The 54,320-nt window shown below is 66.8% G+C and carries 62 protein-coding genes (2 of these 62 cut by a window edge); 34 read left to right on the top strand and 28 right to left on the bottom strand.

The window, feature by feature from the left end:
• A protein-coding gene (locus tag GU920_RS04615; protein WP_161766524.1) for a glycoside hydrolase family 25 protein crosses the window boundary here: on the top strand, positions 1 to 42 show its 3' portion. It extends 777 nt beyond the left edge of the window; only the last 42 of its 819 coding nucleotides appear in the window; its start codon lies off the left edge, out of view; its stop codon occupies positions 40 to 42.
• 51 nt (positions 43 to 93) lie between these two features.
• Here the strand turns inward: GU920_RS04615 and GU920_RS04620 are convergent, their stop codons facing one another.
• From GU920_RS04620 to GU920_RS04635, 4 genes are all read right to left on the bottom strand, one after another.
• A complete protein-coding gene (locus GU920_RS04620; RefSeq protein WP_161765773.1) occupies positions 94 to 2,592 on the bottom strand; it encodes a GcvT family protein in 2,499 nt (832 codons plus the stop codon).
• A gap of 141 nt (positions 2,593 to 2,733) precedes the next feature.
• Positions 2,734 to 3,525, bottom strand: coding sequence for a metal ABC transporter permease (locus GU920_RS04625; RefSeq protein WP_161766525.1), 792 nt, complete (start codon positions 3,523 to 3,525; stop codon positions 2,734 to 2,736).
• Positions 3,518 to 4,300 (bottom strand): ATP-binding cassette domain-containing protein, encoded by a 783-nt coding sequence (locus tag GU920_RS04630; protein WP_161765774.1) that lies wholly within the window; start codon positions 4,298 to 4,300, stop codon positions 3,518 to 3,520. The genes GU920_RS04625 and GU920_RS04630 overlap by 8 nt, the downstream gene beginning before the upstream one ends.
• Positions 4,297 to 4,830 carry a Fur family transcriptional regulator gene (locus GU920_RS04635; RefSeq protein ID WP_161765775.1) on the bottom strand — a complete coding sequence of 178 codons (534 nt, stop codon included), beginning with the start codon at positions 4,828 to 4,830 and terminating at the stop codon, positions 4,297 to 4,299. The genes GU920_RS04630 and GU920_RS04635 overlap by 4 nt, the downstream gene beginning before the upstream one ends.
• Before the next feature lie 69 nt (positions 4,831 to 4,899).
• On the opposite strand from GU920_RS04635, the gene GU920_RS04640 reads away from it, so the two are divergent.
• Together GU920_RS04640 and GU920_RS04645 are read left to right on the top strand one after the other, a co-directional pair.
• The gene (locus tag GU920_RS04640; RefSeq protein WP_161765776.1) at positions 4,900 to 6,000 is read left to right on the top strand and encodes a zinc ABC transporter substrate-binding protein; all 1,101 of its coding nucleotides are present in this window, start codon (positions 4,900 to 4,902) and stop codon (positions 5,998 to 6,000) included.
• 75 nt (positions 6,001 to 6,075) lie between these two features.
• Positions 6,076 to 7,062, top strand: coding sequence for an aldose epimerase family protein (locus GU920_RS04645; protein ID WP_161765777.1), 987 nt, complete (start codon positions 6,076 to 6,078; stop codon positions 7,060 to 7,062).
• Here the strand turns inward: GU920_RS04645 and GU920_RS04650 are convergent.
• Complete coding sequence (locus GU920_RS04650) at positions 7,059 to 8,306, bottom strand: urate hydroxylase PuuD (RefSeq protein WP_161766526.1); 1,248 nt, start codon at positions 8,304 to 8,306, stop codon at positions 7,059 to 7,061. The two genes, GU920_RS04645 and GU920_RS04650, sit on opposite strands and share 4 nt — an antisense overlap.
• A 122-nt stretch (positions 8,307 to 8,428) precedes the next feature.
• On the opposite strand from GU920_RS04650, the gene GU920_RS04655 reads away from it, so the two are divergent.
• From GU920_RS04655 to GU920_RS04670, 4 genes are read left to right on the top strand one after another with little or no spacing between them, the layout of a single operon-like run.
• Entirely contained in the window at positions 8,429 to 9,367 is a 939-nt protein-coding gene (locus tag GU920_RS04655; RefSeq protein ID WP_161765778.1) for a LysR family transcriptional regulator, read from the top strand.
• Positions 9,364 to 10,050: a hypothetical protein gene (locus GU920_RS04660; RefSeq protein WP_161765779.1), complete on the top strand. Its 687-nt coding sequence runs from the start codon at positions 9,364 to 9,366 to the stop codon at positions 10,048 to 10,050. The genes GU920_RS04655 and GU920_RS04660 overlap by 4 nt, the downstream gene beginning before the upstream one ends.
• Before the next feature lie 52 nt (positions 10,051 to 10,102).
• The gene (locus GU920_RS04665; protein ID WP_161765780.1) at positions 10,103 to 10,318 is read left to right on the top strand and encodes a FitA-like ribbon-helix-helix domain-containing protein; all 216 of its coding nucleotides are present in this window, start codon (positions 10,103 to 10,105) and stop codon (positions 10,316 to 10,318) included.
• Entirely contained in the window at positions 10,315 to 10,740 is a 426-nt protein-coding gene (locus GU920_RS04670; protein ID WP_161765781.1) for a PIN domain-containing protein, read from the top strand. The genes GU920_RS04665 and GU920_RS04670 overlap by 4 nt, the downstream gene beginning before the upstream one ends.
• On the opposite strand, the gene uraH is transcribed toward GU920_RS04670, so the two are convergent.
• Positions 10,725 to 11,084, bottom strand: coding sequence for a hydroxyisourate hydrolase (gene uraH / locus GU920_RS04675; RefSeq protein ID WP_161765782.1), 360 nt, complete (start codon positions 11,082 to 11,084; stop codon positions 10,725 to 10,727). The two genes, GU920_RS04670 and uraH, sit on opposite strands and share 16 nt — an antisense overlap.
• A 155-nt stretch (positions 11,085 to 11,239) precedes the next feature.
• On the opposite strand from uraH, the gene puuE reads away from it, so the two are divergent.
• The 4 genes from puuE to GU920_RS04695 all read left to right on the top strand — a co-directional run bounded on the left by puuE (position 11,240) and on the right by GU920_RS04695 (position 16,221).
• Complete coding sequence (puuE, locus tag GU920_RS04680) at positions 11,240 to 12,655, top strand: allantoinase PuuE (protein WP_161765783.1); 1,416 nt, start codon at positions 11,240 to 11,242, stop codon at positions 12,653 to 12,655.
• Positions 12,652 to 13,494, top strand: a complete 843-nt coding sequence (locus tag GU920_RS04685; RefSeq protein ID WP_161765784.1) for a bifunctional allantoicase/(S)-ureidoglycine aminohydrolase — start codon at positions 12,652 to 12,654, stop codon at positions 13,492 to 13,494. Before puuE ends, GU920_RS04685 begins: the two co-directional genes overlap by 4 nt.
• A gap of 83 nt (positions 13,495 to 13,577) precedes the next feature.
• Positions 13,578 to 14,051, top strand: coding sequence for an ureidoglycolate lyase (locus GU920_RS04690; RefSeq protein ID WP_161765785.1), 474 nt, complete (start codon positions 13,578 to 13,580; stop codon positions 14,049 to 14,051).
• Positions 14,052 to 14,250: 199 nt separating this feature from the next.
• Entirely contained in the window at positions 14,251 to 16,221 is a 1,971-nt protein-coding gene (locus GU920_RS04695; RefSeq protein WP_161765786.1) for a potassium transporter Kup, read from the top strand.
• Positions 16,222 to 16,239: 18 nt separating this feature from the next.
• Here the strand turns inward: GU920_RS04695 and GU920_RS04700 are convergent, their stop codons facing one another.
• From GU920_RS04700 to bhcA, 5 genes are all read right to left on the bottom strand, one after another.
• On the bottom strand, positions 16,240 to 17,214 hold the full coding sequence (locus tag GU920_RS04700; RefSeq protein WP_161765787.1) for a type I glyceraldehyde-3-phosphate dehydrogenase: 975 nt from the start codon (positions 17,212 to 17,214) through the stop codon (positions 16,240 to 16,242).
• 116 nt (positions 17,215 to 17,330) lie between these two features.
• Entirely contained in the window at positions 17,331 to 18,290 is a 960-nt protein-coding gene (bhcD, locus tag GU920_RS04705; protein ID WP_161765788.1) for an iminosuccinate reductase BhcD, read from the bottom strand.
• Positions 18,291 to 18,365: 75 nt separating this feature from the next.
• Positions 18,366 to 19,529: a 3-hydroxy-D-aspartate aldolase BhcC gene (gene bhcC / locus GU920_RS04710; protein WP_161765789.1), complete on the bottom strand. Its 1,164-nt coding sequence runs from the start codon at positions 19,527 to 19,529 to the stop codon at positions 18,366 to 18,368.
• A 5-nt stretch (positions 19,530 to 19,534) separates the two neighbouring features.
• Entirely contained in the window at positions 19,535 to 20,506 is a 972-nt protein-coding gene (gene bhcB / locus GU920_RS04715) for a beta-hydroxyaspartate dehydratase BhcB (protein ID WP_161765790.1), read from the bottom strand.
• A gap of 10 nt (positions 20,507 to 20,516) precedes the next feature.
• Complete coding sequence (bhcA, locus tag GU920_RS04720) at positions 20,517 to 21,707, bottom strand: L-aspartate--glyoxylate aminotransferase BhcA (protein WP_161765791.1); 1,191 nt, start codon at positions 21,705 to 21,707, stop codon at positions 20,517 to 20,519.
• 151 nt (positions 21,708 to 21,858) lie between these two features.
• Between bhcA and bhcR the strand changes: the two genes are divergently transcribed.
• Complete coding sequence (gene bhcR, locus GU920_RS04725) at positions 21,859 to 22,674, top strand: HTH-type transcriptional regulator BhcR (RefSeq protein ID WP_161765792.1); 816 nt, start codon at positions 21,859 to 21,861, stop codon at positions 22,672 to 22,674.
• 158 nt (positions 22,675 to 22,832) lie between these two features.
• On the opposite strand, the gene GU920_RS04730 is transcribed toward bhcR, so the two are convergent.
• Positions 22,833 to 24,005, bottom strand: coding sequence for a MalY/PatB family protein (locus GU920_RS04730; RefSeq protein WP_161765793.1), 1,173 nt, complete (start codon positions 24,003 to 24,005; stop codon positions 22,833 to 22,835).
• A 222-nt stretch (positions 24,006 to 24,227) separates the two neighbouring features.
• Here GU920_RS04730 and def (GU920_RS04735) point away from each other — a divergent pair, with 222 nt between their 5' ends.
• From def (GU920_RS04735) to GU920_RS04755, 5 genes are all read left to right on the top strand, one after another.
• Positions 24,228 to 24,749: a peptide deformylase gene (gene def / locus GU920_RS04735; protein WP_161765794.1), complete on the top strand. Its 522-nt coding sequence runs from the start codon at positions 24,228 to 24,230 to the stop codon at positions 24,747 to 24,749.
• Positions 24,749 to 25,252, top strand: coding sequence for a peptide deformylase (gene def, locus GU920_RS04740; RefSeq protein WP_161765795.1), 504 nt, complete (start codon positions 24,749 to 24,751; stop codon positions 25,250 to 25,252). Before def (GU920_RS04735) ends, def (GU920_RS04740) begins: the two co-directional genes overlap by 1 nt.
• Complete coding sequence (gene def / locus GU920_RS04745; protein ID WP_161765796.1) at positions 25,249 to 25,752, top strand: peptide deformylase; 504 nt, start codon at positions 25,249 to 25,251, stop codon at positions 25,750 to 25,752. Before def (GU920_RS04740) ends, def (GU920_RS04745) begins: the two co-directional genes overlap by 4 nt.
• On the top strand, positions 25,749 to 26,645 hold the full coding sequence (fmt, locus tag GU920_RS04750) for a methionyl-tRNA formyltransferase (protein WP_161765797.1): 897 nt from the start codon (positions 25,749 to 25,751) through the stop codon (positions 26,643 to 26,645). Before def (GU920_RS04745) ends, fmt begins: the two co-directional genes overlap by 4 nt.
• Positions 26,646 to 26,713: 68 nt before the next feature.
• Positions 26,714 to 26,950 (top strand): GlsB/YeaQ/YmgE family stress response membrane protein, encoded by a 237-nt coding sequence (locus GU920_RS04755; RefSeq protein ID WP_161765798.1) that lies wholly within the window; start codon positions 26,714 to 26,716, stop codon positions 26,948 to 26,950.
• A 6-nt stretch (positions 26,951 to 26,956) separates the two neighbouring features.
• Here GU920_RS04755 and GU920_RS04760 read toward each other — a convergent pair whose 3' ends face one another.
• From GU920_RS04760 to GU920_RS04800, 9 genes are all read right to left on the bottom strand, one after another.
• Positions 26,957 to 27,445 carry a TetR/AcrR family transcriptional regulator gene (locus tag GU920_RS04760; RefSeq protein ID WP_161765799.1) on the bottom strand — a complete coding sequence of 163 codons (489 nt, stop codon included), beginning with the start codon at positions 27,443 to 27,445 and terminating at the stop codon, positions 26,957 to 26,959.
• 44 nt (positions 27,446 to 27,489) lie between these two features.
• Positions 27,490 to 28,155, bottom strand: a complete 666-nt coding sequence (locus tag GU920_RS04765; RefSeq protein ID WP_161765800.1) for a trimeric intracellular cation channel family protein — start codon at positions 28,153 to 28,155, stop codon at positions 27,490 to 27,492.
• Positions 28,152 to 28,625, bottom strand: coding sequence for a ribonuclease HI (rnhA, locus tag GU920_RS04770; protein WP_161765801.1), 474 nt, complete (start codon positions 28,623 to 28,625; stop codon positions 28,152 to 28,154). The genes GU920_RS04765 and rnhA overlap by 4 nt, the downstream gene beginning before the upstream one ends.
• Positions 28,626 to 28,764: 139 nt before the next feature.
• On the bottom strand, positions 28,765 to 29,220 hold the full coding sequence (locus GU920_RS04775) for a DUF3429 domain-containing protein (RefSeq protein ID WP_161765802.1): 456 nt from the start codon (positions 29,218 to 29,220) through the stop codon (positions 28,765 to 28,767).
• A complete protein-coding gene (locus GU920_RS19805) occupies positions 29,217 to 29,666 on the bottom strand; it encodes a YdeI/OmpD-associated family protein (RefSeq protein WP_161765803.1) in 450 nt (149 codons plus the stop codon). Before GU920_RS19805 ends, GU920_RS04775 begins: the two co-directional genes overlap by 4 nt.
• Positions 29,663 to 30,613: a 4-hydroxy-3-methylbut-2-enyl diphosphate reductase gene (gene ispH / locus GU920_RS04785; RefSeq protein ID WP_161765804.1), complete on the bottom strand. Its 951-nt coding sequence runs from the start codon at positions 30,611 to 30,613 to the stop codon at positions 29,663 to 29,665. Before ispH ends, GU920_RS19805 begins: the two co-directional genes overlap by 4 nt.
• Before the next feature lie 75 nt (positions 30,614 to 30,688).
• The gene (locus GU920_RS04790) at positions 30,689 to 31,156 is read right to left on the bottom strand and encodes a YqaA family protein (RefSeq protein ID WP_235933061.1); all 468 of its coding nucleotides are present in this window, start codon (positions 31,154 to 31,156) and stop codon (positions 30,689 to 30,691) included.
• A 46-nt stretch (positions 31,157 to 31,202) separates the two neighbouring features.
• Complete coding sequence (locus GU920_RS04795) at positions 31,203 to 31,766, bottom strand: hypothetical protein (RefSeq protein WP_235933063.1); 564 nt, start codon at positions 31,764 to 31,766, stop codon at positions 31,203 to 31,205.
• A gap of 23 nt (positions 31,767 to 31,789) precedes the next feature.
• Positions 31,790 to 32,365, bottom strand: a complete 576-nt coding sequence (locus GU920_RS04800) for a LabA-like NYN domain-containing protein (RefSeq protein ID WP_161765806.1) — start codon at positions 32,363 to 32,365, stop codon at positions 31,790 to 31,792.
• 138 nt (positions 32,366 to 32,503) lie between these two features.
• On the opposite strand from GU920_RS04800, the gene folK reads away from it, so the two are divergent.
• The 8 genes from folK (at position 32,504) to rnc (ending at position 39,346) form a co-directional block, all read left to right on the top strand.
• Entirely contained in the window at positions 32,504 to 33,100 is a 597-nt protein-coding gene (gene folK, locus GU920_RS04805; protein ID WP_161765807.1) for a 2-amino-4-hydroxy-6-hydroxymethyldihydropteridine diphosphokinase, read from the top strand.
• A gap of 56 nt (positions 33,101 to 33,156) precedes the next feature.
• Entirely contained in the window at positions 33,157 to 33,510 is a 354-nt protein-coding gene (gene rpoZ, locus GU920_RS04810) for a DNA-directed RNA polymerase subunit omega (protein WP_161765808.1), read from the top strand.
• 31 nt (positions 33,511 to 33,541) lie between these two features.
• A complete protein-coding gene (locus tag GU920_RS04815) occupies positions 33,542 to 35,659 on the top strand; it encodes a RelA/SpoT family protein (RefSeq protein WP_161765809.1) in 2,118 nt (705 codons plus the stop codon).
• A 72-nt stretch (positions 35,660 to 35,731) separates the two neighbouring features.
• Positions 35,732 to 36,388: a DUF2062 domain-containing protein gene (locus GU920_RS04820; RefSeq protein ID WP_235933064.1), complete on the top strand. Its 657-nt coding sequence runs from the start codon at positions 35,732 to 35,734 to the stop codon at positions 36,386 to 36,388.
• A 53-nt stretch (positions 36,389 to 36,441) separates the two neighbouring features.
• Complete coding sequence (locus GU920_RS04825) at positions 36,442 to 37,200, top strand: pyridoxine 5'-phosphate synthase (protein ID WP_161765811.1); 759 nt, start codon at positions 36,442 to 36,444, stop codon at positions 37,198 to 37,200.
• Between the two features lie 121 nt (positions 37,201 to 37,321).
• Entirely contained in the window at positions 37,322 to 37,747 is a 426-nt protein-coding gene (acpS, locus tag GU920_RS04830) for a holo-ACP synthase (RefSeq protein ID WP_161765812.1), read from the top strand.
• 66 nt (positions 37,748 to 37,813) lie between these two features.
• The gene (gene lepB, locus GU920_RS04835; protein WP_161765813.1) at positions 37,814 to 38,605 is read left to right on the top strand and encodes a signal peptidase I; all 792 of its coding nucleotides are present in this window, start codon (positions 37,814 to 37,816) and stop codon (positions 38,603 to 38,605) included.
• A 30-nt stretch (positions 38,606 to 38,635) separates the two neighbouring features.
• On the top strand, positions 38,636 to 39,346 hold the full coding sequence (gene rnc, locus GU920_RS04840; RefSeq protein WP_161765814.1) for a ribonuclease III: 711 nt from the start codon (positions 38,636 to 38,638) through the stop codon (positions 39,344 to 39,346).
• On the opposite strand, the gene GU920_RS04845 is transcribed toward rnc, so the two are convergent.
• A complete protein-coding gene (locus GU920_RS04845) occupies positions 39,343 to 39,927 on the bottom strand; it encodes a thermonuclease family protein (protein WP_161765815.1) in 585 nt (194 codons plus the stop codon). The two genes, rnc and GU920_RS04845, sit on opposite strands and share 4 nt — an antisense overlap.
• Before the next feature lie 144 nt (positions 39,928 to 40,071).
• Here GU920_RS04845 and era point away from each other — a divergent pair, with 144 nt between their 5' ends.
• From era to recO, 3 genes are all read left to right on the top strand, one after another.
• Positions 40,072 to 40,986 carry a GTPase Era gene (gene era, locus GU920_RS04850; protein WP_161765816.1) on the top strand — a complete coding sequence of 305 codons (915 nt, stop codon included), beginning with the start codon at positions 40,072 to 40,074 and terminating at the stop codon, positions 40,984 to 40,986.
• Between the two features lie 79 nt (positions 40,987 to 41,065).
• Positions 41,066 to 41,395, top strand: coding sequence for a DUF1491 family protein (locus tag GU920_RS04855; RefSeq protein WP_161765817.1), 330 nt, complete (start codon positions 41,066 to 41,068; stop codon positions 41,393 to 41,395).
• 36 nt (positions 41,396 to 41,431) lie between these two features.
• Positions 41,432 to 42,157, top strand: a complete 726-nt coding sequence (recO, locus tag GU920_RS04860) for a DNA repair protein RecO (protein WP_161765818.1) — start codon at positions 41,432 to 41,434, stop codon at positions 42,155 to 42,157.
• Here recO and GU920_RS04865 read toward each other — a convergent pair whose 3' ends face one another.
• Positions 42,158 to 43,081 carry a DMT family transporter gene (locus tag GU920_RS04865; protein WP_161765819.1) on the bottom strand — a complete coding sequence of 308 codons (924 nt, stop codon included), beginning with the start codon at positions 43,079 to 43,081 and terminating at the stop codon, positions 42,158 to 42,160.
• Positions 43,078 to 43,770 (bottom strand): tRNA (5-methylaminomethyl-2-thiouridine)(34)-methyltransferase MnmD, encoded by a 693-nt coding sequence (gene mnmD / locus GU920_RS04870; protein ID WP_161765820.1) that lies wholly within the window; start codon positions 43,768 to 43,770, stop codon positions 43,078 to 43,080. Before mnmD ends, GU920_RS04865 begins: the two co-directional genes overlap by 4 nt.
• Before the next feature lie 49 nt (positions 43,771 to 43,819).
• Between mnmD and GU920_RS04875 the strand changes: the two genes are divergently transcribed.
• Positions 43,820 to 44,893 (top strand): NAD(P)/FAD-dependent oxidoreductase, encoded by a 1,074-nt coding sequence (locus GU920_RS04875; RefSeq protein ID WP_161765821.1) that lies wholly within the window; start codon positions 43,820 to 43,822, stop codon positions 44,891 to 44,893.
• Here GU920_RS04875 and GU920_RS04880 read toward each other — a convergent pair.
• The gene (locus GU920_RS04880) at positions 44,875 to 45,225 is read right to left on the bottom strand and encodes a hypothetical protein (protein ID WP_161765822.1); all 351 of its coding nucleotides are present in this window, start codon (positions 45,223 to 45,225) and stop codon (positions 44,875 to 44,877) included. The genes GU920_RS04875 and GU920_RS04880 overlap by 19 nt on opposite strands.
• Positions 45,226 to 45,416: 191 nt before the next feature.
• Here GU920_RS04880 and cobD point away from each other — a divergent pair, with 191 nt between their 5' ends.
• The 3 genes from cobD to GU920_RS04895 all read left to right on the top strand — a co-directional run bounded on the left by cobD (position 45,417) and on the right by GU920_RS04895 (position 48,517).
• Complete coding sequence (cobD, locus tag GU920_RS04885; RefSeq protein ID WP_161765823.1) at positions 45,417 to 46,379, top strand: threonine-phosphate decarboxylase CobD; 963 nt, start codon at positions 45,417 to 45,419, stop codon at positions 46,377 to 46,379.
• On the top strand, positions 46,376 to 47,284 hold the full coding sequence (gene cbiB / locus GU920_RS04890; RefSeq protein WP_161765824.1) for an adenosylcobinamide-phosphate synthase CbiB: 909 nt from the start codon (positions 46,376 to 46,378) through the stop codon (positions 47,282 to 47,284). The genes cobD and cbiB overlap by 4 nt, the downstream gene beginning before the upstream one ends.
• A 66-nt stretch (positions 47,285 to 47,350) precedes the next feature.
• Positions 47,351 to 48,517, top strand: coding sequence for a lytic murein transglycosylase (locus GU920_RS04895; RefSeq protein ID WP_161765825.1), 1,167 nt, complete (start codon positions 47,351 to 47,353; stop codon positions 48,515 to 48,517).
• A 6-nt stretch (positions 48,518 to 48,523) separates the two neighbouring features.
• On the opposite strand, the gene GU920_RS04900 is transcribed toward GU920_RS04895, so the two are convergent.
• The 3 genes from GU920_RS04900 to smc form a co-directional block, all read right to left on the bottom strand.
• Positions 48,524 to 49,108, bottom strand: a complete 585-nt coding sequence (locus tag GU920_RS04900) for a dimethylsulfonioproprionate lyase family protein (RefSeq protein ID WP_161765826.1) — start codon at positions 49,106 to 49,108, stop codon at positions 48,524 to 48,526.
• Positions 49,109 to 49,490: 382 nt separating this feature from the next.
• Complete coding sequence (locus GU920_RS04905; protein ID WP_161765827.1) at positions 49,491 to 49,850, bottom strand: hypothetical protein; 360 nt, start codon at positions 49,848 to 49,850, stop codon at positions 49,491 to 49,493.
• The gene (gene smc / locus GU920_RS04910; protein WP_161765828.1) at positions 49,847 to 53,302 is read right to left on the bottom strand and encodes a chromosome segregation protein SMC; all 3,456 of its coding nucleotides are present in this window, start codon (positions 53,300 to 53,302) and stop codon (positions 49,847 to 49,849) included. Before smc ends, GU920_RS04905 begins: the two co-directional genes overlap by 4 nt.
• A 221-nt stretch (positions 53,303 to 53,523) precedes the next feature.
• On the opposite strand from smc, the gene GU920_RS04915 reads away from it, so the two are divergent.
• Both GU920_RS04915 and GU920_RS04920 read left to right on the top strand, forming a co-directional pair.
• Positions 53,524 to 53,928, top strand: a complete 405-nt coding sequence (locus GU920_RS04915; protein ID WP_161765829.1) for a GFA family protein — start codon at positions 53,524 to 53,526, stop codon at positions 53,926 to 53,928.
• On the top strand, positions 53,906 to 54,320 hold the 5' portion of the coding sequence (locus GU920_RS04920) for a GNAT family N-acetyltransferase (RefSeq protein ID WP_161765830.1). It continues 50 nt past the right edge of the window; the window shows 415 of its 465 coding nt (coding positions 1–415); the start codon lies at positions 53,906 to 53,908; its stop codon lies off the right edge, out of view. The genes GU920_RS04915 and GU920_RS04920 overlap by 23 nt, the downstream gene beginning before the upstream one ends.

Genomic DNA, 54,320 nt, shown 5'->3' on the forward strand with positions numbered 1-54,320 from the left:
TCCGACTGGGCGGCATGGCTTGCCGCAAACCGTCACCCGTAAAGGATAGGGCACCGGACCTGCGCCCGGTGCCCTTCCCGATGTCACCTTCGCTCAGCCGTCGATACGGATGCGCGCATTCGTCGGATCGAAGGGGCTGTCCTCCACCACCGTCGCATCCCACAGCTCGCGGTTGATCCGCACTTGCAGCTTGGTGCCGACCTTGGCCAGATCGGGGCGCACATAGCCCATCCCGATCTGCTTGCCGAAGGCCACCGAATAGCCGCCCGAGGTCAGACGCCCGACCTTTTCGCCATTCACGATCAGCGCCTCCTTGCCCCACGGATCGGTATCATCCGGCCCGTCGATCAGCACCGTCACGCACATCGACCGGATGCCGGTCGCCAGCATCGCGGCCTTGCCCTGAAATTCCTTGTTCAGGTCCACGAACCGATCCAGCCCGGCCTCCAGCGGGGTCGCGTCGCGGCCCAGTTCGTTGCCGAAAGCGCGATAGGATTTCTCCTGCCGCAGCCAGTTCTGGGCGCGGGCACCCACCAGCTTCATCCCGTGCTTTTCGCCCGCCTTCAGCAACTGGTCGAACAGATAGCGCTGCATCTCGATCGGGTGATGCAGTTCCCAGCCAAGCTCGCCCGTGTAGGCCACGCGGATCGCGTTCACCGGGCACATGCCCAGTTCGATCTTGCGCGCCGACAGCCACGGAAAGCGCTTGTTCGACAGCGCGGTTTCCGGCTCGGCATCGCGGATCAGTTCGGCAAGGATCTTGCGGCTGTTCGGCCCGGCCAGCGCAAAGACACCCCATTGCGTGGTGACATCGTGGATGTCGACCCAGCCGCCACCGCCCGCCATGTAATCCTCGGCACATTTGCGCAGCCAGTCGGCGTCATAAGCCGTCCATGCCCCGGCAGAGACGAGGTAGTAATCATTCTCGCCATTGCGGACGATGGTATATTCCGTCCGCGTGGTCCCCGTGGGTGTCAGCGCATAGGTCAGGTTGATCCGCCCCACCTTGGGCAGCGCGTTGCAGGTGAACCAGTCAAGGAAGGCCGTCGCGCCGGGGCCGCTCACCAGATGCTTGGTAAAGGCGGTGGCGTCGATCAGCCCTGCCGTTTCGCGAATGGCCTTCGCCTCGTCCACCGCGTACTGCCACCAGCCGCCGCGCCGGAAGGACCGGGTGTGGTGATCGAAATCCTCGGGCGCGTCCTTGGGGCCAAAATAGATAGGCCGTTCCCAGCCATTCACCTGCCCGAACTGCGCGCCCAAGGCCTTTTGCTTGTCATAGACGGGTGCCGTGCGCAGCGGGCGGCAGGCTTCGCGCTCTTCATCCGGGTGGTGCAGGATGAAGACATGCTCATAGCATTCCTCGTTCTTGCGCGCCGCGTACTCCGTGGTCATCCAGTTGCCATAGCGGCGCGGGTCGAGGCTGGCCATGTCGATCTCGGCCTCGCCCTCCGTCATCATCTGGGCCAGGTAATAGCCCGTGCCTCCCGCCGCCGTGATCCCGAAGCTGAACCCTTCCGCGATCCACATGTTGCGCAGGCCCGGCACGGGGCCCACCAGCGGGTTGCCATCGGGCGTATAGCAGATGGGGCCGTTGTAATCGTCCTTCAGGCCCACCGTTTCCGACGACGGCAGGCGATGGATCATCGACATGTATTCCGCCTCGATCCGCTCCAGATCCAGCGGGAACAGGTCCGCCCGGAACGACGCCGGAACATCATAGAGGAAGCGCGCTGGGGCGTTGCGCTCATAGGGCCCCAGAATCCAGCCGCCGCGCTCTTCGCGCACATACCATTTGGCATCCGCATCGCGCAGCACCGGGTGCTGCGGATTGGTCTTGCGCCATTCCACCAGCGCCGGGTCGGGTTCGGTGACGATGTACTGATGTTCGACGGGAATCGCCGGGATCTTGATGCCCAGCATCCGCGCCGTCCGCTGGGCGTGGTTGCCGGTCGCCGTCACCACATGCTCGGCGTGGATGTCGTATTTCTCTTCGGTCGGCACCAGATTGCCGCCCCGGTCTTCCATCCGGGTGACCGACACGATCCATTCGCTGCCCGTCCAGCGATAGCCGTCCACCTGGATCTTCCGCTCGATGGTGGCACCCCGTTGCCGCGCGCCCTTGGCCATGGCCTGTGTCACGTCGGCGGGGTTGATGTAGCCATCCTGCGGGTGGTAAAGCGCGCCCACCAGATCATCCGTCCGCAGCAGCGGCCAGCGATCCTTCATCTCCTTCGGCGTCAGGAATTCGTGGTAGACGCCCGCCGTCTCGGCGACCGACGAATAGAGCATGTATTCATCCATCCGCTCTTGCCGCTGGGCCATGCGCAGGTTGCCCACGACATAGAAGCCGGGGTTCAGCCCCGTCTCCGCCTCCAGCCCCTTGTAGAAATCAACGCTGTATTTGTGGATGTGGGTGGTCGCATAGCTCATGTTGAACAGGGGCAGCAGCCCCGCCGCATGCCAGGTGGAGCCTGCGGTCAACTCGTCCCGTTCCACCAGCATCGTGTCCCAACCGGCCTTGGCGAGGTGATAGGCGATGCCGTTCCCGACGGCTCCACCGCCGACGACAAGGGCTTTTACATGGGTTTTCATTGGGGGCGACTCCGCGGAAGGATGTTTTGCCCCCTTATCTGCCCGAACCTGCGCAAATCGGACAAGTCAACCCGACCCTTGGCAGACAAAAGCGACATGGCTGTAAAATCCGCGACCTGCGGTAAACGGCGGGCCGCGCGCTTATCGCCGCCCCATCCGCCCGAACATCGCCGACAGGGCAAAGATGGCGGTGGCCGCCGCGATGATCGACGGGCCTGCCGGCGTGTCCTGCCAGAGCGACAGCTGCAATCCCGCCAGCGCCGACGCGGCGCCGATCCCCACTGCCAGCAGCGCCATCATCTCGGGCGTGCGGGCCATCCCGCGCGCCGCCGCGGCCGGGATGATCAGCATGGCGGCAATCAGCAGCGCGCCCACCACCTTGATCGCCACCGCCACCACCACCGCCAAGGCCAGCGTCAGCACCAGCCGCTCCCGCGCCGGGTTCAGGCCCGAAGCATGGGCAAGATCCTCGTTCAGCGTGGCGGTCAGCAGCGCCTGCCAGCGCCAGATCAGCAATCCCGCCACCAGAAGCGCGCCACCCCAGATCAGTGCCAGATCGCCCCGCGTCACGGCCAGAATGTCACCGAAAAGCCAAGCCGAAAGGTCTGTCCGCGCGCCGGGGACAAAGCTTACCGCCACCAGCCCGAAGGCCAGCGCCGAATGGGCCAGGACCCCCAGCGTCGTGTCCATCGCCCAGCCCCGCGACGCCAGCGTCGCCACGGTCACCGCCATGGCCAGCGCCACCACCAGCGTGCCGAAGGTGACCGGCAGATCAGCCGCCAGTGCCAGCGCGACGCCAAGGATCGCCGCATGCGACGTGGCATCCCCGAAATAGGCCATCCGCCGCCAGACGACAAAAGACCCGAGCGGCCCGGTCGCCAGCGACATCCCCACCCCGGCAAGGGCAGCGCGGACAAGGAAATCGTCAAGCATGGTGGTGATCGTGATGCGTGTGGTCGTAGTGATGGGCATGGCCGGACCCAGCATCATGTCCACCATCATGGCTATGGTCATGCACGTGCTGATACAGCGCCAGCGCGCCCTGCGTGCCCAGCCCGAACAGCGCGCGGTATTCCGGCGCGGTAGAGACCACGCGCGGCGTGCCTTCGCAGCAGATATGCCCGTTCAGACAGATCACCCGGTCGGATGCCGCCATCACCACATGCAGGTCATGGCTGACCATCAGCACCGCCACCCCGGTCTCGCGCCGCACCTCTTCGATCAGCCGATAGAATGCCGCCTCGCCGGGTTGGTCCAAGCCCTGCGTCGGCTCATCAAGGACAAGCAGATCAGGCCCCGCAAGCAGGGCGCGCGCCAGAAGCACGCGCTGGAACTGTCCGCCCGACAGATCGGCCATCTGCCGCTGTGCCACGTCCGGCACGCCGACACGGGCCAGCGCGGCCATGGCCGCCGCATCCCCCACCCGTTTGGGCAGCGACAGGAACCGCCGCACCGTCATGGGCAGCGTCCGATCCACGGCCAGCCGCTGCGGCACATAGCCGATCACCAGCCCCTCCGCCCGGGCCACACGCCCGCCGGTGGCCGGGACGATGCCCAGCAGCGCCCGCAACAGCGTGGACTTCCCTGATCCGTTCGGCCCAAGGATGGTGACGATCTCGCCCGGCGCCACCGCCAGCGACACATCCGTCAGCACCGGATGCCCGTCCAGCGCCACCGACAGATGCTCGGCCCGGATCAGCGCGCTCATGCCGCCGCCGCCTGGCAGCCCGGGCAAAGACCCAGCGCCTCGATATTCGACCGCTCGATGCGGAAGCCCAGCGCGCCCGCCGCTGCATCCAGCGCGGCGCGCACCGGGGCGGCCGGCGCCTCGGCCACATGGTTGCAGGCGCGGCAGATCAGAAAGGCCGGGGCGTGGGCCTCGCCCGGATGCATGCAGGCGGCAAAGGCGTTCAGGCGGCGGATGCGATGGGCCAGCCCGTGCTCCACCAGAAAATCCAGCGCGCGATAGGCCACCGGCGGCTGGTTCCCGAATCCCTCGGCCGCCAGCCGCTGCAACACGTCATAGGCCCCCAGAGCGCGGTGTTCCTCCAACAGGATTTCCAGCACGCGCCGCCGGACCGGCGTCAGCTTTACCCCCTGCGCCTCGGCCAGCGACACCGCCCGCGCCAGAACGTCCCCGCTGCAATGGCTGTGGTCATGCTGGGCAAAGGCTACCTCGGGTGCAGTGGTGCAGCCGGGGCAGTCATCGGAATGGGCATGATGCAGCGGGGTCGCCATCTGAGCCTCTTGACATGTTATTTTATAACATTCATAGCGCCGCCTGATCTGCACAGGAAGGGCCGCCCGATGCGTTATATCATATCTTCTGCCATTGCCAGCGTCGCCTCCGCCCTGCCCGCCATGGCCGAGGTGCCGCGCGTTGTGACCGACATCCACCCGATCCACTCGCTCGTGGCGCAGGTGATGGGCGATCTCGGGACGCCCGAACTCCTGCTGGAGCGCGGGGCGAGCGAGCATGATTTCCAGTTGCGCCCCTCACAGGCCGCCGCTCTGGCCGAGGCCGACCTTGTGGTCTGGGTTGGCCCCGAATTGACCCCGTGGCTCGACCGCGCGCTGGACGGCATCGGCGACAGCGGCGCAAGGTTGGCCCTTCTGACTGCGCCCGGAACGGAAACCCGCGCCTTTTCCGAAGACGGGGCGCATGGGGCCGAACACGGCCATGACCATGGCGCAGAAAAAGCGGCCGCAGACGATCACGACCATGACCATGACCATGACCACGGTCATGATCACGCCGAAGAACAGGCCGCTGCAGACGATCACGCCCACGACCATGGCGAAGAGACCGCAGAGAACCACAGCGATGATCATGGGCATGACCACGGTGATGATCACGGGCACGACCACGGGCACACCCACGAGGGCACCGATCCCCATGCCTGGCTTGATCCGGCCAATGCGCAGGTCTGGCTTGCGGCCATCGCGGCAGAACTGGGCCGTCTCGATGCCGCCAACGCCGCGACCTATGCCGCCAATGCCGAAGCTGCCAGCGCCCGCATCGCCGCGCTGGATACAGAGGTGGCAGGCATCCTCGCCCCGGTGCAGGACAAGCCGCTGATCGTCTACCATGATGCCTACGGCTATCTCGCCGCGCATTACGACCTGTCAATCTTCGGCTCGGTCGCGCTTGGCGATGCCACGGCGCCCGGCGCGGCACGGCTGGCCGAACTGCGCGCCGGGGTGGAGGAGGGCACGCCGCTCTGCCTTTTCCCCGAGGCGCAGCATGACCCCGCGCTGATCGAACAACTGGCCGACGGCACCGGCGCGCGTGTCGGCGCCCCGCTCGATCCCAACGGATCCATGATCGACCCGGGCCCCGAGGCCTATGCCACGCTGCTGCGGAACATCGCCCAGACCATGGCCGATTGCGTCACCGCCACGCCCTGAGACCCCTGCGAACAGGCTTGACCCACCCGCCCGCAGGTTGCACCACTGGCGCAACAGACGCGCGGGGGGGAACGGATGACCGATCGACAACTGGGGATCGCCCCCTTCGGCCTCACGCCCGATGGCGACCCGGTCCAGCGCATCACCATCGGGCGCGACGGGCTTTGCGTGTCGGTCCTTACCGTGGGCGCGATCTTGCAGGGCGTCTGGCTTGAGGGGGCAACCCGCAACCTGACCCTTGGTTCGGACCGCCTGTCGGATTACGCCGATGCGCTGCGTTATCACGGCGCGCTGGTCGGACCCGTCGCCAACCGCTTCAGCCATGCCCGCGCGCCCATCGACAGCCAGATCCTGCAGTTCGAGGCCAATCAGGACAACCGCCACAGCCTTCATTCCGGGCAGGCCGGCACCCATCGCAAGGTCTGGCGTCTGGCCGAGGCCACCGAAAGCGATCTGCGGCTAGAGCTTGATTTGCCCGATGATGAAGGCGGCTTTCCCGGCAACCGCCGGGTGTCGGCCACCTTTCAGGTGGACGGGGCCAGCCTGCATCTGCATGTCCATGTGACCACCGATCAGCCCACGCCGGTGAACTTCGCCAATCACAGCTACTGGAACCTTGACGGCACGCCAACATGGGCAGGGCACCGGCTTTGGGTGGATGCCGCGCATTATCTGCCCACGACCCCCGATTTCTGCCCAACTGGCGAAATCCGCCCGGTAGATCAGGATGATATGGATTTCCGCAAGACCCGCCGCATCGACCCGGGCGTGAACCACTTTGACCACAACTTCTGCCTGTCCAACGCCCGCCTCCCCCTGCGCGAGGTGCTGCGCCTGAATGGCCAGTCCGGCATCGGGATGGTGGTATCCACGACCGAGCCGGGGATACAGGTCTATGACGGGCGCAACGCCATCCGCCCCGGTCGCGGCCCCTATGAAGGCCTCGCGATCGAGGCGCAGGGCTGGCCCGATGCGCCAAACCATGCGGGCTTCCCCTCCATCATCCTGCGGCCGGGCGAAGAGTATCGGCAGCACACGGTGTGGCGCTTCACGCGCGGTTAGCCATCCACCCCCGCCACCCCGGCGCTGCGGAACCACGCCACGATCGCCGCCCGCTCCTGCGGTTCCATGTAGCTCAGGTTCGCGGGCGGCATGGCGTGCGATATCCCCGCCTGCAGATAGATGCGCCGCGCCTCGGCCGCGATCTGCGCGGGCGTCTCCAGCACCACGCCCTTGGGCGGCCAGTACATCCCCTCCCATACCGGTTCGGCCGCATGGCACATGGCACAACGACCCTGCACGATGCCCACCACATCCTCGAACCCCGTGGCCGAGGCATAGGTCAGCGCCGCCCCTGACAACTGCGCGCCCTCTTCCTCGGCGGGCGCCTGCATCGACATCGGCGCCGTCGAAAGCCAGGCGATGATCAGGAAAAGCACCGCCGTCGCGGCCCATGTCCAATGCGGGTTGCCCTTGCGCGCGTGCTTGGTGTTGAACCAGTGCCGGATGGTGACGCCCATCAGAAAGACCAGCGATGCAATGAGCCAGTTCCATTCCGTTGCAAAGACCAAGGGGTAATGGTTCGACAGCATCAGGAACAGCACCGGCAGCGTCAGATAGTTGTTATGCGTGCTGCGCTGCTTGGCGATCTTGCCATATTTCGGGTCTGGCGTGCGCCCGGCCTTCAGATCGGCGACCACGATCTTCTGGTTCGGGATGATGACCATGAAGACGTTGGCCGACATGATCGTCGCCGTGAAGGCCCCCAGATGCAAAAGCGCCGCCCGGCCCGAAAACACCTGCGTATACCCCCAAGCCATCGCCACCAACACGGCAAAGAGCGCCACCATCAGCACTGTCTGGTTGGCATTGACGAAAACCCGGCACAGCGTGTTGTAGGCCAGCCAGCCAAAGGCCAGCGACCCGATCGAAATCGCCACCGCCTGCCAGACGGCAAGGTCCATCACATTGGCGTCGATCAGATACAGATCCGCACCCAGGTAATAGACCAGCACCAGCATGGCAAAGCCCGAAAGCCACGTCGCATAGCTTTCCCATTTGAACCAGGTCAGATGTTCCGGCAGCCGCTCGGGCGCGACCAGATACTTCTGGATGTGGTAAAAGCCCCCGCCATGGACCTGCCATTCCTCACCATGGGCCAGTTCCGGCATCCCGGGCGCCTTGCGCAGGCCAAGATCGAGCGCGATGAAATAGAAGGACGACCCGATCCAAGCGATGGCCGTGATCACATGTGTCCAGCGCGCCGCGATCTCCACCCATTCCCACAGCACGGCCCAATCATAGATGCCTTCCATCGGCGCGGCTCCCTTAAGCTTTTTCGAAAGGCTATACCGGGGGCCATTCGCCTGTTAATCCTTCAAATGCCCAATCACTTTCAAACCATGGCAAAGAATGGGGCCGGGCGGCGATGTCCTATGTGAACAACATCAGAATGTTCGTGCGTGTCTACGAATTGGGCAGCATGAGTGCGGCAGCAAGGGATCAGCGCTGCTCGCCCGCCGTCGCCTCTGCCCGCATCTCGGAACTGGAAAAGCATCTTGGCGTGCGGCTGTTCAACCGCACCACCCGTTCACTGCAGCCCACCGAAAATGGCCGCATCTTCTATGACGGCGCCCGCCGCGTGCTTGAGGCGATAGACGAGGCCGAGGCCGCGGTGATGGATGTCACGCAGAACCCGCGCGGCACCATCTTTGTCGCCGCCCCCTTGGGCATCGGGCGGCGCTTCATCGCCCCCCATGTCCCGGCCTTCAAGGACCAGTATCCGCAGATCGAGGTGCGCCTCCGCCTGTCCGACCGGGTGATCGACGTCACCGCCGAAGGGCTCGACATCGCCTTCCACCTCGGGCTTTTGGAGGATTCCACCCTCAAGGTCCGCCTCATCGCGGATTGCCCCCGCATCCTGTGCGCCGCACCTGCCTATGTGGCAAGGCGCGGGATGCCCGCCGACGGCGCGGCGCTGGTGGCCGACCGGCACGAATGTCTCAACCTCCGCTTCCCCGGCGCGAAAGAGTTTCAGTGGACCCTCGCCACCCCCGAAGGTCCCCGGCGCTTTGAAATCGCAGGTCCCTACGAATCGGATGATGGCGATGTCCTTACCGGCTGGGCGCTGGATGGGCGGGGCATCGTGATGAAACCGATCTTCGAGGTTGCCGAACATCTGAAGGAAGGCCGTCTCGTTCCCGTCGCGACGGCAACCCCGCCGCTGCCCACGCAACTTTCTGTCCTGTCCCAGCATCGCAGGCTGAAGGATCCGAAAGTCCGCCTCTTCACCGATTACATCATCACCCGCATCAAGGCCGACATGGCCGCCCGCATGGCAGGCCTTCCCGCTTTCGCGATGCCATGACCCTGCGCCTGATCCATGATCACCCGCCGTGGCAGGTGCATCTTGCCCCGGGGACGGGCGACGCCGTGGTGCTGGCCTTCGCCAGCATCGGCCATGATCCCGATCGCGCCCCGTCGCCCGAATTCGTGGCCTCGGCCACGGCCGGGAACCGCCGCGCGCTGTTCTTCACCGATGCCGCCCGCAGCTGGGGCCAGCATCCCGGCTTTGCCCCGGCGGTTGCGGCCGGTCTTGCCGCCGCGGGCCCCGCCATGCGGCGCATCGCCATCGGCTCCTCCATGGGGGCCGTCTGCGCCCTGCGCGCGGCGCATCTCGCGCCGCTAGACGCCGTGCTCGCCCTCGGGCCGCAATCCCGCCTCGACGATCCGCGCTGGCGGCACTGGACCGCCCGCCTTGCCGATACCGGTGCCCCACCCTTCGCGCCCGCCACGTGGAATGTCCTTTTCCACGGCCTTGCCGATGACCGGGATCAGGCGATGGGCTTTCCCGAAGCGCCCGGCACCGATCACATCCTCTATCCCGGCCTCACCCATTCCACCCTCGGCCCGCATCTGAAGGCCAAGGGCGCCCTGCGCGGCCTGATCGACGCCGCCTGTGCGGGCGACCGCCGCCGTCTGTTGCGGATCGTGGCATCCACAGGTGCGGTGCAGCGCCGCAAAAGTATGGGTCAGGCTGCTATCATTTAAGATATCAGCCCCCCGTCCGTTGCCCCTTGTACGTGGAACAAGGAGCAAGCCGATGGCCAGCATCATCATCCGCAACCTCGAAGACGACGTGAAAGCCCGCCTGAAGCAGCGTGCCGCCGCCCATGGCCGCTCGATGGAGGAAGAGGCCCGCATCACCCTGCGCGGTGCCGTCGGCGCCACGAACCCCCGCGCCGATCTCGGCGCCGCCATCGCCGCCCGCTTTGCCGCGCTGAATGTCAGCCTGCCCCTGATGGAACGCCGGGCATGATCCTTCTTGATACGCCGGTCCTCTCGGCCCTGATGGACCGAGATCCGGACCGGCGCCTGCTGGACTGGTTCGCCCGCAACCCAGCGGCGTGGCTGCACATCTCCACCGTGACCGAGGCAGAGCTTCTCGCCGCCGCCGCAGGCCTGCCCGATGGCCTGCGCCAGCGCACCGTCGCCCAGATCGACGCGATGGTGAACGAGGATTTCGCAGGCCGCGTCCTGCCCTTCGACAGCGCCGCCGCGCGCGATCTGGCGGTCATCCTCGCCCGTGCTGCGCGGGGCGGTCAGACCCTGCCCATGGTCGCCGCCCAGAACGCCGCGATCGCCCGCGCTAATGGCGCGCGTCTGGCCACATTGTCCCCCAGCCCGTTCGAGGGGATGGGGGTTGATCTCATAGATCCGCTGGATCAGGACCCGCGATAGGTGGAATAGGCAAAGGGCGAGATCAGCAGCGGCACATGGTAATGCTGGCTTGCATCCGGCACGCCGAAGCGGATCGGAATCTCGTCCAGAAACAGCACATCCCCGGCCGCCTGCCCCGTCGCCCGCAGGTATTCCCCCGCACAGAAGACAAGCTCATAGCTGCCTTCCGTGAAATCCTTGCCCGTCAGCATCGGCACATCCGTGCGCCCATCGGCATTGGTCACCGTCTCGGCGGTCTTGCGATGCGAATTCCCGCTCACGCGATACAGCAGGATCCGCACCCCCGCCGCCGGCTTGCCCCGCGCCGTATCCAGAACATGCGTCGTCAGACGTCCACCGCTCATCCCTGCCTCCATCATTGCCCGCCCATCCTAACCCCATCCGCACCCGTCCGTCGCGGTCCCCGCCACCGGATAGGTCTTTCAGGCATTTTTTGATAAAGCCTTCCTGATTTCCCGCCTAAGCTGTCGGCAACAAAGGTCAACCGGGGGAAACCGACGTGAACCGCTACCCGCGCGATTTCCGGGGCCATGGCCCGAACCCGCCCGATCCGCAATGGCCGGGGGGCGCGAAAATCGCCATCTCTCTGGTGCTGAACTATGAAGAGGGCGGCGAAAACAACATCCTCCACGGCGACGCACAGTCCGAGGCGTTTCTCTCTGATATCGCAGGCGCCCAGCCTTGGCCGGGCCAGCGCCACTGGAACATGGAATCGCTCTACGACTATGGCGCGCGCGCAGGCTTCTGGCGGCTCCACCGGCTTTTTACCGAACGGGGCCTTCCCGTCACCATCTATGGCGTAACCACAGCCCTCGCCCGCAACCCCGAACAGGTGGCGGCGATGAAAGCCGCCGGGTGGGAGATCGCCTCCCACGGCCTGAAATGGGTCGATCACCGCGACATGGCCGAGGATGTCGAACGCGCCCAGATCGCCGAATCCTTCCGCCTGCACGCAGAGGTGGTCGGCGAACCGCCGCGCGGCTGGTACACGGGCCGCTGCTCCATGAACACCGTCCGCCTGACGGCCGAAACCGCCCGTCTCGACTGGATCTCCGACACCTATGACGACGACCTTCCCTACTGGTTGGAAATGGGCGACCGCGATCAGCTGGTGATCCCCTACACGCTCGAAGCCAATGACATGCGCTTTGCCACCGCGCCGGGATATATCGAGGGCGAACAGTTCTTCACATACCTTAAAGACAGCTTCGACACCCTCTATGCCGAAGGGCAGCAGGGCCGCGCCAAGATGTTTTCCATCGGTCTCCACTGCCGCCTGATCGGCCGCCCGGGCAAGATCGCGGGCCTGATCCGCTTCCTCGACCACGCCCAGCGCCATCAAGGCGTCTGGTTCGCCCGCCGCATCGACATCGCCCGCCACTGGGCCACCACCCATCCCCACCGCCGCATCGAACGCCCCTCGCAGATGACGAAGCAGCGCTTCGTCGAACGCTTTGGCGGCATCTTCGAACACTCCCCCTGGATTGCCGAAGGCGCCTGGGCGCTGGAACTCGGCCCCGCGCATGACTGCGCCACCGGCCTGCACAACGCGCTCGCCCGCATCTTCCGCAGCGCCGCGCCCGACCAGCGCCTTGCCGTCCTGCGCGCCCATCCCGATCTTGCGGGCAAGCTCGCTGCCGCGAAACGCCTGACCCCCGAATCCACCGCCGAACAGGCCAGCGCCGCGCTCGACGCCCTCACCGATGACGAACGCGCCACCTTCCAGCGGCTCAACACCGATTACGTCGCCAAGCACGGCTTCCCCTTCATCATCGCCGTGCGCGACAACACCAAGGCCTCCATCCTGCAGGCCTTCGCCACCCGCATCGGCAACGACACCGAAACCGAATTCGCCACCGCCTGCGCGCAGGTGGAACGCATCGCCGAACTTCGCCTCAAGGACCTCCTGCCATGACCGGCTACTACGCGCCCACGGGCGGCCTTCCCCCACAGACCAGCCTGATGACCGGCCGCGCCATCTTCACCACGGCTTATGCCTTCCTGCCCAAGGGCGTCTTTTCGGACATCGTCACCTCCTACCTCCCCGGCTGGACGAAGACCCGCCTCTGGCTGATCGCCCGCCCCATGACCGGCTTTTCCGAAACCTTCAGCCAATATGTGATGGAGGTCGCCCCCGGCGGCGGCTCCGACGCGCCCGACGCGGAAACCGGCGCCGAACACTGGCTCTTCTTCACCCACGGCCTTGCCACCCTCACCATCGGCAGCGACGCGCAAGAGGTGGAGCCGGGCTCCTACGCCTACATTCCGCCCGGCACCCCGTGGAAACTGCTGGCCGAAGGCACGGAACCCACCCGCTTCCACTGGCTGCGCAAGCTCTACGAACCCGCCCCCGGCGTTCCCCTGCCCGATCCCATCCGCATCAACGAACGCGATCTCGCCCCCATCGCGATGCCCGATACGCAGGGGCGCTGGGCCACCACCCGCTTCGCCGATCCCGCCGACATCCGCCACGATGCCCATGTCAACATCGTCACCTTCCAACCCGGCGGCGTCATCCCGTTCGAGGAAACCCATGTCATGGAACACGGACTCTTCGTTCTTGAAGGCAAGGCCGTCTACAAGCTCAACACCGACTGGGTGGAAGTGGAGGCGGGCGATTTCATGTGGCTCCGCGCCTTCTGCCCGCAGGCCTGCTATGCCGCAGGACCCGGACCTTTCCGCTACCTCCTCTACAAGGATGTCAATCGCCACGCCAAACTGCGCGGCCCGGGCGCCTTCGGCCCAAGCCGCTAGCAATCCTTCGTCCCCTCCTTCATCTTGGCCCAAATACCCCGGGGGGTGCGGGGGCAGGACCCCCGCTCCGACAGGCGACACAGATGCGACAGATCAGGATCGAACCGCTCACCGCCCCCGCCTTCGCCCCCTTCGGCGATGTGCTAGAGGCTGCGGGCGATTTCCGCCTTATCAATGCGGGCCTCTGCCGCCGCCACCACGATCGCGCCACGCTCGATTTCGGCGCGGATGGCCGCGCCGGCATCTCGATTTTCCGGGCCGAAGCCCGCGCCCTTCCCTACAGCTTCGACCTGATCGAACGCCATCCCGACGGCTCGCAGGCCTTCCTTCCCATGACGGCCGACCCCTTCCTCGTGATCGTCGCCGCCAGCCCCGCCGACAGGCCGCGCGCCTTTCTCACCAACGGCACACAGGGCATCAACCTGCGTCGCGGCACCTGGCACGGCGTTCTGACCCCCCTCCACCCCCCCGGTCTCTTTGCCGTGGTGGACAGGATCGGTCCCACCCCGAACATCGAAGAACACCACTACGACAACGCCTGGATCGTCCTTCCCTGACAACGCCGCGCCCGGCCCCGCTTGCTGCGCCGCAGAATTTCGTTGTCGCCAACCGGCAAGAGACGTATTCTGATCCAATACTGCCGCGACTCACGCGGCGCCTTCCGGAGTGTTGTGGACCGCTGCCAAGGTCCGATCGCGACCAGCGGGTTCCAGACCTGCCACGCGCCACCACCATCCCTTTCGCAAATCGTGACCCATGAACCAGAAGCCGTCTGCCACGGTTTCGGGCGTCGATCCGCTCCGCACGCTCGATGATTCCGAACTCGACCTTGCCGATTACCTCCGCGACGAGGCGGAACCTCCGCCACCCCCGCCGCCGCAGGGCTTTGCCGCCCTCACGATCGGGGCGGTCGGCGTGGTTTATGGCGATATCGGGACATCACCGCTTTATGCCTTCCGCGAAGCGCTGCGCCCCGTCGCGGATGACGGCCTCGCCGCGCCCGAGGTGCTGGGTCTGCTCTCTCTCCTGATCTGGACCCTCACCCTGATCGTGACGGTGAAATATGTCCTGTTCCTTTTGCGGGCCGACAACCGTGGCGAAGGCGGCGTGCTCGCGCTCTACACGCTGGCCCGGCTTGCCATCGGCCACCGTTCCCTGCCCGTGCTCAGCCTCGCCGTGGCGGGGGCGGCGCTCTTTGCGGGCGACGCGATCATCACCCCGGCCATCTCGGTTCTCTCCGCCGTCGAAGGCGCCGGGCTCATCCTGCCCGATCTGGCCCAATGGATCGTCCCGGTGACGCTGGGCATCCTGCTTGCCCTCTTCCTCGTGCAACGGCGCGGGACAGGGGCGATGTCGCTCGCCTTCGGGCCGATCACGGCCGTCTGGTTCCTCACCCTTGGCGCCCTCGGCCTGTGGAACATCATCGCCAATCCCGGCGTCCTTGCCGCCTTCTCCCCCGGCTACGCGTTGGGCTTTCTGATGGAACACCAGACGGTCGCCTTCCTCGTCCTCGGCGCGGTCTTCCTCGCCGTCACGGGGGCCGAGGCGCTTTATGCCGATCTGGGCCATTTCGGGCGCAAACCCATCATCACCGCCTGGATCGCGCTGGTGATGCCCGCGCTCATCCTCAACTATCTCGGCCAGGGCGCGCTGGTCCTGACCGATCCCGCCGCCATCGACGATCCTTTCTTCCGTCTGGTGCCCGAATCCTGGCTTCCCGCCCTTGTCCTGATCGCCACCGCCGCCACCGTCATTGCTGCACAAGCGGTGATTTCCGGCGCCTTCTCGATGACGCGCGCCGCGATCCAGCTCGGCCTCCTGCCGCGGATGAAGATCAGCCACACATCTTATGACCAGAGCGGCCAGATCTACATCGGCGCGGTCAATTGGCTGCTGCTGGCGGGCGTCGTCGCGCTGGTCCTGTCCTTCCGCACCTCTGAGGCGCTCGCCTCGGCCTATGGCATCGCGGTCACCGGCACGATGGTGGTGACCACCCTCTTGGCCATCGTCTACATCACCCGCTCCGGCAAGCTGTCCCTTCCGCTGACCTTGATCCTCGCAGCGCCGATCCTCATCCTGGAACTGGCCTTTCTCACCTCGAACCTGACCAAGATCCATGATGGCGGTTATGTTCCCCTTCTGCTTGCCGCTCTTGTCATGCTGGCCATGCTGGCGTGGTGGCGGGGCAGCCAGCAGCTTCTGGCCCATACCCACCGGCAGGCCATCGCGCTGGACAGCTTCGCCACCTCGATGCTGAAAAGCTCGGCCCCCGTGGTGCCCGGCACCGCCTTCTTCCTGACGCCAGACCCGACGATTGTGCCCTCGGCCCTGCTCCACAATCTGAAACACAACCGTGTGCTGCATGACCAGAACGTCCTTGTCACGGTGGAAACCCTGCGCATCCCCGTCGCCGACCCCGATGATCGCGCCAGTTACGAGGTCATCAATCCCCGCTTTGCCCGCCTAACCCTGCGGTTCGGTTTCATGGAAACCCCGAACGTGACCCGCGCCATGGCCCATGCGCGCAAGGCCGGGCTGAAGTTCGACGTGATGGCCTCGTCCTTCTTCCTGGGCAAGCGCAGGCCGGTCGTCACCGGCCCGATCGGGCTCGACCGGCTGCTCGACAACATCTACGCGCTTCTGTCGCGGTTCTCGGCCGATCCGTCCGACTTCTACCACCTGCCCCGCAACCGCGTGGTGGAACTGGGCGAACGCGTGGCCGTCTGACCGGCACGGCGCGGCGGATCACACCATCCGCCGCACCACATCCAGCATCCGGTTGGAAAAGCCCCATTCGTTGTCATACCAGCCGAAGACGCGCAGCATCCCCCCCGCCGTCACCCGTGTCTCTGGGCAGGCCATCACGATGCTTTCGGGTCGCGCCCGCAGATCGGAGGAAACCAGCGGCCGGTCCGTCGCCCCGATCACCCCACCCGCCGCCCGCAGCGCCGCATTCACCTCCTCCGCCGTCACCGCCTTCGCCGTCATCACCGCCAGATCGACACAAGAGACCGAGGCCGTGGGAACCCGCACCGCCGACCCTTCGATCCGCCCCGCAATCTGCGGCAGCACCACATCGAGCAACCGGCTGGCCGAGGTTGTCGTCGGCACCATCGACAGCGCCGCCGCCCGCGACCGCGGATAATCCGCCGCCGGCGCATCCACCGTGGGCTGGCTGCCGGTATAGCAGTGAATGGTCGTCATCGACCCGGTGACAACCCCCCAATGATCGTCGATCAGCTTTGCCAAAGGTGCCAGCGCATTGGTCGTGCAGGATGCGTTGGACACCACCGCCTGATCGCGCAGCGCCATCTCATTCGCGCCCAACACCACCGTGACATCCGCCGCCTTGGACGGCCCCGACACCAGTACCCGGCGCGCGCCCGCACGCAGGCCCCGCTCCGCCACCTCTCGTGCATCGGCGCGACCGGTGCATTCCATCACCACATCCACCCCCGCCAGATCGAGGGCCGAGATATCGGGCGTCCGATAAAGCGGAATCGTCCGCCCATCTACGACCAGCGCCCCGGGTTCCAGCGCAACCGTCCCCCGCCAAGGCCCGAAGACACTGTCATATTCGAACAGGTAAGCGCACATCTCGGCCGCCGCGATGTCGTTGATCCCGGCAATGTCCAGCCCCGGCCAGCGGTCCGGCGACTGCAACGCCGCCCGCAACACCGACCGCCCGATCCGCCCGAACCCGTTGATGAACACGCGCATGACCACCCTCCCCCAAGCAGGCCCAGACAGACCACGCCCCTGCATGGGGTTCAATGCCTGAAACGAAATATGATCAAATGGGTAGGATGGGCAGAACTGCCCATCCTACACCCTTGTCAGACCGCAACCTCGATCCCCAGCCCGCGCTCCTGCGCGCGCTGCACGGCCACTGCCGCCACCGCCAGATCCTGCAATCCAACGCCCGTCCCGTCAAACAGCGTGATCTCTTCCGCCGACCGCCGCCCCGCATCCGCTCCGGTCAGCACCGCCCCCAAGGGCACGATATCCCCTGCCGCCACAAGCCCAGCCGCCACTGCATGCTGCGCCTCGCCAATCGAAACTGACTGCGCCACCTCGTCGGTGAACAGCCGCGCCCGTCCCACCAGCGCCACCTCCACCTCTTGCTTGCCCTTGGTGTCCGTCCCCATGCAGGCCAGATGCGTGCCCGGCCCAACATGCGCCGCCATCAGGGACGCCGCAGGCGACGAGGTGATCGTGATGATCACCTCCGCCTCCACCATGCGCTCCAACCCGACCGCCTCGAAGGGCAGGCCCATCTCATCGGCAACCGCCGCAAGCTTGGGCAGCATTTCGGGATGCAGGTTCCAGCCGATCACCCTGTCCCAGTCCCGCACCCGCGCTGCCGCGCGCAATTGGAACCCCGCCTGATGCCCCGCCCCCACGATCCCCAGCACCCGCGCGTCCGTCCGCGCCAACCGGTCGATCGACAGCGCCGAAGCCGCCGCCGTCCGCAGTGCGGTCAAGAGGTTCCCCCCCACCATCGCCACAGGCCGCCCCGAATCCGGGTCGAACAGATAGACCGTCGATTGGTGATTGGTGATCCCGCGGCCCGCGTTGCCCGGGAAGTATCCTCCCGCCTTCACACCCAGCATCCCCCCGGCCCGGTCCAGCCCGGATTTGAAGCCATACTGCCGCCCCTCTCCCAGCGCCTCGCGCACCACGGGGAAGTTGTAAGCCTCGCCCCGCGCCATGGCGGCAAAGGTGGCGGCCACTGCCACCAAGGCATCCTCGGGCGAGACGAGGTCGGCGATCAGCGCCTCGGGAACGATCAGCATGTCATGTCCTTGCCGGAAATCTGGTTTCTCGGGCAAAGCGGGGGGAGCCCCGCTCCCCCCGCACCCCCCTGCACCTCAATAGGCCTTGCCTCGCGCCGAAACGGGCCAGACCACCTCCACCTTCCCGCCCCGCACGCCCACATACCAGTCATGGACATTGCAGGTGGGGTCACAATGCCCCGGCACCAGCCGCAGCTTGTCATTCACCTTCAGCACACCCGCCGGATCGTCGATCACCCCATGCTCGTCGCTGCACTTGATGTACTTCACATCCGTCCGCCCAAAGATCACCGGCAGCCCGCTATCCACCGACTGCGCCTTCAACCCCGCATCGCAGATCGCCTTGTCCGGCTTGGCATGGCTCATGACACTCGTCAGGATGAACAGCGCATTCTCCCATTCCCCCTGATCAATCCGCCTGCCTTCCTTGTCGAGGATGCGCCCGTAATCGGCATCCATGAAAGCGTAAGAGCCGCATTGCAGCTCGTTATAGACCCCGGAATTCCCCTCGAAATAGTAGGACCCCGTGCCACCCCCGCCAACGATGTCGCAGTCCAGCCCCGCGGCCTTCAACGCCTCCACCGCGTCGCGGACCATCGCCACCGCGATGTCGATCTTGGCCTTGCGGTCCTCATAACGGTCCATGTGCTGCATTGCGCCCTGATAGGCCTGGATGCCCGCGAACCGCAGCCCCGGCGCCGCGGCGATGGCCTTGGCCAAATCCACCACCGCCGGGGTGGTCGTCACCCCGCAGCGCCCTGCGCCGCAATCGATCTCCACCAGACATTCGATCGTGGTCCCATGTTTCACCGCCGCCGCAGACAGGTCCGCCACATTCGCCATATCATCCACGCAGCAGATCGCCCGCGCCCCCAGCTTTGGGATGCGTGCCAGGCGGTCGATCTTCGCCGGATCGCGCACCTGATTGCTTACCAGCACATCCTTGATGCCCCCCCGCGCAAAGACCTCGGCCTCGCTCACCTTCTGGCAGCAGACGCCAACCGATCCGCCCAGCCGTTCCTGCAACAGCGCCACATCGACCGACTTGTGCATCTTCCCATGCACCCGGTGCCGCACGCCCATCTCCTGCGCGAACCGCCCCATCTTCACGATGTTGCGCTCCAGCGCATCCAGATCCAGCACAAGGCAGGGCGTCTGGATATCCGCCTCATCCATCCCCGGCAGGGCGGGAATGTCATAGCCCACTTCCAGCCCGTCGAAATCTCCGCGTCCGTCCATCATCCTCACCCTTTCATCCAAGGCAGCTTGTCCAGATCCACATTCCCGCCGGTCAGGATCACCCCTACCCGCTTGCCCCGGAACCTATCCGGGTTCTTCAGGATCACCGCCAGCGGGACCGAGCAACTGGCCTCGATCACGATCTTCATCCGCTTCCAGTGCAGCTTCATCGCCTCGACGATCTCCTCCTCCGTCGCGGTCAGCACATCGGTCGCGTAGGTCCGCAGGAAATGCCAGGTCAGTTCCTTCAACGGCACTTTCAACCCGTCCGCCACTGTATCGGGCGCATCATCGGCGATGATGTGCCCCGCCCGGAAACTGCGCGCCGCATCATCGGCATTCACCGGCTCGGCGGCATAAATCTCCACCCCCGGCGCGATGGAAGACAGCGTGAGGCAAGTTCCCGAAATCATGCCGCCCCCGCCGATGGGGGCCACCACAGCATCCAGCCCCTCCACCTGCTCCATCAACTCGCGCGAACAGGTCCCCTGCCCCGCGATCACGCGCGGATCGTTGTAGGGATGCACGAAATCCGCCCCCGTCTGCGCCTGCACCTCGGCAAACACCGCCTCGCGGCTGCTGGTGGACGGCTCGCATTCCACGATCACCCCGCCATAGCCCCGCACCGCATCCTTCTTGGCCTGTGGCGCCGTGCGCGGCATCACCACCGTGCAGGGTATCCCCCGCCGCCCCGCCGCATAGGACAGGCTCAGCGCATGGTTCCCGCTCGAATGCGTGGCCACCCCCCGCTCCAGCTGATCCTCGCGCAGGCCAAAGACGGCATTGCTCGCCCCCCGCACCTTGAACGCCCCGGCCTTCTGGAAGTTCTCGCATTTGAAGAACAGCTCCGCCCCCGTCAGTTCGTTCAGGAACGAAGATGTCAGCACCGGCGTCCGGTGGATATGCGGCGCGATCCGCGCATGGGCCTCCACCACATCCTCATAGGTCGGCACCCACAATCCCTGAAAATCCTTCATCGCCTCCCCCTCACTCTGCCGCCATCGCCATCGGTATTGCCGACCCGCGATAGAACTCCGCCGCTGCCGCCACGCCCGATCCCAACCGGATATCCCATCCCAGATCGGCCATGCACATCTCCGCCGTGGCAAGCCCACCCAGAACCATCACATCCGTCAGCATCCCCAGATGCCCGATGCGGAACACCTTGCCCGCCACCTCGCCCAACCCCACGCCAAAGGCCACGCCATATTTCTCCGCCGCCAGCTTCACGAGGTCCGTGCCATTGCAGCCCGGCGGAACCACCACCGCCGTCACCGTCTCGGAATACAGATCAGGCGACGCCGCACAGGGCCGCATCCCCCAGGCCGCCACCGCGCGCCGCACCCCTTCGGCCAGCCGCGCATGGCGGGCATAGACAGCCTCCAGCCCCTCCTCCTCCAGCATCTCGATGGATTTGGCCAATCCCGCAATCAACCCCACCACAGGCGTGTAAGGATAGCCACCCCCGGCATAGCTCCGCAGCATGTCGCGGAAATCGAAGAATGTCCGCGGCAGCCGCGCCCCCTCCATCGCCGCCAGCGCCTTGTCGGACACCCCAAGGATTGCCAGCCCCGCCGGCAGCATGAAACCCTTCTGGCTGCCCGCCACGGCGATATCGACGCCCCATCCGGCCATGTCGAAGGGCATCGACCCGATCGACGACACGCCATCCACGAACAGCATCGCCCCATGCCCCGCCGCGTCCATCGCGCGGCGGATGCCCGCGATGTCCGAACGCACGCCCGTCGCCGTCTCGTTATGCGTGGCAAGCACCGCCTTGATCCGCCCGGCCTTGTCCGCCCGAAGCGCAGCCTCAATCGCCGCCACGGGCGCGCCCTGCCCCCAGGGCGTCTCGGTGATCTCCACCTCCAGCCCGTGCCGCTGACACAGGTCAATCCAGCGATGGCTGAACATCCCGAACCGCGCCGCCAGCACCCGATCACCGGGCGACAGGGTGTTGGTGATCGCCGCCTCCCATCCGCCCGTCCCTGTGGACGGCAGGATGATCACCTCGCCCCCCACCATCCCCAGCACCCGCCGCACCCCCGCCACTGCAGGACGGAACAGCTTGCCAAAAGCCGCCGACCGATGATCCAGCGTCGGCATGTCACAGGCCTTGCGGATCGCCTCGGGAATGTTCGTCGGGCCGGGAATGAAGACAGGGTTCTGAAAGGACATGGCGACCACCTCGCTTGGGCATGGCATGACCCTACGCCCAGGCCAACCGCAGCACAATTTTTTCGAAAAGATTTTTCATATTCTGAAAAGTACACTATCCTCTCTAAAAATCAGGGACTTGCGCTTTTTCATCCAAACCGGACGCTTGCAGATGCCCACAAAACCCCGCGGCCGCCCCAAGGCCTTCCACGACAAGACCGACCAGAACACCGTGCAGGCGCTCGACCGCGCACTGGGCCTTCTCTCCACCCTCGCCGCCCATCCCGGCATGACACTGTCCGAACTCGCCGAAACCTCCGGTCAGGCCGTCGCCACGGTCTATCGCGCGCTGGTCACCCTGCAATCCCACGGCATGGTGGAAGCGGAAGATCCCGCCCAGACCTGGCATATCGGCCCCGGCGCCTTCCGCACAGGCTCCGCCTTCCTACGCCGCACAAAGGTTGTGGAACGCGCCCGCGCCGCGATGGACGGGCTCATGCGCGACACGGGCGAAACCGCCAATCTCGGCGTCGAAGTGGGGGATGAGGTTCTCTTCCTCTCACAGGTCGAAACCCATCAGGCGATCCGCGCCTTCTTCCCCCCCGGCACCATCGCGCCCATGCATGTCTCCGGCATCGGCAAGGCCCTGCTGGCTTGGTATCCCGAAGACAAGACCCGCGGCATCCTCGCCCGCAAGGGCCTTCAACGCTTCACCACCCTCACCCACACGTCCGAGACCGCCCTCCTGCGCGATCTCGCCCGCACGCGCGACCGCGGCTTCGCCATCGACGATCAGGAACGCGCCGAAGGCATGCGCTGCGTCGCCGCCCCCATCTTCAACGCCCATGGCGAACCCGTCGCGGGTCTCTCGGTCAGCGGCCCGGCCTTCCGCATGGGCTTGTCTGACGCAACCCGCCTCGGCACCCTCGTCCGCGCCGCCGCCGACAAGGTGACAGAGGCAACGGGCGGCCAGCAACCCGCGCCCTGAAGTCCCGGCATCCGCTCCTTCCCCGTTGTCCAAATATCCGCGGGGGAGGGCGCGCAAGGCGCGACCGGGGGCGGCAGCCCCCCACCCCTTCCGACGGGGCGAAGTCCCCGGCGGAAGGGCAAGGGAATGCCGCGGCACGCGGCGCCGCTCAATTCACCCTATTGCAGATCGCGGAACGCCGCCTGCATCCGCTCCACCGCCTCCACCACCATCGCGCGCGGCGCGGCGATGTTGAACCGCAGAAAGGTCTCGCCCCCCGTGCCAAAGGCATCGCCATGGTTTGTGGCGATCCGCGCCTCCTTCTGCACCCGTCCGATAAACTCCGCAGGCGCCATCCCGGTGCCGGAAAAATCCAGCCAGGCCAGATAGGTCGCCTCCAGCGGCATGGACCGCAGCCCCGGTATCGCGGCCATCCCTGCGTCAAAGACCCGACGGTTCCCCTCCAGATAGGCCATCAGCGCATCCACCCACGCCGCCCCCTCGGGCGTGTAGGCCGCCGTCGCCATATGCATCCCGAAACTGTTCCCCGAAATGCCCAGCGCCATGATCTTCGCGGCAAACTTCACGCGCAGCGCGGGGTCCGCGATGATCACATTCCCCGTATGGCTGCCCGCGATGTTGAAGGTCTTGGTCGTGGCCGTCATCATCACCAGCCGGTCCGCGATCTCCGGCGCGGCCAGAGGCATCGGCAGATGCCGCTGCCCCGGATAGACCAGGTCATGGTGAATCTCGTCCGACACAAGGATCAGGTCATGCCGCTTGCAGAAATCGGCCACCCCCCGCAACTCGGACGCGGTCCAGACCCGCCCGCCCGGGTTGTGGGGAGAGCACAAGATGAACATCCGCTCCCGCCCCGTCATCAACCCGTCCCAGGCGGCGAAATCCATCTCATAGCGCCCATCGACCAAGGTCAGCGGACATTCCCGCACCTCGCGCCCCGCCGCTTTGATCGTGCGGGCAAAGGCGTGATAGACGGGCGTCGTCAGCACCACCCCATCCCCCGGCGCGGTAAAGGCCTCCAGACACAGCCCTGTCCCGTTCACCAGACCATGCGTGGTGAAGATGTCCCCCGCCGCCACGTCCCAGCCGTGCCGCGTCTTCATCCACCAGCGGATCGCCTCCAGATAGGCGCGGTCATCCCCGAAATAGCCATAGATGCCATGCGCCGCCATCCGCTCCACCGCCGCCTGCACGATGGCCGGGGGCCGGAACTCCATATCCGCGACCCACATCGCCAACCCACCCTCGGCCGGAACGCCGTAAAGCTTCTCCATCATGTCCCATTTCACGCAATGGGTGCCGATGCGGTTGATCGGGGTGTCAAAGTCCATGTCAGCCCTCTGTTCCAGTTGTCGCCGCCACGCATACCAAGGCGGAACACACGTTCCAATCAGGAAATTGATGCAACAGCAGTGTTCCAGATAACAACAATATCGCGGAACATAATTCTCAATTTGTGCAAGATTTCGGGAGCACTTTCTGCCCCCGAACCCTTACCTGCCCACCGCGTCCCGCCATTGCACCCAAGGGGCCTTTTCCGCTATCCAACCCCCATGATCCGCCCCATCCTGATCCATCCCGACCCGCGCCTCAAGAAACTCTGCGACCCCGTCGTCGAGATCACGGCCGACATGGGCAAACTGGCCGAAGACATGCTGCAGACGATGTATGATGCCCCCGGCATCGGCCTTGCCGCGCCACAGGTGGGCATCACCAAACGTCTGATTGTCATGGATTGCGTGAAGGGCGATGACGAACCGCCCCGCCCCCTCGTCCTCTTCAACCCCGAAATCACCTGGGCGTCAGAAGAGCTTTCGACCTATGACGAAGGCTGCCTCTCCATCCCCGACCAATATGCCGAAGTGCAGCGCCCCGCCGAGGTGCGCGTCCGCTGGACGGGGCTCGATGGCAAGCCACAGGAAGAACAGTTCGCGGGTCTCTGGGCCACCTGCGTGCAGCACGAGATCGACCACCTCAACGGCAAGCTCTTCATTGATTATCTGGGTCCGCTCAAACGCCAGATGATCACCCGCAAGATGGAGAAACTGAAGCGCGAACGCGCGCGGCAGGGCTGATGGCCGTCCTTCCCATCCTGCGCTGGCCGGACCCGCGCCTCGCCACGCCCTGCACGCCCGCCACCCCCGACGCGGCAACCCGCGCCCTCGCGCAGGACATGCTGGAAACGATGTATGCCGCCCCCGGGCGCGGCCTTGCCGCACCGCAGGTGGGCGCCCTGATCCGGCTCTTCGTCATGGATGCGACGTGGAAAGACGGCCACCCCGTCCCGCGCATCCTGCTCAATCCCGAAATCCTGTGGTCTTCCCCGACCACCGCCATCGGTCCCGAAGGCTGCCTCTCCATCCCCGGCCTCACGGCCGACATCCCCCGCGCCACGGAAATCCGCCTCCGCTGGACCGATCTCGATGGCCACCGCCACGAAGAAACCCTCACCGGCTTCGCCGCCATCTGCGCCCAGCATGAGATCGACCATCTCGATGGCCGCGTCACCTTTGACCGCCTCCCCCCGGCCCAGCGCGCCGCACTGGAAGCGGCCTATCTCGCAGGCCATCCCGCATGACCGCCCGCCCCTGCCTGCCCTGGCCGCATCCCATCCTGAAAACCCCTGCCGCGACGGTCGCGGTGATCACCGATGACATCCGCGCCATCTGGGCCGACATGATCGACACGATGGAGGCGATGCCCGGCTACGGCCTTGCCGCGCCGCAGATCGGCATCCCGCTGCGCCTTGCCGTGGTGGATTGCTCCACCGAACGCGGGCAGGCCATCCGCATGGCCAACCCCGAAATCCTGCATGCCAGCGTCCAGCCGCGCACGCATGAGGAAGCCTCGCCCAACCTCCCTGGCGTCTCGGCGCTGATCGAACGCCCCCGCGCCGTCACGGTCCGCTTCCTGAACGACAGGGGCGAAATCGAAGACCGCGACTTCGTCCATCTCTGGGCGACCTCCGTCCAGCACCAGATCGACCATCTCGCAGGCAAGATGTATTTCGACCGCCTCTCACCGCTCAAACGCAAGATGCTGCTGGCCAAGGCGGAAAAGCTGCGGAGGCGTGGATGAAAATCGTTTTCATGGGCACGCCCGATTTCTCCGTCCCCGTGCTGCAAGCCCTTGCCGCCCAGCACACCATCCTTGCCGCCTATACCCAGCCCCCGCGCCCCGCAGGCAGGGGCAAAGAGCTGCGCCCCACCCCCGTCCATGCCGCCGCCAGCGCATTGGGCATCCCTGTCCGCCATCCCGTCAGCCTGAAATCCCCCGAAGAACAGGCCGCCTTCGCCGCGCTTGATGCCGATGTGGCCGTCGTCGTGGCCTACGGCCTGATCCTGCCGCAGGCGATCCTCGATGCGCCCCGCGCGGGCTGCCTCAATATCCACGCCTCGCTCCTGCCCCGCTGGCGCGGCGCGGCCCCCATCCACCGCGCCATCATGGCAGGCGATGCGGAAACCGGCATCTGCATCATGCAGATGGAGGCAGGCCTCGACACCGGCCCCGTCCTGATGCGCCAATCCACCCCCATCGGGGCCGAGGAAACCACCCAAGGCCTGCATGACCGCCTGTCGCAGATGGGCGCTGCCCTGATCCTCAACGCGCTCGACCACCTGCCCCGCCTAACCCCCGAACCACAGCCTTCCGAAGGCGTCACCTACGCCGCCAAGATCGACAAGGCCGAGTCGCGCATCGACTGGTCCCGCCCCGCCCCAGAGGTTGACCGCCAAATCCGCGCCCTGTCCCCCTTCCCTGGCGCATGGTGCATGGCGGGGGGCGAACGCCTCAAATTGCTCCGCTCCCGCCTCGCCACCGGCGCTGGCGCGCCCGGAACCGTTCTCCACGGCCTCACCATGGCCTGCGGCACCGGCGCGGTTGAGGTCACGCTCGCCCAGCGCGAAGGCAAAAAGGCCCAGTCCCCGCAGGAATTCCTCAACGGCATCACCCTGCCCGCCCGGCTCGAATAGGGACTGTCGGCGCATCTGGACGGACGGCGCATCCTGCGCCACACTTTCCGCGCAAATCGGAGGCGCCCATGCCCATCCTCATCCTCATCGTCATCGGGGCCGCTGCCGGCTTCCTCGCCACCCGCTTCATGCGGGTGCAGACCGATGTCCTGACAACCATCGCCATCGGCATCGGTGGCGCATTGGTCGGCTGGGGGCTTCTGCGGTTCCTCGTCTCGGTCACCGGCTGGGTCGCGGCCTTCGTGGGCGCGGTGATCGGGGCCGTGGCGCTGATCTGGCTCTGGCAGAAATACGTCGCGAAGTAACGCGCCTCAGCCCAGCCGCCGCGCCGCATCCTTCAGCTTGAAGCCCGCCCCGCCCGCAGCCTCCCACAGCAGGCGCCCCTGCCATGCAGCAAACAGGATCGCCGCCGCATCCGCCCGGCAGCCCTGCTTGGCCATCAGCACCCGCTCCACATCGGCACGCCACGCCGCCGCCAAGGCGGCAGCCTCCGGGTCTGACCGGCTCGCCACCACCAGCGGCAGTAGGTCCTCCGCCCCCAACAGCTTCAGGAAACCCTGCGCGGTCTCCTCCGCGGCCGCGGCCGCATCGGCCGCCTCTCCCTGACGCGCCCACCCCCGCCGCAGCGCCGCACGCAGCATCCCCGATCGGTCCCCGTACCGCTGCACCAGCGTCGGCGGGGCAAGACCGCAGGCCTTCGATACCGCCCCAAAGGATACGGCCCCCTCTCCCTTCGCCATCAACAGCGAAAGTGCGGCATCAAGGATCACGTCATCGGATATGCTGCGCGGCCTGCCCATGACAAAACGAATAGCCGTTCGCCAATAATCGGGCAAGCACCGGCTTACCGCTTGGGCGACCCCGGTCGCGGCGGCCGCGCCTTGTAGACCGGCAACCGCCAGCCAAGGCCAAGGCTCCCCGCCCGCAGCACCAGCGTGACCACCGCGCAGGCCAGCAGCATCTGCCACCCGGCCGCCCCCGCAAGACCCAGCAGAACCGCCGCCCCCGCCCCGCAAAAGGCGCAGGTCACATAAAGCTCCCCCTGCTTCAGCACCAGCGGCACCTCGTTGCACACCACATCGCGCAGCAAGCCACCCATGCAGCCCGTCACCATCCCCATCACCAGAATCACAGGCCAGCCCAGCCCCTCGGCCAGCGCCACCCCCACCCCCGCGGGCACCGCCACGGCCAGCGCAAAGGCATCCAGCCATTCCAGCGCGCGATATCGGCTCTCCAACCGATGCGCCCCAAAGAACACCACCACCGCCGCCCCCGTCGCCACCGCCAGCAGGGCCGGATCCCCGATCCAGACCGGCGGGCGCGACAGGATCACGTCCCGCACCGTCCCACCGCCCACCGCCGTCAGGCAGGCGATGAAGATGAACCCCACGATATCCAGCTGCGACCGGCTGGCCACAAGGGCGCCGGTCAAGGCAAAGATGGCAACCGATCCATAATCCAGCGCCGATAGCAGCGCCTCAGCCGGCAGCGGAAACCCCGGCGCGATCATGCGCCCTGCGCCCGCGACGTCAGCTTGAACGGCGCCATCCCGGCCCGCGCCAGGGCATCCGCCCGCTCATTCTCGGCATGGCCCGCATGACCCTTGATCCAGCGCCACTGCACCTGGTGCCGGGCCTGCGCCTGATCCAGCCGCTGCCACAGATCGGCGTTCTTCACCGGGTCCTTCCCCGCCGTGCGCCAGCCGTTGCGCTTCCAGCCATGGATCCACTCCGTCACGCCATTCTTCACATAGGCGCTGTCGGTCACCACCGTGATCTCCGACGGCTTCGCCAGCGCCTCCAGCGCCGAAATCGCCGCCAGCAGTTCCATCCGGTTGTTGGTCGTCAACCCTTCACCACCCGACAGCTCGCGCTCCTTCACAACCGCGCCGCCCTCGCGCGCGATCAGCAAGGCGCCCCATCCCCCGGGCCCCGGATTGCCCGAACAGGCCCCGTCGGTATAGGCGAATAGCTCAGGCATCGGCGGCTCCTCTTTCCCGTGCTTTAGGAACATCGTCCCGCATCGACAAGCCCCTTCATCTTGGCAAAAATACCCTCAGGGGGTGAGGAGCGTCAGCGACGAGGGGGCGGAACGCCCCCTGCAACGCCCGCCACGGGGATCACCCCATCAGGATCGGCACCGCCAGACAGGCCAGAACCACCGCCGTCAACAGAACCCGCAGCCGCATCCACCAGCGCGGGGCAAGACCCTGCAGCGAAAAGAAATAGTCCAGCATCAAAAGACCCGCAAACCCCGCCGCCAGATTGACCGCCGCATTTCCCGGATCGCCATTCACCATGAAAAAGGCCCACAGCGCCGGAACCACAGACAGGGCATAGCCTACCGCGGCCTTTGCACCACTCGTCTTGGCGGCAAAGCCCCACAGCACGCCCGACATGAAGGACAGGATCACCACCCCATAGGTCAGGCTGACATAGGTCCCTCGGAACATCGGCGGCAGCCAAGGCCCGATCCACTGCCCGCTCGGCGGATAGGCCACATTCGCCGCCCCCCACAGGAACGGGATCAGCCCGGCAAGACCAAGGATCAGGGCGGAACGGGGGATCGCTGTCATGTCAGGCTCTGGATCATCGCATCAATCCGCTTCGCGCGCGTGGGCGCGGTCTTCGCGGTGCCGATCTGATACAGCATCCCGCGCCGCTTGCCAGCCGTCAGCCCGTCCCACACCGCCGTCAGGCCCGCCGCCCGCAGCGCCAGCGCCACATCCTCGGGCGTGTCCACCTGATCATCCGGCGCGGGCCGCAGCCGCACCTCCAAAGGCTCTCCCGGCGCGATCCCCGCGCGGTCAAGCAGCGATTGCCCGGCCCAGAGGAACACCCCCTCCACCACCGGCACGCGCGACAGGGCAAGGTTCACCCAATGCTCGTTGATCTCGCCTTCCACCCGCTTCGCCGCGCCCAGCGTGGCCACCGCCTCATCCGGAAGCCGCAGGATGGTGTAGGTGGCCTTGCCCCATTCCAGCGGCTCCACCACGCCCTCGAAGGAAACCCAACCGCTCACGCAGGCTCACGCAGGATGCGCGGCACCTTGAACTCCACAGTCTCCACCGCCGTCTCGACCATCTCGACCGTGGTCGCAAACCGCGCGCGGAAGGCGTCGATCACCTCATTCACCAGAACTTCGGGCGCGCTCGCCCCCGCCGTGATGCCGACCGACCGTATCCCCTCCAGCGCGCGCCAGTCGATATCCACCGCCCGCTGGATCAGTTGCGCATAGGCGCAGCCCGCATTGGCCCCCACCTCCACCAGCCGCTTCGAATTCGAAGAATTCGGCGCCCCGATCACCAGAAGCGCGTCGATCTTCCCCGCCATCGCCTTCACCGCCATCTGGCGGTTCGTGGTCGCATAACAGATGTCGTCATGCGCGGGCGCGAGGATCGCCGGGAACCGCGCCTTCAGCGCCGCCGCGATATCCGCCGTGTCATCCACCGAAAGCGTCGTCTGCGTGATGAAGGCCAGCTTGCCGGGATCCCGCACCGTCAGGGTCGCCACATCAGCGACCGTCTCGACCAGCAGCACCTCGCCCGGCGGAAGCTGCCCCATGGTCCCCACCGTCTCGGGGTGGCCTGCATGGCCGATCATGATCATCTGCAGCCCGTTCTCGTGATGCCGCGCCGCCTCGTTATGCACCTTGGTTACAAGGGGGCAGGTCGCATCCACCGCGATCATCTCGCGCCGCGCGGCCTCGGCGGGCACGGCCTTGGGCACGCCATGGGCAGAAAACACCACCGGCCGATCCAGCGGACACTCATCCAGCTCCTCGACAAAGACCGCCCCCTTGGCGCGCAGCCCATCCACCACAAACTTGTTATGCACAATCTCGTGGCGCACATAGACGGGGGCGCCCCACTTTTCCAACGCCATCTCCACGATCTTGATCGCGCGGTCCACACCCGCGCAGAACCCGCGCGGCGCGGCGAGGTACAGGGTCAGGGGCGGCAGGCTCATCAGGCAACCTCTTGGTCGGATATCCCTGATGTAGGCGCAAAGCCGGGCCGGGTAAACCGCAACCTGCCCCTCATGTCAGCCCGCCAGTTGCAGCGTCAGCACGCCCAGAACCGCGTAACGCCCCGTTTTTGCCACCGTCACCAGCGCCACAAACAGCCAAAGCGGTGTGCGCAACGTCCCCGCGACCACCGTCAGCACATCGCCCAAGGGCAACCACGACAGCAAAAGCGACCACACACCCCAGCGGCGAAACCACGCCTCGGCCCGCCGCAGCGCATCTTCCGGGATGCGAAAGCGCTGCATCAACCCCAGTTGCACCATGCCGCGCCCCAGCGCGTAATTCAGGCAGGACCCCAGCACATTGCCCACCGATGCCACCAGCAGGATCAGCGCAAACTGCTCGGGCTTGGCCACGATCATGCCCGCGAACAGAATCTCCGACTGGAAAGGAACCAGCGTCGCGGCGACAAAGGCCGCGAGGAACAGGCCAAGCAGGGCAGAACCAAGGATCATGCGCCCCAGATGGCCACGGCGCACGCCCATCGCAAGCCGCCTGCGACATTGCCCGCTGCACGGGAAACAGGGACGCTCACCGCAGACGCCCGCGCCAGCGCGCCACGAATTCGGCGCGTGCCTGATCACCCGCAAAGGCGCGCGCGGGCAGGATCACCGCCTCATCCCGCCCGAATATCAGCAGCACATGCCGCCCCGTCTCGCGCAGATCGCGCAGCGATCGCGCGCCCAGAACTCGGGGGGCCGCCCGGTCGGCACGATGTTCGATCACCCGATCCGGCCAGACCTCGACCCGCGTCTCGATGCGCGCCTGCGGGCCACCGACCTGCGCCTCGGCCCGCCGCCGCCGGTCCCACCGTTGGACCCCCCACACCAGAAGGGGCGGCAGCAGCAGGATGCAAATCGCCGCAGGCAATGTGTGCAGGCCCGGCACTGTCTCCAGCTTGCCCGACAGGGCCTGCAGGACCAAGAACCCCGCAAACAGCCCCGCCACCAGCGCCAGCCGCGCGCGCTTGCGATGGGCGGGCGCCACGCGCTCCCACACGGCCGCGTCCTCCGCGCCCATGTCAAAGCGCAGCTCAAGCTCGGGCGCTGTGCCGGGCGCGCCACTGGGCGCGGGCGCCCGATCCCCCGGGCGCATCGCAGGCTCCATCACGGCGGCGCTCACTTGACTTCGATCGAAACCTCTTCACGCTCCCCCATGCGGGGTTCGCGCGGCGGACGGCCGATCACTTCGCGCAACTCGTCCAGTTCGATGAAGTTGTCTGCCTGCCGCCGCAATTCATCGGCAATCATTGGCGGCTGGCTGCGGATCGTGGACACGACCGACACCCGCACCCCCTGCCGCTGCAGGCTTTCCACCAGCGGGCGAAAATCCCCGTCGCCCGAAAACAGCACGATGTGATCCACCCGCGGCGCAAGTTCCATGGCATCGACCGTCAGTTCGATATCCATGTTCCCCTTCACCTTCCGCCGCCCCTGGCTGTCGGTGTATTCCTTGGCGGGCTTCGTCACCATGGTGAAGCCGTTGTAATTCAGCCAGTCCACCAAGGGGCGGATCGGCGAATAGTCGTCATTTTCCAGCAGCGCCGTGTAGTAGAAGGCCCGCAGCAACTTTCCCCGCCGCATGAACTCCTGTCGCAACAGCTTGTAGTCAATATCGAACCCAAGCGCCTTGGCCGCTGCGTAAAGATTCGATCCATCTATGAACAGCGCAAGCCGTTCGTCCTTGTAAAACATTATTGTTTCCCCTCAATACGTTCCCCAACGCGCTTCAAAAAGACCGGCAAGAATACAGCGGAAGCCGTGAAGAACTGTGACAAGCTACCAGCGCGGACGGAAACCATTCAAGTTCGGCTATACGAAAGGGTTACCGATATGCCCGGCACCGGCGACTGCATGCTCATCGCGCTGGGCGCAAATCTGCCCCATGACGACCAGTCACCGCTGCAGACGCTGCGCCTTGCCCTTCGTGACCTCACCGATGCCTTCGGTACGCCCCAGACAAGCCGGATATATGAAACCCCCTGCTTTCCCGCAGGGGCCGGTCCCGATTATGTGAACGCCGCGATTGCCGCACCCCTGCCGGGCGACCTGACGCCCGATCAGGTGCTCGCCCGACTCCACGCGATCGAAGAACGCTATGGGCGCCGCCGCGAAACCCGCTGGGGGATGCGCACACTGGACCTTGACCTTGTCGCCTTTGGCACAGCCGTGCTGCCAGACCGCGCCACATGGCAACACTGGGCCGATCTGCCCGCCGATGACCAGCGCCGCCTTGCCCCCGACCAACTGATCCTGCCCCATCCCCGCCTGCAGGACAGGGCCTTCGTCCTTGTGCCGCTCTGCGATGTGGCGCCAAATTGGGTGCATCCCGTGACGGGCCGCAGCATCGCGCAGATGACCGCCGCCCTCCCCGCCGCCGACCGGGCCGAACCGCGCCCGCTGCCCGCTGGATTCAGCGCTTGTCAATAGCCGGTGATGCGACTATCTAGGCGCTTCCATGCCCCCCATCCGAACTGGAGCAGATCATGGCCCGCGTGACGGTCGAAGATTGCGTTGACAAGGTGCCCAACCGTTTCGAACTGGTGATGCTCGCCGCCCATCGTGCGCGCGAAATCCAGTCCGGCTCGCCCATCTCCATCGACCGCGACAACGACAAGAACCCCGTCGTCGCCCTGCGCGAAATCGCCGAGGAAACCCAGTCGGCCGAGGTTCTGCGCGAACGCATGATCGAATCCTACCAGACCCAGATCGAGGTGGACGAACCCGAAGAAGACCAGATGGCGCTTCTGATGTCGGGCGAGATTGACCGCCCGATGCAGGATGACATGTCGGAAGAAAAGCTCCTCCGCGCCCTGATGGAAGCTCAGGGCGATAACTGATCCGGGCTGCGGCCCGTCCAGCGGGGCGGTGATGATCGACGTCGAAGACCTCATCGCCCTGGTTCGGAATTACAACCCGCGCACCAATGCCGACCTGATCCGCAAGGCATATGCCTACGGGTTCCAGATGCATGACGGCCAGTTCCGCAAATCCGGCGAACCCTACTTCACCCATCCCGTCGCCGTCGCCGCCATCCTCACCGAACAGCGGCTGGATGACGCCACGATCATCACCGCGCTTCTGCACGACACGATCGAAGACACGCGCTCCACCTATACCGACATCGTCACCCTGTTCGGCTCCGAAGTGGCAGAACTGGTCGATGGCGTGACCAAACTCACCAACCTCCAACTCTCTTCGGCGCAAAGCCAGCAGGCGGAAAACTTCCGCAAGCTCTTCATGGCCATGTCGAAAGACCTGCGGGTGATCCTCGTCAAGCTGGCCGACCGTCTGCACAACATGCGGACGATCAAGAGCATGAAGCCCGAAAAGCAGGCCCAGAAGGCCCGCGAGACGATGGAAATCTTCGCCCCCCTTGCCGGTCGCATGGGGATGCAATGGATGCGCGAAGAGCTTGAAGACCTCGCCTTCCGCGTCCTCAACCCCGAGGCGCGCAATTCCATCATCCGCCGCTTCATCACGCTCCAGCGCGAGGCGGGCGATGTCGTCCACAAGATCACCGCCGACATCCGCAACGAGTTGGAAAAGGTCCAGATCGAGGCCGATGTCTACGGCCGCGCCAAGAAACCCTATTCCATCTGGCGCAAGATGCAGGAGAAAGACCTCGCCTTCTCGCGCCTGTCCGACATTTACGGCTTCCGCGTCATCTGCGGCTCGGTCGCCGATTGCTACCGCATCCTCGGCGTGATCCATCAACGCTGGCGCGCCGTGCCGGGCCGGTTCAAGGATTACATCAGCCAACCGAAATCGAACGGCTACCGCTCCATCCATACCACCGTGTCGGGCCGCGACGGCAAGCGGGTCGAAGTCCAGATCCGCACCCGCGAAATGCACGAAGTGGCCGAGGCGGGCGTCGCCGCGCACTGGTCCTATCGCGAAGGCGTGCGCGCCCAGAACCCCTTCGCCGTCGATCCGGCCAACTGGATCGCGCAGCTTACCGAACGCTTCGATGCCGAGGATCACGACGAATTCCTCGAACATGTGAAGATGGAGATGTATTCCGATCAGGTGTTCTGCTTCACCCCCAAGGGTGACGTGGTGCAGCTGCCGCGCGGCGCCACGCCGCTCGACTACGCCTATGCGATCCACACCCGCATCGGCAATTCCTGCGTCTCGGCCAAGGTGGACGGCATCCGCGTCCCCCTTTGGACCCGCCTGAAAAACGGCCAGAGCGTCGAGATCATCACCGCCGAAGGCCAGCGCCCGCAGGCCAGCTGGATCGACATCGTGACCACCGGCCGCGCCAAGGCCGCCATCCGCAAATCCTTGCGCGAAGAGGACAAGGGCCGCTTCGTCAAGCTCGGTCAGGAACTTGCCCGCGCCGCCTTCGATCATGTGGGCAAGAAGGCCACCGACAAGGCCTTGCGCACGGCGGCAAAGATGATGGGCCTGTCGGACGAAACCGATCTCCTCGCCCGTCTGGGCAGCGCCGAGATCACCGCCCGCCGCGTGGTCGAAACGCTCTACCCCGAACTTGCCCGCGCGCAGGATGACGTGGTCGATGCCGCCCGCCCGGTGGTCGGCCTGTCCGATGACCAATCCTTCCGCCGCGCCGGCTGCTGCCAGCCGGTGCCGGGCGAACGCATCGTCGGCATCACCTATCGCGGACAGGGCGTGATGGTCCACGCCATCGACTGCCCCGCGCTCGAGGAATTCGAAGAACAGCCCGGCCGCTGGGTCGATCTGCACTGGCATTCCGGCCGCCACGCCGCCGTCCACACCGTCAGCCTTGAAATCACCATTTCCAACGATGCGGGCGTGCTTGGCCGCATCTGCACCTTGATCGGCGAACAGAAGGCCAATATCTCGGACCTGAGGTTTACAGACCGCAAGCCGGACTATTATCGACTCATCGTCGATGTGGACCTTCGCGATGTCGAACATCTGCACATGGTCATGACCGCGCTGGAGGCCGAGACCGATGTCGCCCAGATTTCACGTCACCGCGATATGACGCGTAAGCCCTGAACAGGCGCGGGGGATCTGGTTTTGGTATTCAAGCGGCGCAATCCTCGAACCCTCTGGGGATGGACCCGCGAGATGGTCTATCCCCAAGGCGGGTTTCGCCGCGCCACCCAATACGTCCTGCACCGCATGCGCCGCCTGCCCGACAGCCCGCACCGCATCGCCCGCGGGGTGTTCGCGGGGTCCATGGTGGGCTTTCTGCCCCTGCCGGGGATGCAGTTCCTCGCCGCATGGCTGGCCTGCAGGCTGGTCAAGGGCAATCTGCTGGCGGCCCTTCTGGCCACCTTCAACACCAACCCGATCACCACCCCCTTCTTCGCCGTCCTCGCCATGACGCTGGGCCACTGGATGCTGGGCATCCAGAAACCCCTGTCGCCAGAATATATCGGCGAGGCCTTCGCCAATGCGGGCAGCGATCTTTGGTTCAACGTCAAGGCGCTGTTCGGCCCCGCCCATACCCAATGGGACGGCCTCGCCCAGTTCTGGCACGAAATCTACCTGCCCTACTTCCTTGGCGCGCTCGGCCCGGGCCTGCTGCTGTCGGTGCTCTTCTACTACCTCACCATCCCACTGGTGACCGCCTATCAGAAGGCCCGCGCCGCCAAATCCAAGGAACGCAGCGAACGCCGCCGCAAATTGCGCGAGGCCATCGAAAATGCCGCAGCCCGGCTCAAGCATCTGGGCGAAGGCAGCCGTGGTCCGGGGGATGACGACGCCGCCGGTCCGACCTAATCTCCACCGCGACATCTCTACCCCGACTCGGGCAACGGAAGGACAGGCGCGACATGAAACCTCAAGGGCGGCTCCGGCTGGGCGTGAACATCGACCACGTGGCCACCGTGCGCAACGCGCGCGGCAGCGCCTGGCCCGAACCGCTGCGCGCCGCCCTTCTGGCCGAGGCCGCGGGGGCAGACGGCATCACCGCGCATCTGCGCGAAGACCGCCGCCACATCCGCGACGCCGATATCGAGGCGCTGGTCGCGGGCATATCCATCCCGCTCAACTTCGAATGTGCGGCCACGGCCGAAATGCAGGCCATCGCGCTGCGCCACAAACCCCATGCCGTCTGCCTCGTCCCGGAAAAGCGCGAAGAACGCACGACCGAGGGCGGGCTTGACGTGGCCGGCGATATCGACCGCCTGACCGATTACATCGCCCCCCTGCGCGAGGCCGGCGCCCGCGTGTCGATGTTCATCGGCCACGACCCCCGCCAGATCGAAGCCTCCGCCCGCATCGGCGCGGCGGTGGTGGAACTCCATACCGGCCACTACTCCGAACTCCTCGCCGAAGGGCGCGAGGCCGAGGCGGCCGAGGAACTCGAAGGCCTGCGCCGGGGGGCAAAGCTCGCCCATTCGCTCGGGCTCGAGGTGCATGCCGGCCACGGCCTGACCTATGACAACGTGGCCCCCATCGCCGCTTTCCCCGAGGTGATGGAGCTGAACATCGGCCATTTCCTGATCGGCGAATCCATCTTCCGCGGCCTTGGCCCCGCGATCGAAGAGATGCGCCGCCGCATGGACGCGGCGCGCGAGGCGCTGACGTGACCCCTGCATCCACCCCGGGGGCGTACGATTTTCCTTCGAAAAATCACGCCCCCGTGCCACGCGTCGGCCCTGAATTTTCGAAGGAAATTCGTTGGGCCGACCTCGCTGTGGTCGTCGCGCCATGATCCTCGGCATCGGCACAGATCTCGCCAATATCGAACGGATCGAGGCGACGATCGCGCGCTTCGGTGACCGTTTCAAGGATCGCGTCTTCACCGAACGCGAACAGCGCAAGGCCGAAGGCCGCCCCCGCGCCATCGCCGCCACCTATGCCAAACGCTGGGCCGCCAAGGAGGCCTGTTCCAAGGCGCTCGGCACCGGCCTGCGCATGGGCATCAGCTGGAAGGACATGGCGGTGACGAACCTCCGCTCCGGCCAGCCCGTGATGCACGTCACCGGCTGGGCGGCCGAACGCCTGCGCGAGATGACCCCCCCGGGACATGAGGCCGTGATCCACGTCACCCTGACCGACGATCACCCCTGGGCGCAGGCCTTTGTCGTGATCGAGGCACGCCCCCTCGGCGCGCCTTCCCCGCCCGGAACTTGACTCCCCCGCGCCCAGCGCGCAATGAACCCCGATCCGCACGGACGGACCCCAAGCAGAGTGGACGACATGGCAGGCAGCAAGGCGAAAAGCGAAAGCGGCATCTTGGAAACGATCAAGACCGTGCTCTGGGCGCTGGTGATTGCCGGCGTCTTCCGCACCCTGTTCTTCCAGCCCTTCTGGATTCCCTCGGGCTCGATGAAGGACACGCTGCTGATCGGGGATTTCCTCTTCGTCAACAAGATGGCCTACGGCTATTCCCGCTTTTCCTGCCCCTTCGCCGCCTGCCCGATCTCGGGCCGCCTGCTCGGATCGGAACCCGAACGCGGCGATGTCGTGGTCTTCCGCCACCCGGTCAACGGCAGCGATTTCATCAAGCGCCTGATCGGTCTGCCGGGGGACACCGTGCAGATGCGTGACGGCATCCTCTACCTGAACGGCGAGATGGTGCCGCAAACCCCTGCCGGCACCTTCGAGGAAATCTACGAAAAGCAAGGCCCCATGGGCCAGCTGCCCCGCTGCGAGAACGGCCCCGTGGGCGAAGGCGGGATCTGCACCTCGTCCCGCTCCACCGAAACCTTGCCGGGCGGGCGCACCCACAACGTGCTCAACATCGAAGACGGCGGCTTTGCGGACAACACCGATGTCTTCACCGTGCCTGCGGGCCACTATTTCTTCATGGGCGACAACCGCGACAATTCGCAGGACAGCCGCTTCGGTCAGGCCGTGGGCGGCGTAGGCTTCGTGCCGGCCGAATACCTGATCGGGCGCGCCGACCGGATCATGTTCTCGTCCGCGGGCCGCTCCATGCTGTTCTTCTGGACATGGCGCAGTGACCGTTTCTTCAAGGCTGTCGAATGAGCGGGGCCATCAGATGAACGAGGCGGGTGCGTGAACGGCCAGCGCGTCAAGCTGGCGGCAGACCTTGCCGCCTTCGCCACCCGCATCGGGCATGATTTCAGCCGCCCCGAACTTCTGGTGCGGGCGGTGACGCATGCCTCCATCGCGTCGCAATCCCGCCCGTCGAACGAGCGGCTGGAATTTCTGGGCGACCGGGTCCTCGGTCTGTCCATCGCCACCGCGCTGTTTCAGGCCGATGGTCAGGCCACTGAGGGCACCCTCGCCCCGCGCTTCAACGCGCTGGTGCGGCAGGAAACCTGTGCCGATGTCGCCCGCGAGGCGGGCCTGGGCGAGGTGCTGAAGCTCGGCCGGTCCGAGATGATGTCAGGCGGTCGCCGCAAGGAGGCGCTGCTCGGCGATGCGATGGAAGCGGTGATCGCCGCGATCTACCTCGATGCCGGGTTCGAAGCCGCCCGCGACACGGTGCTGCGCCTCTGGGGCCCGCGCATCGCCGCGGCTGCCGTGGCCGAAACCCGCGACGCGAAATCCAGCCTGCAGGAATGGGCGCAGGCACGCGGCCTGCCGCCGCCGACCTATACCGAAACCGGCCGCGAAGGCCCCGACCATCAGCCCGTCTTCACCGTCGAGGCGCGGCTAGACACTGGCGAAACCGCCACAGGGCAGGCCAGCGGCAAACGGGCCGCAGAACAGGCGGCAGCGCGGGCGCTCCTAGAGCAGGTGCAGCGGGCGGAAGGAGCCTAATCCCCCCCTCGATCAACTACCATCCGGCCCTTCTGACGCGCGTTCGCCCGCCACAGTTTGCGGCGCGCGTCTTCTGTCTCCAGATGTCGATAACGCCCACCCGAGTATTTCGGCCAATCTAGAGCTAGCCCTGCCTTTACCATTTCCTCCGCAAGATCCCGCCCGTCTGGCAGACGACAGATCGCAACTGTTCGCTCATGTGATACGGATCCATCAGCTATCGCCGTGATAACCTGCCCTTTACACAGAGCATGCAGGGCCCATTTCGCCCTCTGCCCCAAAGGATGATCCAGTTCCGGTGCGTCGATGCCGGAAAGCCGAATGTGGATCTTGTCAATCACGATCGTATCGCCGTCCACCACCCAGCAGCGCCCTCGAATGACACGCTGCTCCGCATAAGGGGCAGGTGGCGGCGGGACGGATCGCGCAATCGGCGATACCGAAGCTGCCGGAGAGAAGGGCGCACGCGATGCCTGCTCGAGAGGACGAAACCTCGGAAGGATCTCGACCTCAGGCGTAGTCAAGGTTTTGGGATGCTGTGGAGCGAAGAGGCTGCGGAAAAGGGATCGAAACAGTCGCATCTAAAAATTCTCGGTGAGTCGTGTCGGATGCAAGTCGTCCCGCTGACTGTGACCTGAGCATGGCATTTCCTTGTGGCCTGATAAATCTGGCGCCTTTCCCGAGTTTCCAGTAAGCGAAAGGACGCAGCGAAATGAGGACATTTGATGACGACCGAAACCCGCGCCGGCTTCGTCGCCCTGATCGGCGAACCCAATGCCGGGAAATCCACGCTTCTGAACCGCATGGTGGGCGCCAAAGTCTCCATCGTCACCCATAAGGTGCAGACGACCCGCGCCCGCATCCGGGGTGTCTGCATGGAGGGGCAGTCGCAGATCGTCTTCGTCGATACGCCCGGCCTCTTCCGCCCCCGCCGCAGGCTTGACCGCGCGATGGTCGCCGCCGCCTGGGGCGGGGCCGCGGATGCCGATATCATCGTTCTGCTGGTCGAGGCGCATCGCGGCCTGACCGAAGGCGTGCAGGCCATCATCGACAACCTCAAGGACAAGATCCCCTCCACCGCCACCGTGGCCCTTGCGGTGAACAAGATCGACAAGGTCAAGGCCGAAACCCTGCTCGCCCTGACCGCCAAGCTGAACGACGCCTTCGCCTTCGCGAAAACCTTCCTCATCAGCGCCGAACGCGGCTATGGCGTGGATGACCTGCGCGAATGGCTGGCGGCCGAGGTGCCGGAAGGCCCGTGGTTCTATCCCGAAGACCAGATCGCCGACCTGCCCATGCGCATGATCGCGGCCGAGATGACCCGCGAAAAGCTGACCCTGCGCCTGCATGAGGAACTGCCCTACCAACTGACGGTGGAAACCGAGAAATGGGAGGATCGCCCCGACGGCTCCACCCGCATCGACCAGGTGGTCTATGTCGCCCGCGATGGCCACAAGGGCATCGTGCTGGGCGCCAAGGGCGAGACGATCAAGGCCATCGGCCAGCAGGCAAGGGCCGAGATCGCCACCTTCCTCGACCGGCCCGTGCATCTGTTCCTGACCGTGAAGGTCCGCCCCAACTGGCAGGAAGAGGCCGAGCGCTATTCGGAAATGGGGCTGGATTTCAAGGACGGCGACTGAAGCTCGGGGTGGATGCCACGGGGGCGCTTCGCCCCCCGGACCCCCCGAGGGTGTTTTCGCCAAGGTGAAGGAGCAAGGCTTGCGCCTGACGACCGACCTCTGGGTATCTGCCTATCTGACGCGTCTGCGGCTGGCGGATATCCCGGTCTATGTGACGGCCAAGGGCGATGCGACCGCAGGCGCGGTGATCGTGAAATGCGCCACGCTGGACGGGCAGGCCTGCGCCATGCAGCGCAGCTTTGATCTGATGACGGGCACACGGGTCTGGGTCACGCTGGCCGAGGGGCCCGAGGCGGAGGTGGACGCCACCCTCCGCCGCCAGCGCGACCGCGACCCCGATCTCTGGGTGATCGAGGTGGAAGATCGGCAGGGGCGCACCCTTCTCGATAAGCCGGGGCTGTCAGACTGACTTGCCCTTCCCGCGCCCCGCGCCGATAGTCGCCCCATGGAATGGCGGGACGAAGGCGCGCTCCTGTCGGTCAGACCCCACGGCGAAAGCGCGGCGATCATAGAGGTCTTCACTGCCGAACATGGCCGCCATGCCGGGGTCGTGCGCGGTGGCGCATCCCGCCGTATCGCGCCCCTTCTGCAGCCCGGCGCGCAACTGGATGTCACTTGGCGGGCCCGGCTGGACGATCACATCGGCGCCTTCACCGTGGAACCCTTGCGCGCCCGGGCGGCGCTGCTGTCCGACCGGCTGGCGCTGGCCGGGCTGAACGCCGTCTGCGCCCTCCTGCGCGTCGCCCTGCCTGAACGCGAGGCGCATCCTCTGCTCTGGCGCGCGACCATGCCGCTGCTTGATGCGCTCGACCGGGGTACGGACTGGCCCCCCGATTACCTGCGCTGGGAGATGCTGCTGCTCGACGAACTGGGTTTCGGCCTTGACCTTGCCACCTGCGCCGTCACCGGCGCGCGCGATGATCTGGCCTATGTCTCGCCCAAGACGGGCCGCGCTGTCAGCCGGGCGGGGGCGGGCGACTGGGCCAGCCGCCTGTTGCCCCTGCCGGCTTCCCTGATGGGGCAGGGCGCGGCCAGCCCCGCCGACATCGCCGCCGGCCTGTCTCTCACCGGGCATTTCCTGATGCGCGGGCTGGACCCCGTGCTGAACGGCCGCCCCCTGCCCGAGGCCCGGGCGCGGCTGATCGACCTTCTCAACCGCCCGTCGCGCTGATCACGCGCCGCGTTCGCGCACCCGCTGCCGCCACAGCGTGAACAGCCCCGCCGCCACCACCAGGCCCGCCCCGATCGCCACGTTCGTGCGCAACTCCTCGCCGAACAGGAACAGGCCAAGGCCTGACGCCCAGACCAGCTGCAGATAGGCAAAGGGCTGGATGGCCGACGCCTCGGCCACCGCAAAGGCCTTGATCAGCAGCCAATGCCCCACGATCGCCGTGCAGCACAGCGCCGCCATCCAGCCCCAATCGGGCGCCGTCATCGGTTCCCAGAACCACACCCCGACCAGCGTCATCGCCACCGCGCCCACCGTGCCCGTCCAGAAGAAGGACACCGCCGCGCTGTCGCCCCGCGCCACATAGCGCGTCATCAACCCGTAGACCGCGAAAAGAAGCGCCGACAGCAGCGGCACCAGCGCCCAGGGCGAAAACACCCCATATCCCGGTTGCAGGATGATCAGCACGCCCACGAACCCGATCAGGATCGCCGTCCAGCGCCGCCAGCCCACCTTTTCGCCAAGGATCGGCCCCGACAGCGCGGCAATCAGCAGCGGATAGCAGGTGAACACCGCATGGCTTTCCACCAGCCCCAGCTTCACGAAGGCCAGCACCATCACGCAGACCTCGGTCACCAGCAGAAGGCCGCGCATCACCTGCAGCCACGGGAACCGCGACCGCACCGTCGCCCCCAGCCCTACCCCCTGCTTCGCCGCATCCCGCGCCGCCAGCGCCATGACAAAGGCCGCAAAGAACCAGAAGCGGATCATCACCACCATAAAGACGTTGTACTCGCTCGCCAGATGGCGCGAGATGCCGTCCTGCACCGCAAAGACCACCGTCGTCGCGACCATCAGCCATATGCCCAGCGTGGTGTTCTGCACCGTCGCGTTGCTGTGGCGGTCCAGTTTCGGCAAGGCCGTCATGCCCGGGCTCCCGCAAGAACGCCAACCGTCATATGCCGCTTCCTTCCATGTCCGGCCCGCCGCTCCACGGCAAAACCCGCCTGCGTCAGCGCGCGCCGCACATGGCCCGCCGCCGTATAGGTGGCAAAGGTCCCGCCCGGAACGGTATGCGCCGCCACCGCCGCCATCAATTCGTCCGACCACATCTGCGGGTTCTTGGCAGGCGAAAACCCGTCCAGAAACCACGCATCCGCGACACCTTGCCAAGCGGGCAGCGTCTCGCGCGCATCGCCTAGGATGATCTCGGCACGCAGCCCCGGCAGCGTGATCTCCCGCGCGCCCGCCGCCCACTGCGCCAGCAGCGGCCCCGCCACCGCCGCCGCCTCGGGAAAGGCTGCCAAGGCGCGCGCCATCTCTTCGGCCACCATCGGATAGGCCTCGAAGGACGTGAACCGCACCTCGCCCGGCGCGCCGATCCCCTGCCAGCACAGCCACAGCGCCAGAAGGTTCAGCCCCGTGCCGAACCCCAGTTCCGCCACATGGAACCCGTCCCGCAGCCGCGCGGGCAACCCGTTGCCATCCAGAAAGACATGCCGCGTCTCCGCCAGACCGTCCGCCAGCGAAAAATACGGATCATCAAACCGCCGCGACACCGGCACGATGCCGTCGCGCCAGTCCAGCCCATCCTCGCCCTGTTCCGCGCCCGCCATTTGCCCTAGATCCCGCAGTCGCGGCAGACCATGGGGAAGGGCGCGGGGAATGGCAAGTCACGATCTGACGGTCATGGGCGGGGGCATTTTCGGCCTTGCCTGCGCGTGGGAGGCCACCCGCCGCGGCGCCCGCGTCCGCCTGATCGAACGCCACGCCCTTGGCGCGGGGTCCTCGGGCGGGCTGGTGGGCGCGCTGGCCCCGCATGTGCCGGAAAACTGGAACGACAAGAAGCAGTTCCAACTGGAAAGCCTGCTGATGGCCCCCGGCTGGTGGGCCGAGGTCGCCGCCACCGGCGGCACCGATCCCGGCTACCTGCAATCGGGCCGCCTGCAACCCATCCCGGATGACCGTGCGCTGACCAATGCCCGCGCCCGCATCGCAGAGGCCGAAACCCTCTGGCAAGGTCGCGCCGCATGGCGCGTCATCCCCGCCACGGGCGCCGCGTGGGCGCCGCAAAGCCCCACGGGATACCTGATCCACGACACGCTGACCGCCCGCCTGCACCCCCGGCGCGCCGTGGCCGCGCTCGCCGCCGCGCTGCGGGCCAAAGGGGCCGAAATCCAGATCGGCGACCCCACCCCACAAGGCAACATATCCCAAGGCCCCACCCTCTGGGCGACCGGCTACCCCGGCCTTCTCGACCTCAACACCGCCTTCGCGCATCCCGTGGGCGCGGGCGTCAAGGGTCAGGCGCTGCTCCTGCGCTACGATGCCCGCGACCTGCCCCAGCTTTTCGCCGATGCACTGCACATCGTGCCGCATGCCGATGGCACCACGGCCATCGGCTCCACGTCCGAAAACGATTGGGCCGACCCAGCCACCACTGACGCCCAGCTTGACGCCATCCTCGCCCGGGCCCGTGCCGCCCTTCCGGCGCTGTCACAGGCGCCGGTCATCGACCGCTGGGCCGGCATCCGCCCCCGCGCCCGCTCGCGCGCGCCGATGCTGGGGGCATGGCCCGGCAGGCCGGGCCATTTCATCGCCAATGGCGGCTTCAAGATCGGTTTCGGCATGGCGCCCAAGGTCGCCTGCGTAATGGCCGATCTCATCCTTTCCGGGCAGGACAGCATCCCCCCGGGCTTCACCGTCGCGGCAAACCTGCCTCAGGCTTTCGGCAGATAACCCACCGGCGCGTTCTCGTCGCGCCAATAGTCCAGCGCGGGCCGGTCCAGCACGGCGGTCGATCGTTTGAATTCGCAGACCACCTCGCCATTCTCGGTGACCGAGGCGACGATCAGGCACTGAAAGATGTGGTTCGCACCGTCATAGACATCGACCAGACCGCGCAGATTGGGCGTCAGATCGGCGTCCAGCGCAAAGCCCTGATCCCAGAAGCGCAGGATGGGAAAGGTCGCATGTCCGACCTGCACCCGCAGACGCGATTTCCGGCGCAAGGCGCGCTTGCGCGCCATCTCCAGCCCGTCGCGTATCTCTTTCGGCAGAAACTCCAGCATCGCGCCCTCCGTTCCCCGATCAAAGTCTGCGTCGCAGACTGGCCAAATCAAGGAAACGGCAAGGCGTAACAGTGATGTTAACAGACCGTGGCCCTTTTGCCGCATCCCGCCCCCATTCCGCCCTGTACCGCCGCGCGGGGCCGATACGGCAGGGCGATGGACAGCCGCGCCGCAATGGGGTTTCTGCCCGCATGACCACGGCTGACACGCGAATCGCAGAACCCGACCATGGCGGCGGCATTGATGCCGCCTGCGCCCGCTGGGGCGGCAGTCGCGCCGATTGGCTCGACCTCTCCACCGGGATCAATCCGCGCCCCTACCCGATCCCGTCCCTGCCTGCGGACGCATGGACGGCCCTGCCCGACCGCGCCGCCTTCGCCGCATTGGAACAGGCCGCCCGCCGTTTCTGGCACGTCCCCGACAAAGCGGCGCTGATCGCCGCCCCCGGCGCCTCGGCCCTGATCGCGCGCATCCCCGCGCTCCTGCCGCCCGCCCGCGTGGCGATCCCCGCCCCCACCTACAACGAACACGCCCGCGCCTTCCGCGCCTGCGGCTGGGCTGTGACAGATGACGCCACAGATGACGCAACTGACGCCCGCGTCATCGTCCACCCCAACAACCCCGACGGCCGCCTCCACCCCGCGCCCGCCACCTCCTTCGCGGTGATCGACGAAAGCTTCTGCGACGTCACCCCCGACGCCACCCACATGGCCCAAGCCACCCGCCCCGGCACCCTGATCCTGAAAAGCTTCGGCAAGTTCTGGGGCCTCGCCGGCGCCCGGCTCGGCTTTGCCATCGGTGACCCCGCGCTGATCGACCGGCTCAAGCCGATGATCGGCCCTTGGGCCGTCCCCGGCCCCACGCTGGCCATCGCCACCGCCGCGCTGAACGATCCCGCATGGGCCGCCGCCACCCGCAGCCGCCTTGCCGCCGATGCGCAACGCCTCGACACCCTCCTCGCCACCGCTGGCGCCACACCCCTCGGCGGCACCACGCTCTTCCGCCTCTACGACACGCCCGATGCCGCCCTCTGGCAAGACCGCCTCGCGCGCCACCGCATCCTCAGCCGCATGTTCCCCTATTCCACCCGCTGGCTGCGCCTCGGCCTGCCCGATGGCGCAGGCTGGAACCGTCTGGAACAGGCCCTGACATGAGCGCGACCCTCCTCCTGCCCGCCCTCCTCCTTGATGCAGCCTTGGGCGAACCGAAATGGCTCTGGGACCGCTTCCCCCATCCGGCGGTCCTGATGGGCCGCGCCATCGGCTGGATGGACAGCCGCTTCAACAGCGGCGCTCACAGGCGCCTGAAAGGCACCGCCACCATGGCCGCCCTCGGCGCGGCTGCCCTCGCCCTGGGCTGGCTGATCCACGCAATCCCCGATTTCGGCCTTCTCGAAATCATCGCCGCCGCCATCCTCCTTGCCCAGAAATCGCTGGTCCAGCATGTGCAGGCCGTGGCCGATGCGCTGCGCCTGTCCACCGAAGGCGGCCGCCGCGCGGTATCCATGATCGTGGGCCGCGACACGGCCACGCTCGATGATCCCGCCATCTCCCGTGCCGCCATCGAAAGCGCAGCCGAAAACCTTTCCGACGGCGTCATCGCCCCGGCCTTCTGGTTCCTGATCGCAGGCCTGCCGGGCCTCATGCTCTACAAGATCACTAACACCGCCGACAGCATGATCGGCCACCGCACGCCCCGGCATGAAGAATTCGGCTGGGCCGCCGCGCGTTTCGACGACCTCCTCAACCTCATCCCCGCGCGCCTTACTGCCCTCCTCCTCGCCCTCACCCACGGCTGGACGGACCCGCGCCCGATCCTGCGCGACGCGCCCCTCCACCGTTCGCCCAACGCCGGCTGGCCCGAGGCAGCGATGGCCGTCATCCTCAACACCGCCCTTTCCGGCCCCCGCGCCTATCACGGCGAGATGCGCGATTACCCCTGGGTCTGGGCTGAGGGCCGCCGCGATCCCGGCCCCGACCAGATCGACGCCGCCGTATCCGCCCTCTGGCGCGCCTGGGGGGCGATGCTCGCCCTCACAGCCGTGATCGCGCTTTTCTGATCAACCCCACCGTTGCGCCCGCGCGCCACGCCCCCTACCCTCCCCCCGCATTTCCAGGAGCTATTCATGCGCCTCGCTGCCGCCCTCTTTGCCTGCTGCCTTGCCAGCCCCGCCCTCGCCCAGCTTCCCTGCGGCGGGGACTTTGCCGATTGGGTCACGGCAACAAAGGCCGAGGCGGTCGCCAACGGCATCCCCCAAGACACCGCCGCTGCCTTCTTCGCCGACCTCTCCCCCGATCCCCGCGTGCTGAAGGCCGACCGCTCGCAAGGTGTGTTCCGCAAAAGCTTTCTGGAGTTTTCGCAAAGCCTGATCTCGCGTGATCGCCTCGTCCGGGGCCGCGCGCTCGCCGATCAATGGGACGCCATCTTTGACAAGGCCGAAGCAGACTACGGCGTCTCGCGCGGCATCCTCCTCGCCTTCTGGGCGTTCGAGACGGATTACGGCGCGGTGCAGGGCGATTTCAACACCCGCCGCGCGCTCGTCACCCTCGCCCATGATTGCCGCCGCCCCGATCTGTTCCGCCCGCAGGTGCTGGCCGCGCTGGAAATGTACCGTCTGGGCGAGTTCGACCTTGATACCACCGGCGCCTGGGCGGGCGAGATCGGCATGGTCCAGATGCTGCCGGGCGATATCCTTGCCCGCGGGGTGGATGGCGATGGCGATGGTCTGATCACGCTGAAAACCTCGGTCCCCGATGCACTCCTCTCCGGGGCGAAGATGCTGCAATACCACGGCTGGCGCGCGGGCGAGCCGTGGATGCAAGAGGTGATGCTTCCCGAAACCTTCGACTGGTCGCTCACCGGGCTGGAAACCGAACTGCCCGCCGAACAATGGGCCGCCATGGGCGTGCAAATCCGCAACGGCGTGGTCCAGAACGGCCTGCCCGCCTCCATCCTGCTGCCGCAGGGGCGCAAGGGGCCGGCCTTCCTCGTCTACCCGAATTTCCGCACGCTGTTCGACTGGAACAAAAGCTTCGTCTACGTCACCACCGCCGCCTATTTCGGCACCCGCCTGATGGGGGCCGAACCCTATCTTGCGGGCAATCCCGACCCCGCCCTCAGCCTCGATCAGATGAAGGCCCTGCAAACCCGCCTTACCGCGCTCGGGCATGACGTGGGCGCGGTGGACGGGATCCTCGGCGCAGGCACCCGCGTGGCCGTGCAAAAGGAACAGGCCCGCCTCGGCCTTCCCGCCGACGCCTGGCCGACCGTGGAATTGCTCAACCGGCTCTGACCCGCGTCAGACCGGCAGAAACCACAGCGCCAGAAACGGGCCAGACCCCGACCGCATCGCATGGCGAATGCCGGGCGGATTGTAGATCACGCCGGTCGCCCCCGGATCGGTCCAGTCCATGTCGCTGTTCCACCATGCGCCGGGGGCCAGCGACAGATACACCTCCTCCGGCGGATGGTCGTGATCGACATAGGTCACGCCGGGGGCCATCACCGTGGCCCCGATCCACAGATCATCCCGCACCTCCAGCCCTCCTGGGCCAAGGATCATCGCATTGGCATGACCCTCCCAGAAGGCCCGATCCTCCGGGTCTGCCGATGCCCGCCGCTTCCATTCCAGCCGCTCCACCAGCGCCCCCAGCGCATCCGCCACCGCCGCCCGTGGCCCGCCCTCGGCGGCATCCAGCGCAGGCTCCAGCCAGCCACAGACCGGCAGCGCCACAGGCTCCGGCACCTGCGCCCGGCCCTCCTGCGCGCGGCACCGCGCAAACAGCCGCGCACAGGCCGCCTCTGCCGCCGATCCCGGCTCCACCGAGGCGACAAGCGCCCGCTCCGCCGCATCCAGAAACCGCTGAACCGCCTCGTCCCGCATCACATCTGCCCCGCTTCGCCCCGCAAACCCTGCCGCGCTGGCCCTGCCCCGGCAATCCCATTTCCGACACACCCCGTTAACCAACGCCACAGGCAAGACTTTACAAACGCCGCGCCCGCTTCCATCTTCATTGGTGCGATAGTCAATGTTCAGGACAATCTCCAAATAACAACCCGGCGCAGCGGCTACTGCGCCGGGTTTCCTTTTTCACAGGCTCACTGCCCGATCCAAAGGCGCAAGATGGAGACCAGCAGCGTTCCCGCTGCAATCACGACCATCCACTTGCGATAGTCCTGTATGTTCAGGGTGCTCACCTCCGTTCACCGCAAAGGATTGCGGCGGGCGAAGGTTAGCCCTGCGAATGTGAATAAAACCTTAGGGATCACATCCCATAGAGCGGCTTTTGCCGCCGCCGCCAGACCACCGCCGCCTGCGCCGCTGCCCGTGTCAGCCTGATCCAATCCTGCAATCCCGCCGCCAGATCGGCCCCGTCCGGCAGCGCAAGGGATAGCTCCGTCTCCCCCTCCGCAATCGCCAGCCGACCCATGGGATGCGCGCGCATCCACGCCGCCCGCTCGGCCTCTGCCGCCCGCACCGCAAAGCGCAGCCGCAACAGAACCCGCCCGTCCGCTTCCTCGGCCACGAACTCCGGCGCCTCGGCGCCGTCGCGGGCAAAGACCACCGCCCCCACCCGCTCCACGCCTACGCAGCCCGCGGCGCGCAATGCCGCCTCCAGCGTCACGCGACCAGCGCCTCTGCCTTCTTCAGGTCCACGCTCACCAACTGGCTCACGCCCTGCTCCTGCATCGTCACGCCGAACAGCCGGTCCATCCGCGCCATCGTCACCGCATGGTGCGTGATGATCAGGAACCGCGTCTCCGTCCGCCGCGCCATCTCGTCCAACAGATCGCAGAACCGCGTCACGTTGGCATCGTCGAGCGGCGCATCCACCTCATCCAGCACGCAGATCGGCGCGGGGTTGGCAAGAAACACCCCGAAGATCAGCGCCAGCGCCGTCAGCGTCTGCTCACCCCCGGACAGCAGCGACAGCGTCGCCAGCTTCTTCCCCGGCGGCTGGCACATAATCTCCAGCCCCGCCTCCAGCGGGTCATCGCTTTCCACCAGCACCAGCCGCGCCTCGCCACCGCCGAACAGATGGGTGAACAGCGTGCTGAAATTGGCATTCACCTGCTCGAACGCCGTCAACAGCCGCTCGCGCCCTTCGCGGTTCAGCCCTGCGATCCCGGCGCGCAGCTTCTTGATCGCCTCTTCCAGATCGACCTTCTCGCCCACAAGCGTGTCATACTCTGACGACACCGCCTTGGCATCCTCCTCCGCCCGCAGGTTCACCGCCCCCAGTGCCTCGCGCTGGCGCTTCAGACGGTTCACCTCGGCCTCCAGCGTCTCGGCATCCGGCATCCGCTCCGGATCCGCCTTCAACGTCTCCAGCAGTTGCGCAGGCGTGCTTTCCGTCTCTTCCATGATGCGCTCGGCGGCATAGGCCACCGTCTCGCGCGCCGCCTCCATCCGCGCCTCGGCCCGGGCGCGGGCCTCGCGCGCCTCGCCCGCCGCGCGCTCGGCCTCGCGCTCGGCCAGTTGCGCCTCGCGCAAGGCGCCCTCGGCTTCCGCCAGCGCATCGGCGGCCACCCGCCGCCGCGCCTCGGCCGCCGCAATCGCCTCGGCCAGTTCCTCGCGCTTGATCGCGATCTCTTCCGGCGCGGCGCTGGCCTCGGCCAGTTCTTCCTCCGTCTCGGCCTTCCGCTCCGCCAGTTCCGCGATGCGCCGCTCGGCTGTCTCCAGCCGGTGCTTCCAACCCGACAGCTCCTTCACCGCCTCCTGCCGCCGCCGCACCCGCGCCTCGCCCTCGCGGCGCACCTCGTCCAACCCCGACCGCCGCGTCAGCATGGCCAGCCGTGCCGCCTCGACCACCACCTTCGCGGCCTCCACCGCGCTCCGCGCCGCCTCCAGATCGCCCAGATCGCCCATCGCGGCCTCGGCCTCACGCAGCCGCGCCCGCGCGGCCATCGCCTCATCCTCGTAGCGCGCCACCGCCAGCCGGGCCGCCTCCAGCTTGCCCGCCGCGATGGACCGGTCGGCTTCCGCCCGCGCTGCCGCGCGGTTCGCTTCCGTCACCCGCCCATCCGCCGCCCGCCGCGCGTCCCGCGCCAACTGGTCGGCGCGCGACAGATCCATGAGCCGCCCCTGCAAGGCCTCATGCGCCTGTCGCGCGCCCTCGGCCTTGGCGGCCACCTCTTCCAGATCGCGCTTCAACTGCACGAGCCGATTCAACTGCTGCAATCGCAGCGCCGCGGCCGAGGGCGCATCCTCCGCCCCCGCGCGGAACCCGTCCCAGCGCCACAGATCGCCTTCCTTCGACACCAGCCGCTGCCCCGGCAACAGCGCGGCCTGCAACGCCGCCCCCTGCGCCCGGTCCACCAGCCCGATCTGCCCCAACCGCCGCGCCAGCACGCTGGGCGCCTTCACATGGACGGACAGCCGCACCACACCGCCCGGCAACGCCTGCGGCGCATCATAATCGGCCAGCAGGGCCCAGCCCGATCGCGCCTCCGCCCCCACTTCCGGCGCGCGCAGGTCATCGGCCAGCGCCGCGCCCAAGGCCTTTTCAAACCCCGGCTCCACCTCCAGCCGGTCCAGAAGCTGCGTCCCCGCCGAAGATTCCCGCTCCACCAGCCGCGCCAGCGCGGCCACCTCCGCGCGCAGCGCGTTGGCCTCACCCTCTGCCGCTGACCGCGCCGCCCGCGCCTCGGCCTCGCGCCCCTGCGTCTCGGCCCGCGCCGCCTCGGCCTGCTCCAGCAAGGCCTCGGCCTCCTCGGCCTGCGCCACCGCGATCTGTTGCGCCTCTTCCGCCGCCTCGAACGCCTCGGCCGACAGCGCCTGCGCCTCCGACGCCCCTTCCACCGCCGCTCGCGCCGCCTCGGCCTGCGCCTCCGCCTTCTCCAGTACGCCCCGCGTATCCGACAGCAGGCGCTGCGCCGATTGATACCGCGCCGCAAGGCGTGCTGCATCCTCTGTCGCCTGCGCCAGCATCGCCTCGCGCTCACCCAAGAGCGCCCCTGCCTCGCGCGCCGCCTCGGCCGCCTCGGCTAGCCGCTCATCATGCCCGTCATGGGCGCGCGCCAGTTGCTCGATCTCCCAGTCCAGCCGCGAAATCGTCTCGCCGGCATCCCGGTTCAGCCCCGCCTCGCGCTCCATGTCGCGCACCAGCTGCTCGATCCGCCCGCGCAGCGTGTCGATGGTCTGCCGCGCCCGCGCCTCCTGCTCGGCCAGCCCGTCGCGCTGCACCACAAGCCGCTGCAGGATGGCGGATGCAATCGCCTCCTCCTCGCGCCGCCCGGGCAGCACATCCTCGCGCGCCTCGCGCGCCTTGCCCGCCGCCCGCGCCGCCGCCTCGGCCTGCCCCGCCGCCATCAGCCGCTCGCGCAGCGCCGCCTCGCCTTCGGCCCGCGCCAGATCGGCCTCGCGCCAGCGCCGGAACAGCAGCATCCCCTCCGACCGCCGCAACTCCTCGCCGATCTCGCGATAGCGCGCCGCCTGCTTGGCCTGCCGGGTCAGCGTGGCCAGTTGCTGCGCCAACTGCTCCAGCACGTCATCCACGCGGGTCAGGTTCTGCTCTGCCCCCTGCAGCTTCAACTCCGCCTCATGCCGCCGCGCATAAAGGCCCGAAATGCCCGCCGCTTCCTCCAGCACCCGCCGCCGCGCCTTTGGCTTGGCATTGATCAGTTCGGAAATCTGCCCCTGCCGCACCAGCGCCGGGCTGTGCGACCCTGTCGAGGCATCGGCAAACAGCATCTGTACATCGCGCGCCCGCACATCCTTGGTATTGGCCTTGTAGGCCGATCCCGCATCCCGCGTGATCCGCCGCACGATCTCGATCTGGTCGGCATCGTTGAACCCCGACGGGGCCAGCCGGTCCTGATTGTCGATGACAAGCGCCACTTCCGCGAAATGCCGCGCGGGCCGCGTCGCGGCGCCGGCAAAGATCACATCCTCCATCCCGCCGCCGCGCATCGCCGTGGGCCGGTTCTCGCCCATCACCCAGCGCAGCGCCTCCAGCAGGTTGGACTTGCCGCATCCGTTGGGGCCCACAACGCCCGTCAACCCCTCATGGATCACCAGATCCGTGGGATCGACAAAGCTCTTGAAGCCGTTCAGTCGCAGCCGGGTAAAGCGCAAGGGCCGTAATCCAAGGTTGATTCCGTCAAACCCGCATCGTTCCCCCGATCCCCCCGCCAGTCAACCATGCCCCCACCGCATCTCGGCCGATCAGCGCCCTTATCCCCAAGATATTGCGTGCCTCTCACAGGGTGGCCTGGCGGACAGGAACCCGCCCGTCCCCACAGCCACGGCTGTTCAGCGGGCTTCCCACGGGGCAAAAGCCGCCGTAGCATCGCGCCATGCAAGTTCCGATCACCGGGCGCTGCCTCTGTGGCGCCATCACCTACCGCGCCGACGCCACCCCGCTCTGGCAGATGCACTGCCATTGCGAAAGCTGCCGCCGCGCGACGGGCGCGGCCTTCGCCTCTTTCTTCGGCGTGGCCGATGGCAATTGGCATTGGACAGGGGCCGCCCCGGCCATCTTCCGCTCCTCCCCGGATGTGGAGCGGCTCTTCTGCCCCACCTGCGGCACGCCGATGGCCTATCGCGCCACCCGCTTCCCCGGAGAGACGCATTTCCACGCCGGCACGCTGGACCGTCCCGAAACCTTCCGCCCCACCGCCCATGTCCACTGCGCCGAACAGCAACCCTGGTCCGATATCAACGACGGCCTTCCCCGCCATGCCACCACATCAGGCGACTGATCCCTATGACTGGCCCGCGCTGCTTGCGCTCCTCCAGCGCGCCTTCGGCTATATGGAGGGCGCGATCGACCCGCCCTCCTCGCTCCACAGCCTGACCGCCACCAGCATCGCCGCGCAGGCCTGCACGGGCGAGGTCTGGGCCATCGGCACCCCGCCCGGGGCTTGCGTCTTCCTCAGCCCGCGCCCTGATGCGCTTTATGTCGGCAAGCTCGCGGTGGACCCGCCCCTGCAGGGCCGCGGCCTTGGCCGCCAACTGATCGACCTTGCGGCCAGCCGCGCCCGCGCCATGGGCCTGCCCGCGCTGGAATTGCAGACCCGCATCGAACTCACCGCCAATCACGCCGCCTTCCGCCGCATGGGATTTGTCCAGACCGCTGCCACCGCCCATCCAG

Source organism: Paragemmobacter ruber, assembly GCF_009908315.1.
Taxonomy (GTDB): Bacteria; Pseudomonadota; Alphaproteobacteria; order Rhodobacterales; family Rhodobacteraceae; genus Paragemmobacter; species Paragemmobacter ruber.

What these genes read in the sequence shown, in the direction of transcription:
- GU920_RS04620 (WP_161765773.1), bottom strand. Translation starts at nt 2,592, where the DNA reads ATGAAAACCCATGTAAAAGCCCTTGTCGTCGGCGGTGGAGCCGTCGGG.
- GU920_RS04625 (WP_161766525.1), bottom strand. Translation starts at nt 3,525, where the DNA reads ATGCTTGACGATTTCCTTGTCCGCGCTGCCCTTGCCGGGGTGGGGATG.
- GU920_RS04630 (WP_161765774.1), bottom strand. Translation starts at nt 4,300, where the DNA reads ATGAGCGCGCTGATCCGGGCCGAGCATCTGTCGGTGGCGCTGGACGGG.
- GU920_RS04635 (WP_161765775.1), bottom strand. Translation starts at nt 4,830, where the DNA reads ATGGCGACCCCGCTGCATCATGCCCATTCCGATGACTGCCCCGGCTGC.
- GU920_RS04640 (WP_161765776.1), top strand. Translation starts at nt 4,900, where the DNA reads ATGCGTTATATCATATCTTCTGCCATTGCCAGCGTCGCCTCCGCCCTG.
- GU920_RS04645 (WP_161765777.1), top strand. Translation starts at nt 6,076, where the DNA reads ATGACCGATCGACAACTGGGGATCGCCCCCTTCGGCCTCACGCCCGAT.
- GU920_RS04655 (WP_161765778.1), top strand. Translation starts at nt 8,429, where the DNA reads ATGTCCTATGTGAACAACATCAGAATGTTCGTGCGTGTCTACGAATTG.
- GU920_RS04660 (WP_161765779.1), top strand. Translation starts at nt 9,364, where the DNA reads ATGACCCTGCGCCTGATCCATGATCACCCGCCGTGGCAGGTGCATCTT.
- GU920_RS04665 (WP_161765780.1), top strand. Translation starts at nt 10,103, where the DNA reads ATGGCCAGCATCATCATCCGCAACCTCGAAGACGACGTGAAAGCCCGC.
- GU920_RS04670 (WP_161765781.1), top strand. Translation starts at nt 10,315, where the DNA reads ATGATCCTTCTTGATACGCCGGTCCTCTCGGCCCTGATGGACCGAGAT.
- uraH (WP_161765782.1), bottom strand. Translation starts at nt 11,084, where the DNA reads ATGAGCGGTGGACGTCTGACGACGCATGTTCTGGATACGGCGCGGGGC.
- GU920_RS04685 (WP_161765784.1), top strand. Translation starts at nt 12,652, where the DNA reads ATGACCGGCTACTACGCGCCCACGGGCGGCCTTCCCCCACAGACCAGC.
- GU920_RS04690 (WP_161765785.1), top strand. Translation starts at nt 13,578, where the DNA reads ATGCGACAGATCAGGATCGAACCGCTCACCGCCCCCGCCTTCGCCCCC.
- GU920_RS04695 (WP_161765786.1), top strand. Translation starts at nt 14,251, where the DNA reads ATGAACCAGAAGCCGTCTGCCACGGTTTCGGGCGTCGATCCGCTCCGC.
- GU920_RS04700 (WP_161765787.1), bottom strand. Translation starts at nt 17,214, where the DNA reads ATGCGCGTGTTCATCAACGGGTTCGGGCGGATCGGGCGGTCGGTGTTG.
- bhcD (WP_161765788.1), bottom strand. Translation starts at nt 18,290, where the DNA reads ATGCTGATCGTTCCCGAGGCGCTGATCGCCGACCTCGTCTCGCCCGAG.
- bhcC (WP_161765789.1), bottom strand. Translation starts at nt 19,529, where the DNA reads ATGGACGGACGCGGAGATTTCGACGGGCTGGAAGTGGGCTATGACATT.
- bhcB (WP_161765790.1), bottom strand. Translation starts at nt 20,506, where the DNA reads ATGAAGGATTTTCAGGGATTGTGGGTGCCGACCTATGAGGATGTGGTG.
- bhcA (WP_161765791.1), bottom strand. Translation starts at nt 21,707, where the DNA reads ATGTCCTTTCAGAACCCTGTCTTCATTCCCGGCCCGACGAACATTCCC.
- bhcR (WP_161765792.1), top strand. Translation starts at nt 21,859, where the DNA reads ATGCCCACAAAACCCCGCGGCCGCCCCAAGGCCTTCCACGACAAGACC.
- GU920_RS04730 (WP_161765793.1), bottom strand. Translation starts at nt 24,005, where the DNA reads ATGGACTTTGACACCCCGATCAACCGCATCGGCACCCATTGCGTGAAA.
- def (WP_161765794.1), top strand. Translation starts at nt 24,228, where the DNA reads ATGATCCGCCCCATCCTGATCCATCCCGACCCGCGCCTCAAGAAACTC.
- def (WP_161765795.1), top strand. Translation starts at nt 24,749, where the DNA reads ATGGCCGTCCTTCCCATCCTGCGCTGGCCGGACCCGCGCCTCGCCACG.
- def (WP_161765796.1), top strand. Translation starts at nt 25,249, where the DNA reads ATGACCGCCCGCCCCTGCCTGCCCTGGCCGCATCCCATCCTGAAAACC.
- fmt (WP_161765797.1), top strand. Translation starts at nt 25,749, where the DNA reads ATGAAAATCGTTTTCATGGGCACGCCCGATTTCTCCGTCCCCGTGCTG.
- GU920_RS04755 (WP_161765798.1), top strand. Translation starts at nt 26,714, where the DNA reads ATGCCCATCCTCATCCTCATCGTCATCGGGGCCGCTGCCGGCTTCCTC.
- GU920_RS04760 (WP_161765799.1), bottom strand. Translation starts at nt 27,445, where the DNA reads ATGGGCAGGCCGCGCAGCATATCCGATGACGTGATCCTTGATGCCGCA.
- GU920_RS04765 (WP_161765800.1), bottom strand. Translation starts at nt 28,155, where the DNA reads ATGATCGCGCCGGGGTTTCCGCTGCCGGCTGAGGCGCTGCTATCGGCG.
- rnhA (WP_161765801.1), bottom strand. Translation starts at nt 28,625, where the DNA reads ATGCCTGAGCTATTCGCCTATACCGACGGGGCCTGTTCGGGCAATCCG.
- GU920_RS04775 (WP_161765802.1), bottom strand. Translation starts at nt 29,220, where the DNA reads ATGACAGCGATCCCCCGTTCCGCCCTGATCCTTGGTCTTGCCGGGCTG.
- ispH (WP_161765804.1), bottom strand. Translation starts at nt 30,613, where the DNA reads ATGAGCCTGCCGCCCCTGACCCTGTACCTCGCCGCGCCGCGCGGGTTC.
- GU920_RS04790 (WP_235933061.1), bottom strand. Translation starts at nt 31,156, where the DNA reads ATGGGCGTGCGCCGTGGCCATCTGGGGCGCATGATCCTTGGTTCTGCC.
- GU920_RS04795 (WP_235933063.1), bottom strand. Translation starts at nt 31,766, where the DNA reads ATGCGCCCGGGGGATCGGGCGCCCGCGCCCAGTGGCGCGCCCGGCACA.
- GU920_RS04800 (WP_161765806.1), bottom strand. Translation starts at nt 32,365, where the DNA reads ATGTTTTACAAGGACGAACGGCTTGCGCTGTTCATAGATGGATCGAAT.
- folK (WP_161765807.1), top strand. Translation starts at nt 32,504, where the DNA reads ATGCCCGGCACCGGCGACTGCATGCTCATCGCGCTGGGCGCAAATCTG.
- rpoZ (WP_161765808.1), top strand. Translation starts at nt 33,157, where the DNA reads ATGGCCCGCGTGACGGTCGAAGATTGCGTTGACAAGGTGCCCAACCGT.
- GU920_RS04815 (WP_161765809.1), top strand. Translation starts at nt 33,542, where the DNA reads ATGATCGACGTCGAAGACCTCATCGCCCTGGTTCGGAATTACAACCCG.
- GU920_RS04820 (WP_235933064.1), top strand. Translation starts at nt 35,732, where the DNA reads ATGGTCTATCCCCAAGGCGGGTTTCGCCGCGCCACCCAATACGTCCTG.
- GU920_RS04825 (WP_161765811.1), top strand. Translation starts at nt 36,442, where the DNA reads ATGAAACCTCAAGGGCGGCTCCGGCTGGGCGTGAACATCGACCACGTG.
- acpS (WP_161765812.1), top strand. Translation starts at nt 37,322, where the DNA reads ATGATCCTCGGCATCGGCACAGATCTCGCCAATATCGAACGGATCGAG.
- lepB (WP_161765813.1), top strand. Translation starts at nt 37,814, where the DNA reads ATGGCAGGCAGCAAGGCGAAAAGCGAAAGCGGCATCTTGGAAACGATC.
- GU920_RS04845 (WP_161765815.1), bottom strand. Translation starts at nt 39,927, where the DNA reads ATGCGACTGTTTCGATCCCTTTTCCGCAGCCTCTTCGCTCCACAGCAT.
- era (WP_161765816.1), top strand. Translation starts at nt 40,072, where the DNA reads ATGACGACCGAAACCCGCGCCGGCTTCGTCGCCCTGATCGGCGAACCC.
- recO (WP_161765818.1), top strand. Translation starts at nt 41,432, where the DNA reads ATGGAATGGCGGGACGAAGGCGCGCTCCTGTCGGTCAGACCCCACGGC.
- GU920_RS04865 (WP_161765819.1), bottom strand. Translation starts at nt 43,081, where the DNA reads ATGACGGCCTTGCCGAAACTGGACCGCCACAGCAACGCGACGGTGCAG.
- mnmD (WP_161765820.1), bottom strand. Translation starts at nt 43,770, where the DNA reads ATGGCGGGCGCGGAACAGGGCGAGGATGGGCTGGACTGGCGCGACGGC.
- GU920_RS04875 (WP_161765821.1), top strand. Translation starts at nt 43,820, where the DNA reads ATGGCAAGTCACGATCTGACGGTCATGGGCGGGGGCATTTTCGGCCTT.
- GU920_RS04880 (WP_161765822.1), bottom strand. Translation starts at nt 45,225, where the DNA reads ATGCTGGAGTTTCTGCCGAAAGAGATACGCGACGGGCTGGAGATGGCG.
- cobD (WP_161765823.1), top strand. Translation starts at nt 45,417, where the DNA reads ATGACCACGGCTGACACGCGAATCGCAGAACCCGACCATGGCGGCGGC.
- cbiB (WP_161765824.1), top strand. Translation starts at nt 46,376, where the DNA reads ATGAGCGCGACCCTCCTCCTGCCCGCCCTCCTCCTTGATGCAGCCTTG.
- GU920_RS04895 (WP_161765825.1), top strand. Translation starts at nt 47,351, where the DNA reads ATGCGCCTCGCTGCCGCCCTCTTTGCCTGCTGCCTTGCCAGCCCCGCC.
- GU920_RS04900 (WP_161765826.1), bottom strand. Translation starts at nt 49,108, where the DNA reads ATGCGGGACGAGGCGGTTCAGCGGTTTCTGGATGCGGCGGAGCGGGCG.
- GU920_RS04915 (WP_161765829.1), top strand. Translation starts at nt 53,524, where the DNA reads ATGCAAGTTCCGATCACCGGGCGCTGCCTCTGTGGCGCCATCACCTAC.